Origin of the sequence: Shewanella profunda (assembly GCF_023283765.1) — a bacterium.
In the GTDB taxonomy this organism is placed as follows: domain Bacteria; phylum Pseudomonadota; class Gammaproteobacteria; order Enterobacterales; family Shewanellaceae; genus Shewanella; species Shewanella profunda.
In genome coordinates this window covers 57672-103070 of the sequence record NZ_JAKILG010000012.1, presented here as the reverse complement: position 1 = coordinate 103070, position 45399 = coordinate 57672, and the positions used below count along the sequence as shown (strand labels likewise).

The 45399-nt window shown below is 45.0% G+C and carries 46 protein-coding genes and 2 tRNA genes (1 of these 48 cut by a window edge); 31 read left to right on the top strand and 17 right to left on the bottom strand.

What is annotated here, in order from left to right; translation table 11 throughout:
* Window positions 1-33: 33 nt before the first annotated feature.
* Together L2744_RS08570 and L2744_RS08565 are read left to right on the top strand one after the other, a co-directional pair.
* Window positions 34-120 (top strand) — tRNA-Leu (locus L2744_RS08570).
* 44 nt (window positions 121-164) lie between these two features.
* Window positions 165-251: transfer RNA gene (locus tag L2744_RS08565), tRNA-Leu, on the top strand.
* A 159-nt stretch (window positions 252-410) separates the two neighbouring features.
* Here L2744_RS08565 and L2744_RS08560 read toward each other — a convergent pair.
* Both L2744_RS08560 and L2744_RS08555 read right to left on the bottom strand, forming a co-directional pair.
* Window positions 411-1121 carry a pseudouridine synthase gene (locus tag L2744_RS08560; RefSeq protein ID WP_248991511.1) on the bottom strand — a complete coding sequence of 237 codons (711 nt, stop codon included), beginning with the start codon at window positions 1119-1121 and terminating at the stop codon, window positions 411-413.
* A gap of 63 nt (window positions 1122-1184) precedes the next feature.
* The gene (locus L2744_RS08555) at window positions 1185-1817 is read right to left on the bottom strand and encodes a helix-turn-helix transcriptional regulator (RefSeq protein WP_248991510.1); all 633 of its coding nucleotides are present in this window, start codon (window positions 1815-1817) and stop codon (window positions 1185-1187) included.
* A 148-nt stretch (window positions 1818-1965) separates the two neighbouring features.
* On the opposite strand from L2744_RS08555, the gene L2744_RS08550 reads away from it, so the two are divergent.
* The 3 genes from L2744_RS08550 (at window position 1966) to L2744_RS08540 (ending at window position 3754) form a co-directional block, all read left to right on the top strand.
* Window positions 1966-2580 carry an NADPH-dependent FMN reductase gene (locus L2744_RS08550; RefSeq protein ID WP_248991509.1) on the top strand — a complete coding sequence of 205 codons (615 nt, stop codon included), beginning with the start codon at window positions 1966-1968 and terminating at the stop codon, window positions 2578-2580.
* Between the two features lie 56 nt (window positions 2581-2636).
* Window positions 2637-3053 (top strand): VOC family protein, encoded by a 417-nt coding sequence (locus L2744_RS08545; RefSeq protein ID WP_248991508.1) that lies wholly within the window; start codon window positions 2637-2639, stop codon window positions 3051-3053.
* A gap of 230 nt (window positions 3054-3283) precedes the next feature.
* Window positions 3284-3754: a YcxB family protein gene (locus L2744_RS08540; RefSeq protein ID WP_248991507.1), complete on the top strand. Its 471-nt coding sequence runs from the start codon at window positions 3284-3286 to the stop codon at window positions 3752-3754.
* A 55-nt stretch (window positions 3755-3809) separates the two neighbouring features.
* Here L2744_RS08540 and L2744_RS08535 read toward each other — a convergent pair whose 3' ends face one another.
* Window positions 3810-4373, bottom strand: a complete 564-nt coding sequence (locus tag L2744_RS08535; protein WP_248991506.1) for an acetate uptake transporter — start codon at window positions 4371-4373, stop codon at window positions 3810-3812.
* 794 nt (window positions 4374-5167) lie between these two features.
* Here L2744_RS08535 and L2744_RS08530 point away from each other — a divergent pair.
* The 5 genes from L2744_RS08530 (at window position 5168) to L2744_RS08510 (ending at window position 9038) form a co-directional block, all read left to right on the top strand.
* The gene (locus L2744_RS08530) at window positions 5168-5404 is read left to right on the top strand and encodes a hypothetical protein (protein WP_248991505.1); all 237 of its coding nucleotides are present in this window, start codon (window positions 5168-5170) and stop codon (window positions 5402-5404) included.
* 364 nt (window positions 5405-5768) lie between these two features.
* On the top strand, window positions 5769-6629 hold the full coding sequence (locus tag L2744_RS08525; RefSeq protein ID WP_248991515.1) for a MipA/OmpV family protein: 861 nt from the start codon (window positions 5769-5771) through the stop codon (window positions 6627-6629).
* Between the two features lie 59 nt (window positions 6630-6688).
* Window positions 6689-7048 carry a DUF3019 domain-containing protein gene (locus L2744_RS08520; protein ID WP_283103929.1) on the top strand — a complete coding sequence of 120 codons (360 nt, stop codon included), beginning with the start codon at window positions 6689-6691 and terminating at the stop codon, window positions 7046-7048.
* On the top strand, window positions 7048-7761 hold the full coding sequence (locus L2744_RS08515) for a response regulator (protein WP_248991503.1): 714 nt from the start codon (window positions 7048-7050) through the stop codon (window positions 7759-7761). Before L2744_RS08520 ends, L2744_RS08515 begins: the two co-directional genes overlap by 1 nt.
* An 8-nt stretch (window positions 7762-7769) precedes the next feature.
* Window positions 7770-9038 carry an ATP-binding protein gene (locus L2744_RS08510; RefSeq protein ID WP_248991502.1) on the top strand — a complete coding sequence of 423 codons (1269 nt, stop codon included), beginning with the start codon at window positions 7770-7772 and terminating at the stop codon, window positions 9036-9038.
* A gap of 66 nt (window positions 9039-9104) precedes the next feature.
* Here L2744_RS08510 and L2744_RS08505 read toward each other — a convergent pair whose 3' ends face one another.
* Entirely contained in the window at window positions 9105-9410 is a 306-nt protein-coding gene (locus L2744_RS08505) for a DUF1289 domain-containing protein (RefSeq protein ID WP_248991501.1), read from the bottom strand.
* A 155-nt stretch (window positions 9411-9565) separates the two neighbouring features.
* Here L2744_RS08505 and L2744_RS08500 point away from each other — a divergent pair, with 155 nt between their 5' ends.
* Window positions 9566-10102, top strand: coding sequence for a DUF4136 domain-containing protein (locus tag L2744_RS08500; RefSeq protein ID WP_248991500.1), 537 nt, complete (start codon window positions 9566-9568; stop codon window positions 10100-10102).
* 109 nt (window positions 10103-10211) lie between these two features.
* On the opposite strand, the gene cysM is transcribed toward L2744_RS08500, so the two are convergent.
* Window positions 10212-11090 (bottom strand): cysteine synthase CysM, encoded by an 879-nt coding sequence (cysM, locus tag L2744_RS08495; protein WP_248991499.1) that lies wholly within the window; start codon window positions 11088-11090, stop codon window positions 10212-10214.
* A gap of 212 nt (window positions 11091-11302) precedes the next feature.
* On the opposite strand from cysM, the gene cysP reads away from it, so the two are divergent.
* From cysP to L2744_RS08475, 4 genes are all read left to right on the top strand, one after another.
* Complete coding sequence (cysP, locus tag L2744_RS08490) at window positions 11303-12310, top strand: thiosulfate ABC transporter substrate-binding protein CysP (RefSeq protein WP_248991498.1); 1008 nt, start codon at window positions 11303-11305, stop codon at window positions 12308-12310.
* A 183-nt stretch (window positions 12311-12493) separates the two neighbouring features.
* Complete coding sequence (gene cysT, locus L2744_RS08485) at window positions 12494-13339, top strand: sulfate/thiosulfate ABC transporter permease CysT (protein ID WP_248991497.1); 846 nt, start codon at window positions 12494-12496, stop codon at window positions 13337-13339.
* Window positions 13340-13348: 9 nt separating this feature from the next.
* Window positions 13349-14215, top strand: coding sequence for a sulfate ABC transporter permease subunit CysW (gene cysW / locus L2744_RS08480; protein WP_248991496.1), 867 nt, complete (start codon window positions 13349-13351; stop codon window positions 14213-14215).
* Window positions 14212-15342 carry a sulfate/molybdate ABC transporter ATP-binding protein gene (locus tag L2744_RS08475; protein WP_248991495.1) on the top strand — a complete coding sequence of 377 codons (1131 nt, stop codon included), beginning with the start codon at window positions 14212-14214 and terminating at the stop codon, window positions 15340-15342. Before cysW ends, L2744_RS08475 begins: the two co-directional genes overlap by 4 nt.
* Before the next feature lie 424 nt (window positions 15343-15766).
* Here L2744_RS08475 and L2744_RS08470 read toward each other — a convergent pair whose 3' ends face one another.
* Together L2744_RS08470 and L2744_RS08465 are read right to left on the bottom strand one after the other, a co-directional pair.
* Window positions 15767-16912 (bottom strand): HlyD family secretion protein, encoded by a 1146-nt coding sequence (locus L2744_RS08470; protein ID WP_248991494.1) that lies wholly within the window; start codon window positions 16910-16912, stop codon window positions 15767-15769.
* A gap of 1 nt (window position 16913) precedes the next feature.
* On the bottom strand, window positions 16914-17303 hold the full coding sequence (locus L2744_RS08465) for a DUF3302 domain-containing protein (RefSeq protein ID WP_248991493.1): 390 nt from the start codon (window positions 17301-17303) through the stop codon (window positions 16914-16916).
* Between the two features lie 275 nt (window positions 17304-17578).
* Between L2744_RS08465 and purT the strand changes: the two genes are divergently transcribed.
* From purT to L2744_RS08420, 9 genes are all read left to right on the top strand, one after another.
* The gene (gene purT / locus L2744_RS08460) at window positions 17579-18754 is read left to right on the top strand and encodes a formate-dependent phosphoribosylglycinamide formyltransferase (protein ID WP_248991492.1); all 1176 of its coding nucleotides are present in this window, start codon (window positions 17579-17581) and stop codon (window positions 18752-18754) included.
* A 228-nt stretch (window positions 18755-18982) separates the two neighbouring features.
* The gene (locus L2744_RS08455; RefSeq protein ID WP_248991491.1) at window positions 18983-20707 is read left to right on the top strand and encodes an RluA family pseudouridine synthase; all 1725 of its coding nucleotides are present in this window, start codon (window positions 18983-18985) and stop codon (window positions 20705-20707) included.
* Window positions 20708-20870: 163 nt separating this feature from the next.
* Window positions 20871-22385 (top strand): DUF3142 domain-containing protein, encoded by a 1515-nt coding sequence (locus tag L2744_RS08450; protein ID WP_248991490.1) that lies wholly within the window; start codon window positions 20871-20873, stop codon window positions 22383-22385.
* Window positions 22375-24654, top strand: coding sequence for a hypothetical protein (locus L2744_RS08445; protein WP_248991514.1), 2280 nt, complete (start codon window positions 22375-22377; stop codon window positions 24652-24654). Before L2744_RS08450 ends, L2744_RS08445 begins: the two co-directional genes overlap by 11 nt.
* Window positions 24655-25184: 530 nt before the next feature.
* Window positions 25185-25835, top strand: a complete 651-nt coding sequence (locus L2744_RS08440; protein WP_248991489.1) for a DUF4145 domain-containing protein — start codon at window positions 25185-25187, stop codon at window positions 25833-25835.
* A gap of 90 nt (window positions 25836-25925) precedes the next feature.
* Window positions 25926-26720: a hypothetical protein gene (locus L2744_RS08435; protein ID WP_248991488.1), complete on the top strand. Its 795-nt coding sequence runs from the start codon at window positions 25926-25928 to the stop codon at window positions 26718-26720.
* A gap of 81 nt (window positions 26721-26801) precedes the next feature.
* Window positions 26802-27116 carry a carboxymuconolactone decarboxylase family protein gene (locus L2744_RS08430; protein ID WP_248991487.1) on the top strand — a complete coding sequence of 105 codons (315 nt, stop codon included), beginning with the start codon at window positions 26802-26804 and terminating at the stop codon, window positions 27114-27116.
* A 233-nt stretch (window positions 27117-27349) separates the two neighbouring features.
* A complete protein-coding gene (locus L2744_RS08425) occupies window positions 27350-27742 on the top strand; it encodes a hypothetical protein (RefSeq protein WP_248991486.1) in 393 nt (130 codons plus the stop codon).
* Window positions 27743-27856: 114 nt separating this feature from the next.
* Window positions 27857-28069: a hypothetical protein gene (locus tag L2744_RS08420; protein WP_248991485.1), complete on the top strand. Its 213-nt coding sequence runs from the start codon at window positions 27857-27859 to the stop codon at window positions 28067-28069.
* 551 nt (window positions 28070-28620) lie between these two features.
* On the opposite strand, the gene L2744_RS08415 is transcribed toward L2744_RS08420, so the two are convergent.
* The 5 genes from L2744_RS08415 to L2744_RS08395 all read right to left on the bottom strand — a co-directional run bounded on the left by L2744_RS08415 (window position 28621) and on the right by L2744_RS08395 (window position 32899).
* A complete protein-coding gene (locus tag L2744_RS08415; protein ID WP_248991484.1) occupies window positions 28621-29574 on the bottom strand; it encodes a D-2-hydroxyacid dehydrogenase in 954 nt (317 codons plus the stop codon).
* Window positions 29575-29601: 27 nt separating this feature from the next.
* Window positions 29602-30240: an outer membrane beta-barrel protein gene (locus L2744_RS08410; RefSeq protein ID WP_248991483.1), complete on the bottom strand. Its 639-nt coding sequence runs from the start codon at window positions 30238-30240 to the stop codon at window positions 29602-29604.
* Window positions 30241-30281: 41 nt separating this feature from the next.
* The gene (gene djlA, locus L2744_RS08405) at window positions 30282-31070 is read right to left on the bottom strand and encodes a co-chaperone DjlA (RefSeq protein WP_248991482.1); all 789 of its coding nucleotides are present in this window, start codon (window positions 31068-31070) and stop codon (window positions 30282-30284) included.
* A gap of 69 nt (window positions 31071-31139) precedes the next feature.
* Window positions 31140-31817: an N-acetylmuramate alpha-1-phosphate uridylyltransferase MurU gene (gene murU, locus L2744_RS08400; RefSeq protein WP_248991481.1), complete on the bottom strand. Its 678-nt coding sequence runs from the start codon at window positions 31815-31817 to the stop codon at window positions 31140-31142.
* The gene (locus L2744_RS08395) at window positions 31814-32899 is read right to left on the bottom strand and encodes an aminoglycoside phosphotransferase family protein (protein ID WP_248991480.1); all 1086 of its coding nucleotides are present in this window, start codon (window positions 32897-32899) and stop codon (window positions 31814-31816) included. The genes murU and L2744_RS08395 overlap by 4 nt, the downstream gene beginning before the upstream one ends.
* Window positions 32900-33015: 116 nt before the next feature.
* Here L2744_RS08395 and lptD point away from each other — a divergent pair, with 116 nt between their 5' ends.
* The 7 genes from lptD (at window position 33016) to L2744_RS08360 (ending at window position 42070) form a co-directional block, all read left to right on the top strand.
* Window positions 33016-35313 (top strand): LPS assembly protein LptD, encoded by a 2298-nt coding sequence (gene lptD / locus L2744_RS08390; RefSeq protein WP_248991479.1) that lies wholly within the window; start codon window positions 33016-33018, stop codon window positions 35311-35313.
* Between the two features lie 242 nt (window positions 35314-35555).
* Window positions 35556-36860 (top strand): peptidylprolyl isomerase SurA, encoded by a 1305-nt coding sequence (gene surA / locus L2744_RS08385; protein ID WP_248991478.1) that lies wholly within the window; start codon window positions 35556-35558, stop codon window positions 36858-36860.
* 6 nt (window positions 36861-36866) lie between these two features.
* Window positions 36867-37853: a 4-hydroxythreonine-4-phosphate dehydrogenase PdxA gene (gene pdxA, locus L2744_RS08380; protein WP_248991477.1), complete on the top strand. Its 987-nt coding sequence runs from the start codon at window positions 36867-36869 to the stop codon at window positions 37851-37853.
* A 15-nt stretch (window positions 37854-37868) separates the two neighbouring features.
* Window positions 37869-38675 (top strand): 16S rRNA (adenine(1518)-N(6)/adenine(1519)-N(6))-dimethyltransferase RsmA, encoded by an 807-nt coding sequence (gene rsmA, locus L2744_RS08375; RefSeq protein WP_248991476.1) that lies wholly within the window; start codon window positions 37869-37871, stop codon window positions 38673-38675.
* A gap of 52 nt (window positions 38676-38727) precedes the next feature.
* Window positions 38728-39108, top strand: a complete 381-nt coding sequence (gene apaG, locus L2744_RS08370; RefSeq protein WP_248991475.1) for a Co2+/Mg2+ efflux facilitator ApaG/CorD — start codon at window positions 38728-38730, stop codon at window positions 39106-39108.
* A 21-nt stretch (window positions 39109-39129) separates the two neighbouring features.
* On the top strand, window positions 39130-39954 hold the full coding sequence (locus L2744_RS08365; RefSeq protein ID WP_248991474.1) for a symmetrical bis(5'-nucleosyl)-tetraphosphatase: 825 nt from the start codon (window positions 39130-39132) through the stop codon (window positions 39952-39954).
* Between the two features lie 94 nt (window positions 39955-40048).
* Window positions 40049-42070 (top strand): methyl-accepting chemotaxis protein, encoded by a 2022-nt coding sequence (locus L2744_RS08360; protein WP_248991473.1) that lies wholly within the window; start codon window positions 40049-40051, stop codon window positions 42068-42070.
* A gap of 237 nt (window positions 42071-42307) precedes the next feature.
* On the opposite strand, the gene L2744_RS08355 is transcribed toward L2744_RS08360, so the two are convergent.
* The 5 genes from L2744_RS08355 to cgtA all read right to left on the bottom strand — a co-directional run.
* Window positions 42308-42724 carry a DUF3718 domain-containing protein gene (locus tag L2744_RS08355; protein WP_014610033.1) on the bottom strand — a complete coding sequence of 139 codons (417 nt, stop codon included), beginning with the start codon at window positions 42722-42724 and terminating at the stop codon, window positions 42308-42310.
* A 216-nt stretch (window positions 42725-42940) separates the two neighbouring features.
* Window positions 42941-43423 (bottom strand): type 3 dihydrofolate reductase, encoded by a 483-nt coding sequence (folA, locus tag L2744_RS08350; RefSeq protein ID WP_014610032.1) that lies wholly within the window; start codon window positions 43421-43423, stop codon window positions 42941-42943.
* A gap of 29 nt (window positions 43424-43452) precedes the next feature.
* Window positions 43453-43926 carry a threonine/serine exporter family protein gene (locus L2744_RS08345; RefSeq protein WP_248991472.1) on the bottom strand — a complete coding sequence of 158 codons (474 nt, stop codon included), beginning with the start codon at window positions 43924-43926 and terminating at the stop codon, window positions 43453-43455.
* Window positions 43923-44684, bottom strand: a complete 762-nt coding sequence (locus L2744_RS08340; RefSeq protein ID WP_248991471.1) for a threonine/serine exporter family protein — start codon at window positions 44682-44684, stop codon at window positions 43923-43925. The genes L2744_RS08345 and L2744_RS08340 overlap by 4 nt, the downstream gene beginning before the upstream one ends.
* 27 nt (window positions 44685-44711) lie before the next feature.
* Window positions 44712-45399 carry the 3' portion of an Obg family GTPase CgtA gene (cgtA, locus tag L2744_RS08335; RefSeq protein WP_248991470.1) on the bottom strand. The gene runs 482 nt beyond the window's last position, so 688 of the gene's 1170 nt are visible here — the last part of the coding sequence; its start codon lies beyond the right edge, outside the window — the gene reads right to left on this strand; the stop codon is at window positions 44712-44714.

The following is a 45399-nucleotide window of genomic DNA, read 5'->3' as shown; positions in this document are numbered from 1 at the left end:
AAGTTTTAATTCGGTTAACTCCCGAATACCAATGCAGATGTGGTGGAATTGGTAGACACGCCAGCTTCAGGTGCTGGTGCTCGCAAGGGCGTGGAGGTTCAAGTCCTCTCACCTGTACCAAATTGCAATTCAAGTTTTAATTCGGTTAACTCCCGAATACCAATGCAGATGTGGTGGAATTGGTAGACACGCCAGCTTCAGGTGCTGGTGCTCGCAAGGGCGTGGAGGTTCAAGTCCTCTCATCTGTACCAACATTTAAACCTCGCTTAGCGAGGTTTTTTTGTATCTAGGGTAAAATTTTCTTCAGCTTCGGAGTTAAGTGAGTCAGTCATCAATCTGACAAATCTTGCCAGCAGTATGCAGCAGTCAAGTCTGCGCCGTTAAACTTTAATATGAAATCGGCGCTAAGCTTAAATTTTTATAGAAGCAATTTCTGCTGCGGTGAGAGTTCGGCTCTCACCGGGTTGAAGCTGTTCATCCAACACTATATCGCCAATCGATAACCGATGAAGACCCATCACAGGATTACGAAATCGACCAAACATGCGCTTGATTTGATGGTATTTCCCTTCTTTTAACGTGACTTCAGCCACATGGGGATCGAGGATAACCAACTTTGCGGGTTGCGTCGTAATCTCTTCAAAACCAAAATACATACCATCGGCAAATGCAGTTATGTATTCGTGCGTTAGGGGATTGGTAAGGGTAACACGATACACTTTATCTACTTTTTGTGTTGGTGACATAAGCGCCTCGGACCATCGACTATCGTTAGTCAGCAGTAATAATCCAGAAGAATTTAAATCCAGTCGACCCGCGATATGCAACCCATGGCGATGTTCGCAGGCGAGTAGTTCAATTACGGTTTTATGTTGATTATCCTTAGTGGCACTCACCACACCAACAGGCTTGTGCAACATGACATAAACGGGGGTATTGGCCTGTAAAATTTGATCATCAAGCTGAATATGGGAGAACTCATCTACTTGTCTGTCCATATCTTTAACAATCTCACCATCCACTCGTACACGCCCTGATAGCAGTAAATCGCGCACCGATTTGCGGGGAATATTCGCCTTCACACTCACATATCTATCGAGTCGACCACGTTTAGATTGCATATCGCCTCAAAATCATAAAAAAGAACTAACTATCACAGAAATATACATCCTTAAAAATGGCCTTTAAGGTACTTGGGGACTGAGTGGAACCATTCGATAAGCACAACGGCGTGCACCTTCGATAATATGTTCTTCTCGATTCACTGTGGCGATATCCGCAAATAGTTGCTGGAATAATTGCAGTTCTGAGCGGCAAAAATTCAAGCAGCGAGTTGCCGCCGCACATATAGGACAATGGTTTTCCAGCAACCAATAGGCACCATCAGCTTCATCTTGGGTTGCCATATAACCTTCACGCGATCTCAGTTCAACTAACACAGCAAGACGGCTAGGTACATCAGTTGTTCCGGCCATTGCAGCGCGATACTCCACAAAGGCACTGTGCTCTCTATGGCTGATAAGTTGATCCAATCCGTTATCTCCAAAGATCATTTTTACGGAATCAATAAGTTGTACCGTTAACTCCCCATGGCGATCCACAAAATGATGTTGGCTCTGCGCCGTTAATCCCCAGTAACGAGTTGGGCGACCACGCCCCTCAATTCGGTCTTCAATATTTACATCTCCAGTGTCCTCTAGGGCTTGAAGATGCTGACGTACCCCCATAGTCGTTAGTGCTAATTCCCCTGCTAGGGTTTTAGCCGTTAATGGGCCACGTAATTTAAGTAATTGAAGGATTTTATCAGTGGTTTTCATCCAACCTCCGCACTTTTGACTCTGGCATTATCCCTTAATCTGCTTATTTTCCACAATAATAAATAAACTTTTTTATTTACTTTAGTATTTACAAAATTAAATAAAGTAATTACCTTATAAATAATTTATAAACAAATAGGTTTACTTAATGAAATTACTCATCATCAGCACCAGCCAAAGGCCCGATTCTCAGAGTGCAAAAGTCGCCCGTTATATCGCCGAAAGTAGTTTTTCGTCGCCGCATGCAATGGGTTACGACACGATACATCACTTAGAGTTATGCCAGTTTAATCTACCCTTCTGGGATGGCGAGGAGGACAACAAGGGTGAGCACTGGCCAGAAATAGAACAAAGAGTCGATGAAGCCGATGCGTTAGTGCTGATCACGCCTGAGTGGGGTGGCATGGCTTCCCCGCTACTGAAAAACTTTTTGTTGATGTGTACTCGCGAAGAAACCGCCCATAAACCCACCCTGCTGATTTCAGTATCGAGTGGCATTGGCGGTACTTATCCGATCGTTGAAGTGAAGATGAATGCACTCAAAAACAATAAATTAGTGCCCATTCCCGATCACTTAATCATTCGCAATGTCAGCAACGTGCTCAATGCCATTCCCGAGGGCGTCCGTGATATCGCACTCAGGGAAAGAGTGCAATACAGCCTACATATGCTGCATCAATATGCCCAAGCACTTGCCCCCATTCGTGAGCGACATGCCAATCAGCCGTACCCAAAGCAGCAGGAATACTGTTACGGTATGTGAGCGGCTTGAGATTTTAACCACAATCAACCGACTAAAATCATTACAAGGAACGCATTATGATGCAATTAGAACATATCAACTTAGTGGTAGACGACATCCCCGCAGCACTGCGCTTTTATCAAGCGGCTTTTCCCCACTGGCGTGTTCGCGGGGGTGATAAGGGCACTTGGTACGGCAAACCCCGTAATTGGATTCATTTTGGCGATGATTATCAATACATTGCTTTTAGTGACAATGGTGAAGGTGAAAACCGCGATTTGGCTGGTCATCAAATAGGCCTCGCACATTTTGCCTTTGTGACTGACAACTTGGATGCCGTGATAGCAAGATTAACCCAAGCTGGATTCCCCATTGCCAAAGATGGCATGGAAGACCCCTATCGGCGCAATATTTACTTCTTCGACGCCCATGGGTTTGAAGTGGAGTTTGTGGAGTATTTAAGTGATATTCCCGCAGAGCGAAACCGTTATTAATCTGAATGCTACGACGAACAACTGTATTGCTATCAAACCATCGATATCAATAAAAATAGACCGCAACCGCGTACGCAATGGTTGAGTTTTTCAGGCTCAGTGGGCTTAAATTAGCTAATTTCCAGCCCACCGAGCCTGAAAACAAAAGACGACAAAACGGTAATAGTTACTTTAAGATCACGAATCGTTACACTAGCTGCCACAAAGCGAGATCTTAATTTGATGAAACTATGACTACACCCTATTCCTATTCCACGACTTATATTTTGGATAAAGCACATTTTGATGAATGTTATACCCAATCTGTCGTCCCCGATCCCACACTCAAACCCTACTACAAAGGGATTGGACTGGTATTTATCGGCATTGCGCTGATATTTACTGATATCAACTTATATCTTGCATACTTTTTTGTCGGACTAGGTGTTATCGAAGCGCTGAATGTGAAATACCATAAAGCTTGGTGGCTTATGCGTCAGATGATAAGTAAAGCGGCTAGTAATGACGTTACTCTCACGATTGATGAACAGGGCATTCGCACTCAATCACAGTATGTGAATAGCCAAATACTATGGACGGATATATATCGCATTAACGAAACTGAAAAAGGTTTTTTGATCACCCATAAAGCAGGAACCAGTTATATCTCTTCAAGCAGTCTAGATAACTCAGCTATCGCTTACATAAAAGCCAAAAACTGAACAGAAAAAAGGCTGATTTTCATCAGCCTGTTGTCGATAGCCCCGTCCCTGATCGTTATTTTTTCAACTCACCAATCGGTAGAATAGTACGACCATATTCATTGTTTATCACCAGCGCCATCGCAAAGTAAATCGCACTGGCACCACAAATAATGCCCTCAAAGCCTGCAATCGTGCCAATTAAAGCATTACCCGTAAAATCTCGAGCGGCGAGTAGGAAGAACAACACGGTAAGTGAACCAAAAACAAATTGCTTAGCCCTTGGATATCGCAGTGAACCCACAAACATAAACGCCGTAAATACCCCCCAAAGCGTCAGATACCATCCCATAAAATACGTTGGACTCGCCGCAACGCCAGCATTGGGCATAAGAATTAATCCAACAAGGGTTAACCAAAACAATCCATAGGATGTAAAAGCCGTGGTTCCAAAGGTATCCCCGCGCATAAAACACATAATGCCAACAATGACTTGACCAATGCCACCATAAAATATCCCCATGGCTAAGATCATTGAATCAATAGGGAAATATCCCGCATTATGGATGTTTAACAGAATCGTCGTCATACCAAAGCCCATTAAACCTAATGGTGCTGGATTAGCCAGTTTTGTCGACACTACCGATCTCCTAGAGAATTTATTAATTTGATTTAAATCAATATATTAAAAACATGCGCTAAGCTTATCTATTTTAGCAAGCGGCGCATTCTAGTAGACATAAACAATACTCGCAATGTAAAGATTTAAATATCAACAAAACATAAAATAACCACTAAATATCAAATGCTTATAATTAAAAAAATTTATACATTAGTATTTTTAAATTTTAAGTGATAAATATTCTTTTTAGATTCAATTAACTACCATAATTTTCTGCAAAAACATGCGTCATATCGCGATTTATTCTTGATATTTGCAGCAGCTCATAATTTGCTTTTTAAGCCTTACAAAATATAAGGCCGAGCTTAAGCTTAAAGAGGTAAATTTATTAACTTCATCCCAATAAAGAAAGAAGAGTGACATAAACTGCACTTTTGACAAAATAGTAACGACTACGCAACGGTAGCAGGTGGAACTTTCCGCGCAACACCGACTCAATAAAACAAACACGAGTATGAACGGCATATCCAAGAAGATTTGTTAAGGCATGACGATGAATGCTCACCGTTGTCAGTGGACTGATTTTGGTTTGACAGTTCGATGACAAATATCTGTGTAGTGACGGAGAATAAATCCCCTTAACATTGGGGGATATTTACAAGCCACGCGCGGAAAAATGGATTCAGCAAAATTAGCTAAAAATTATTTATATCTAAAAAATAATAGCAGTGATAAATTGCTGCTGTTGACGCATAAAATTAAGAGGACAAATCTTAGTCTGTTGTTAACAATCAATAACTAAAGGAAATAAAATGAAGAAGTTATCAGCTGTTATCACTCTGTCGGCATTAGTCAGTTTCGCCCCCTTTGCCGATGAATCAACCCTACCACCGGCATCGGCATCCGACGTAGCTCAGCTGACTGAAGTATGCCAACAGATGGCATCAGAGGATCAGATCGAAAACGCCGAATTACCACAATACGTACTCGATTGTGTGAACGATCAATTGACTGAATTGGGCTATCAAACCATTAAAGAACTCAACTAAGATTGACTCACAGCTTCCTTTCGCGTGATCTTGCTTTCACTGCTTTCTGCCGTGCCATTCACCCCATTGAATGGCACTCTATCCTTGCTAAACTGGTTCAAATACACCACTTGTCGCATCCATATAGTCACTATTTTACCCACAAACAGTCATAACGCTTAACATATTGTATTACCGCATAACCACCCGCAAACTAAGCGCTTAGTACTTTGACCATGTATTTCAATAAATTGCGGGTTCCACACTTCAGTTATTATTTGATATCTGTATCATTTTGCATCTCAGCAGCTGAAACCTCTGTCGAATTAAGCATAAAATGCTAATCTCTTTCCAAATTATCACTACTTCGACCCGTAACGTTCAAATGTATCGTATTTTACTGATCTTGCTAACTACCCTCGGCATCCCTTTTATAGGAATGGCGAAAGAGTCATGCTCGACGAAACATGAATGTATTGAAATGCGAAATTGGGATTTAGGTGTAGCAATTGGATGGGGGCAAAAAACCAATCCATTAAAAGATTTTGACGATATTCCTGTATTCTTTATCCCAACGGTCGCTTACTACGGCGAGCGTTGGTTTTTCGATAACGGTAATATCGGCTACAGTTTGACTGAGCAGGAGCATTTTAGTGTTAATTTAGTGACAAGCTATAGCTTGGACAGAGCCTATTTCTATCGCTGGGACCCCTCTAATATATTTCTTGATCGCAGCTCGCAAACCGCAACCAGTTTTACAGAGCGCCCCGCACTTAGCAGTGAACCTGAACCCGTCTTTAATTCATTAGAATCACGTCACTTTGCAGTACTGGGTGGTGTTGAAGCCTTTATTTATAGTCAATTAGGTACAATCAGGTTGGCATATTCCCATGATATGTTCAGTGTGCACTCTGGCTCAGAGGCACAAATAAAGTGGACGTATGGTTGGAATGTAAATCGATGGATTCTCGATTTATCGCTAGTTTTGGATTGGAAGAGTCAAAATGTAGTGGACTATTACTATGGCATTCGCCCCAGTGAAAATGCCTATTGGAGCCAAAAGTATCAAGCTAGCTCAGGTTGGAATAAAGGTGCAGAAGTAACGGCACGCTATATATTAACAGACAATTGGGATCTGCTATTGGCAGTTCGTTACACTCAAATTGCCAATGAAATTGCCGCCAGTCCCTTGCTTGATGAAGACTACAGCAGCACGTATTTTGTTGGCGCAGCCTATAGGTTTTAGCATTAGTGACTCCCTGTCGAATTAGGTTGCTTTGTGTGTTAGCTCTAAGCCTCGGTTTAATGGGTAACAATGGCGCACAGGCAAAATCTAATAAGATCACCAGTCTTAGGGTAACACCGGAAATTTGCATCACCAGTAATGATGACCAAGCCTGTGAAATCAAGGTGGAATTGCGCTGGGAGCTTTCTCACAATGAGCTAATTTGTATTTTATCCGACAATCCAGCCTATCCAAAATGGTGTAATGATTCGCTCAATCAACACACTATAAGCATAAAGGTAAGCACCTTGACTGATATTCAATTTGTCATGGTGAGTAAAGAGAGCAACCAAACCTTGGCAGGTGCCAAACTTAAAATCACGTCAGCTTCGCAGCCTCAGGTGCGCAGACGTTACCGTAACCCTTGGAGTTTATTTTAATGACTAGCCCACAAGCATCCCATAGAGTGTTATTGGTTGAAGACGATGTCCGTCTGGCAAATTTAATTGTCGACTACTTAAAATCCCATGGCATGCATGTCGAAGTGGAACGCCGCGGCGACACGGTATTAACTCGGTTAATCAACTATAAGCCCGATATTATACTGTTAGATATTATGTTGCCCGGTATGGATGGCCTTAGCCTATGTGAAAGATTACCCGACTATTTTGCAGGTCCAATACTGCTGATGAGTGCTCTTGGTTCGACGGAAGATCAAATAAAAGGTCTAGAGCTCGGGGCCGATGACTATGTGGTAAAACCCGTCGATCCCGCGCTATTAGTTGCACGAATTAACAACTTACTACGCCGCCAAAACCAACCGCCGCAAGCCGAATCCCACTGTTTAACCTTTGGCAAACTGAGTATAGATCCCCATACGCACGCCATTCGACTTGACGATAAAGAAGTCGATTTAACAAGCCATGAATTTGAGTTGTTATGGTTGCTGGCCTCACAGGCTGGACAAGTGCTCAGTCGCCAGTACATTTACCAGTTACTACTCAATATTGACTTTGACGGCAAAGACCGAAAAATTGATGTGCGGATCTCAAGACTTCGTAAAAAACTTAACGATAATATTGAGACCCCTTTTAGAATAAAAACCGTTTGGGGACAAGGTTACCTCTTCGCCCCAGAAGCTTGGAATAGCTAAGTCGCTACGTGAAACGTCTCTTTATCAGCTTATATTTGTTATTGAGCCTGGGCATTCTTGGCATAGGCTGGACACTCGACAGCCTATGGCAAAAAAATGTGGACGATAACAACGCATTAGATGCGCCACTTGTTGCGCTAGCCCAGTTACTCAGCCAGCTTCCTCAAGATACGCGTAATCTGTACCTTGAGGCGCTGCCGAGCAATCCGGTTATGCCACTACACTTACTCGATATAGACCAAATAGCCCTCGCGAAGGATCAACTACTCAGCCCAAATCAAGTGGTCACCACCACAACCAGTGATGGTGAGCAATTTCAATTTATTATGGTGGGTGAGCAAGTATTAATGGCTGGGCCTTTAGATATTGACCCTAGATCTAATTTACGTAACTTGTTCACTTTATTCTTTTATTTATCCCTCGCCTTTGTTGCACTTATTTGGGTTGGGCCACTTTCACGGGATTTAAGCACACTGCGTATGGCCACAAAGGAGTTTGGTGAAGCAAAATGGGATACTCGCATTAGCCTATCTAATCGCTCACAGGTAAAGCCCTTAGCCGATACTTTTAATGAAATGGCGCGTCATATCAGCGCCTTGATAGAGAACCAGAAACACCTATCTAATGCGGTATCCCATGAGATCCGCACACCACTAGCAAGGCTCAAATTCGCTCTAGCCTTGATGCCTATGTATTGCCAACCCGATTCTGATGAGCAAAAGCGCCAAGACTTTCTTAATGAAATGCAGCTTGATATCAAAGAGATGGAAAATCTGCTGCAGGAGCTATTGACCTATGCCAGTTTAGAATCCCAACGAGAAGGGATCCAACTGGATGAATACGATTTAATTCAGTTAGTAAATCAAAGTATTAAACGTCTAGAAGCCTTAACTCCAACACCTATTACCTTAAAAACGACTATTGATTCCTTGTCCCTTATTGGTGAACCTGCATTAATAGAGCGTGCGCTACAAAATTTGCTGACCAATGCCCAACGTTTTGCTTACACCGAAATTTATGTCGACATTAATCAAACGCAACAACAGGTCAGCCTAAGTGTGAGTAACGATGGAGAGCCGATACCCGAGGTAGATTTACCTAAAGTATTTGAGCCATTTTACCGCAGTCAATCGGTACAAAATGGCAATAAGGGACATGGTTTAGGACTCGCGATAGTAAAGCGTATTATGCAGCGCCATCAAGGGGATGTGAGTGTCACGAGCGATCCGCAACATACCCGATTTAGTTTAATCTGGCCGAAAAAGCGTAAGCTGTAATAGGGATTTGAAAACCGCACAGTAGTCATTAATGCAACATGCTAATTCAAAAGCGAGTTCAATAGATCAATCTAGCTCGAAGCCACCAAAATCCAGATCGGCTTCGGGCTCAGGCTCAAAATTCAACTGCGGGTTCAACGCCGCTCTTTCCCGCTCAATTTGCGCTTGCCTTGCTTTCATTATCGCCAACTGACGACGGCGTTTACGTTGAGTGCACAGACGAATGACATCGTATTTTTGCGCATCTGAAAACGTTAACCAATTGAATCTTTCATCACGACTACGCAGGCAACCATTACAGTAACCGCGCGCATCGGTTTCACACACACCGATACAGGGACTGGGGATCTCAAAAAAGGCTAACTGTTCCATGATAATAGGTTTCTCTGCGGTAATACTCGCAAGTTAATTGTGATGAGCACGCGGTGAAGTTAGGATAAAAATACAACACACTTATCTAAAGTACTTGCAGGAACGACCTTAATCAAGGCACATTGAACAGAGTTTGTACAACATGGAGTACTATTATGGGATACCGTTACCTTGTCATGCTACTGAGCGCTTTAGTGTTATTAAGCGCTTGCAGCAGTAAACCGAAAAACGATTACGATCTCAATTACGACTTCGCCGCCCTTAGCAGTTTCTCGCAATTGGCACCACAACCGACGGACGATCCGCTAAGTGCACAAAGGATCCAAACAGAAATTAATAAACAATTGGCTCAAAAGGGTTTTGTAGAAAATACAGCGTCACCCGATTTTAATGTCACCTACGCCTTACTGACCCAAGATAAACCCAAGGATTCAGGACTATCAATTGGATTAGGTACTGGCACATTCGGAAGTTCGGGTGGTATTGGAATAGGCACCAGTGTAGGCGTACCACTGGGGAGTGATACAGCCAAAACTCAAACTATTCAGATAGATATTGTCGACCCTAAGACCAACAAACTGATTTGGCGAGGTACCGACAACTTTGATTTCGATGCTGGCGGCGATGAAAAAGCCCAAGATACCAGCAAAGCCGTAAGCCGGATTTTGGCGCAATTTCCACCGAAAAAGTGATCACGACTGAATGGATAAAAATGGGCGTATCTCGCCCATTTTTATTGATAAACAGTTCGCACCGTCCAATACGCTAGAAGCAAAAGTCTAGGGCGAAAAAATCTAGGACTCAGGAAAAAAGCCCTGACGAAAGATAACGATCGCCCCTATCACAGACAATCGCCACGACCACAGAACCCGGATATTGTTTAGCAATCTCCAGCGCAGCAAATACGGCGCCGCCAGAGCTGACTCCCGCACAAATCCCTTCTTCTCGCGCTAAGGTTCTCGCCATGGCTTTTGCATCTTGCTCTTCAATATCCATCACTAAATCAACGCGGGATGCGTCGAAAATTCCAGGCAAATACGCCTGTGGCCAGCGCCGGATCCCAGGAATAGCACTGCCATCGGCGGGCTGAAGACCGACAATAGTAATTTCAGGATTACAGCTTTTAAGGTATTTGGACACACCCATGATAGTGCCTGTCGTCCCCATACTGGACACAAAGTGGGTGATTTTGCCTTGGCTCTGTTGCCAGATCTCAGGACCTGTCGTGAGGAAATGCGCATTAGCGTTATCTTGGTTATTAAATTGATCCAGCACCTTACCTTTGCCTTCGGTTTGTAACTCCAGCGCCAAATCCCGCGCGGTCTCCATATTATCCACCAGCATGAGTTCTGCGCCATAGGCTTGCATCGCATCCTTACGCTCCTGAGTCGAATTATTCGGCATAATCAGGATCATCTTGTATCCTTTGATTGCCGCCGCCATCGCCAGTGCAATCCCAGTATTGCCACTCGTTGCCTCAATAAGCGTATCACCCGGGCTTATTTCTTGGCGAAGTTCGGCCTGAATAATCATATTGAGTGCAGGACGATCTTTCACAGAACCAGCGGGGTTATTACCTTCCAATTTTAACAGTACAGTGGAAGTACCACAGTTAAGCCGCTGCAAGCGAACCAGCGGAGTTTGCCCGATGCAGGCTTCAATTGTCGGAAAGTCAGACACTAGGGTTATCCTTTACTTGATAAAAACAGCTAAGCGATAGCCTATTCTAAGAGGGTTACCACTAACAAACACGGTGAATGTTGCTTATAGCATAAAATAATTCGCTCATAGTTATTCGAATAAGTTCTATTCAACTGGCTTTTTATAAACAATTACTTCTATTACTCTAGGTGCCATAAGGCTGACAAAGTTGCCAGATTAAGGAGTTTAAAATGCCCGTAAAATTGATAAAGGCCCTGCTTGGGACCCTCTTTCTGGGAACGTCACTCAATGTGGCTGCCGCAGATCAAACCCTACTTAATTCCTCTTATGATATCGCACGGGAATTATTCAATGCCTACAACCCGGTTTTTGCCAAACATTGGGAAGAGAAAACAGGTAAAACCGTCGAGATTAAACAATCCCATGCGGGATCATCGGCACAGGCGCGCTCGATTCTGCAGGGATTACCCGCAGATGTAGTGACGTTTAACCAAGTGACGGACGTGCAGGTTCTCCATGATCGCGGTAAATTGATCCCAGAAAATTGGCAACAATTACTCCCTAACGCCAGCTCACCTTACTATTCCACCATTGCATTTTTGGTGCGTAAGGGTAACCCAAAGCAAATCAGCGACTGGGGCGATTTAGCTAAAGATGACGTTAAGCTGGTATTTCCTAACCCAAAAACCTCTGGTAATGCCCGCTACACTTATTTAGCCGCATTAGGTTATGCTCAGAAAAACTTTGGTAAGGATAATCAGGCTGAACTGGATCAATTCCTGAAAAAGTTCCTCGGCAATGTGGCAGTATTTGATACTGGCGGCCGTGGCGCGACCACCTCCTTTGTTGAACGTGGGATCGGTGATGTATTAATTACCTTTGAATCGGAAGTGAACAATATCCGCCAGCAGTATGGTACGGACGATTACCAAGTGGTTGTACCAAAAACCTCGATTCTGGCAGAGTTTCCCGTTGCTGTGGTTGAAAAAAATGCTAAGCGTAACGGTACACAGGAACTGGCGACTGAGTATTTGAATTATCTCTACAGCGAAGAAGCACAACGATTATTGGCAGGATTCAGCTATCGTGTACACAACGAAAAGGTTCAGGCAGAGTTCGCTAAGCAGTTCCCTACGGTTGACCTGCTAACCGTTGAGCAAATCATCGGTGGTTGGGACAATGCCATGAAAACTCAGTTTACTAACGGTGCAAAACTCGATCAGTTACTCAAGCGCTAATCTCAGCTTGATATTGTAAAAGGTTAAAGTTGCAACCCGGGCTAAGTCCCGGGTTAAGCAACTTTATGGTATTTAGTGGTAATGGTTTTCAAGCAGCAAAACGACTTCGATAGGCTTTAAGATCGCTGACGGCAAATGAATCGTATTGGTTTAACTCAATTAACCTGATCGGGTGATTATTCTGTGATTTTTAATAACGGGCGTGTACGCCATAAGCGGGTTCTCCCCGGTTTTAGCATCAGCTTAGGTGTGTCCCTACTGTTTGTCAGCCTGATCCTATTGTTGCCGACCACGGGGCTTATTATGCAGACCAGCTCAATGAGCTGGTCCGAATACTGGGGCGTGATTGCCGATCCCCGGGTGGTTGCCAGTTACCGAGTCACTATACTATCGGCACTCGCGGCATCATTATTTAACTGCCTTTTCGGATTATTACTCGCATGGGTACTAGTGCGTTATGAATTCCCTGGCAAACGCATATTAGATGCCTTGGTAGATTTGCCCTTTGCCTTGCCGACCGCCGTTGCCGGTATCACCTTAGCGACCCTTTATGCGGAAAACGGCCAAATAGGTAGTCTATTAGCTGAATGGGGCATAAAAGTCGCCTACACCCCGCTAGGCATAGTGGTCGCGATGATCTTCACCAGTATTCCCTTTGTGGTTCGTACTGTACAACCCGTTCTCGAAGAGTTATCCCACGAGGAAGAAGAAGCGGGAATGACCCTTGGCGCCTCGGATCGTTCGGTATTCTGGCGGGTTATTTTGCCCTCCCTTTGGCCAGCATTAATGATTGGAACGGCACTGTCTTTTACCCGCAGTCTAGGTGAGTTTGGTGCAGTGATCTTTATCGCTGGCAATATGCCCTATATCAGTGAAATCACTTCATTAATGATCTTTGTCCGCCTACAAGAGTTTGATTTTGCAGGTGCCAGCGCCATTGCCTCAGTGGTTCTGATGACCTCTCTACTGCTATTACTGCTGATAAACCTGTGGCAAGCGCGTTATCTGCGCCGCATTCATGGCCGATAAGGAGCGAATATGAACTCATTTAAACCCTTAAGAGTCGGTGAAGCGCCCCTGATCAAATGGAGCCTTATTACCCTTGCCGTGCTCTTAGGCTTGCTATTGTTGCTATTGCCGTTGGTAAGTATTTTTCAGCAGGCGTTTGCCGGAGGTTGGGAGCGTTATATTGGGCACTTAACTCAGCCGGATTCGCTGCATGCGATTGGTTTAACACTGATGGTGGCGGCACTTACTGTCCCCATCAATTTAGTGTTCGGAATCATGCTGGCGTGGAGCGTGACTCGCTTTGAATTCCCCGGTCGCAAGTTACTGATCACGCTAATTGATATTCCATTTGCGGTCTCCCCTGTCGTCGCAGGTTTGCTCTATTTACTGCTCTATGGCAACAGTGGCTGGCTGGGCGAATGGCTATATGAGCACGATCTGCAGATCATGTTTGCTTGGCCGGGAATACTATTAGTGACCATTTTTGTCACTTGCCCCTTTGTGGCCAGAGAGCTGATCCCATTGATGCAACAACAGGGAGCATCGGAAGAAGAAGCCGCTGTGATCCTCGGCGCGTCATGGTGGCAACTCTTTCGCCGCGTGACCCTGCCCAACATCAAATGGGCACTCATTTACGGTGTGATCCTCACCAATGCCAGAGCCGTAGGAGAATTTGGTGCCGTTGCTGTCGTGTCTGGCAACATTCGCGGCGAAACCAATACCTTACCTTTACATGTGCAATTATTGTATGAAGATTATCAGGCCGAAGCCGCCTTCGCGAGCGCGTCATTACTGGCCCTGATCGCCCTATTTACCCTAATGCTAAAAGCCGTAGTGGAATGGCGACAACAACGCAGTTTAACCGCCAATGACAATAAAGAGCAGAGCCAACTATGAGTATTCGTCTTACTAATATTTCCAAGAAATTTGGCCAATTTCAGGCGCTTTCCCCACTTAATCTCGATATTCAAGAAGGGGAAATGATTGGTCTGCTGGGACCATCAGGTTCAGGAAAAACCACACTGCTGCGGATTATTGCTGGTCTTGAAGGAGCCGATAGCGGCCAAATTCAATTTGGCAACCGAGATGTCACCCAAGTGCATGTGCGTGAAAGACGCGTGGGTTTTGTGTTTCAAAACTATGCGCTGTTTCGCCATATGACGGTCGCCGATAACGTCGCTTTTGGACTCGAAGTCATGCCGAAAAAACAAAGGCCTTCGGCGGCAGAAATTCATAAGCGAGTGACACAACTGCTAGAAACAGTACAACTAGGCCATCTCGCACAGCGCTATCCTGAACAACTCTCGGGAGGACAAAAACAGCGCATTGCATTGGCCCGCGCACTGGCGACCCAGCCAGAAGTCTTGCTACTGGATGAACCCTTTGGCGCCTTGGATGCTAAAGTGCGTAAAGAACTACGCCGCTGGCTACGCAGCCTGCATGATGAATTGAAATTCACCAGCGTGTTTGTCACCCACGATCAAGATGAGGCGCTTGAGCTTTCAGATAGAGTGGTAGTGATGAGCAATGGTCATATAGAACAGATTAATACACCTGCTGAGCTATACTCGCACCCCAATAGTCGCTTTGTGTTTGATTTTCTTGGTAACGTCAATGTCTTTGAAGCCAGTTGGCAACAAAAACGCTGGGAAAATGGTCAAGCATTTTTAACACCTCCAGAACAGCAAACATTGCAGCAAGAGGGTGTTCTCTATGTACGCAGTCACGAATTAGCGCTGTCAAATAAGCCTAATAGTCAGGCCAATTTGCCGTTCAATATTGTCGCCATAACACCCATTGGCGCCGAAGTGAGACTGGAATTAGCTCCATACGGCTGGCATAGCGAAGAGCTGTGGGAAGCCAAATTCACCCACCATAATCTGCAGGAACTCGGGTTGCAAAAAGGCAGTGTGGTTTACGCCACCCCAAGAACAGCTTACTTCTTTGGGGCGCAGGGTGAGAGTTCACCGACGCGTCTAAGTTGGCCATTCCTGACTCCGGGCAGCCTCGCCTTCGATATCTAAAGCTTCATTATGATAGCAATAGGCATCAGCGTTAGCTGTGCCACTGGATAGTCATATCGCCAAAGCCGTTAACCGGATTTTGGCGCCGTTCCCACCGAAAAAGTAAGCAGCTAATCATGGGTGGGCGCACTCGCTTATCCAGTTTTCGGAAATAGAGCGAGTCACTCAGAATGGGACAGGAAGGTATAGGTAAATTGTGCTGAGCGAGTACAGCTGAGTAGCCTGTAATTTCCGCTATTGGGATCTTAGCGTTTGCTGCTATTTAAACCCAAGGTGACCATATATGTCCCAGCTATTGTTATTCTGGAAGTAAATAAAAAGTCCAGCGAACTGGACCTTTGTATCTCACGTCTGCGAACACGAGTTGCCGCATTTTAAGATAGCCGCCGCGCATTCACCCACTTCCAATACAGTGACAAGTGAACTAATGCCCATCGAAGAACAAATAGTTCAGCCAGCCTTGCATCCTGAGTAGTACTTTACGCATCACAGCCACATGGTGGAAATGTTCAGTATAAATTGCAACCTGTCCTGAAACACCGGCGGGAAAATGCTTACGAATAGCATCATCTTCAATATCAATCAGCACAATAACGCGACCATTTTGAAATAAACGAGCCGATGACTGCAACACACCACCCATTTGAATTTCGCCTTCGGCCATAGCGGGTAATATTTTAGCCACTTTACCCTTAAAAATTTGCCCTGGTGCGGCATCCAATATCACTTCTGCTTCATCACCTTCCTGCAAACGCATTAACGAGTTTTGCCAGAATGCACCCGCAAAGTAGCGCTGCTCATCGGGAATAAAAGTCATAACCGGCCGCAGCGGTAGCGGCACTGCCATAGCACCAGGACGTAACGCCATTTGGGTCACGACACCATCGGCAGGTGCTCGCACCACAGTTTGCGCCAAGTCATAGAGTGCACTGTCTAAATCCCCCTGCAAACCCGCCACTTTAGTATTAACGCCATCTATGTTGGATTCGTAGGCGAGCCTCACCCGTAATTCTTCAGCTTGTGCAGCCGTGAGTTGCGCTTCGGCGGCTAAATACAATTGACGCTTGTTGTCCAGTTCCAACTCAGTAAAAGGCGAATTCGCGCCCCCTTTCTTACGGCCTTGCTCGTATCGTTCGAAGGCAGATTTATTACGATCTTTATCGGCCCTAACGCGTTCCACATTGGCTTTAGCCGACTCCCACGCCGCGGCGAGTTGTGGCACTTGGAGTTCAGCTTCCATCAAAGCGGCGCGTTTACGTTTAACAACGGCCTCGAAGGGAATAGGATCGAGACGAAATAACACATCACCTTGTTTAACTGGCATATTGGGCTGCACTTCCACCGAAGTCACTAAGCCTTTTACCGCGGGTGTGATAGGGATAGTGACAAAATATTCGCGGGCAAAACGAGAGTAAGGATGGTTGTAATTCATCACGAGCAGTAAGGTACCAATAATGAACACCCCACCTAGCACTGCGGTGGGAACCGTCCATTTGTTCATCGGAATTTTAAAGACTTTAAAGATAACAATACACATGGCCGCATAGGTGAGTATGAGTAATAAATCCATGTTATACCTCAACTTTGTCTGTTTTTATCGAATCCACAGTAGGCGCTATGTTCATGGGCATTTGCTCTAACTGTTCAAGCCGAGCCTGAAGCCCTCCGACCGTCTCGCGCAATGAATTCACATCCTCCTCCAACACTAATTCTCGCTTCATTACAGTATTGAACCCCCAACCGCGATCTTCACGGTATAAAGTGGCCCAGATCCATAAAAATGGCCAAATAGCGTGTAAGGTAAATAAACTCACCCATCCCGCGATATGCAATGCATCTTGCTGGGGATGATTACGCTTTTTGGCTATTTCATAGGGGATATCATGAATGGCAATGACACCGTAAAACATGATAACGATGACAAAAAACAAAATACCTAACGCAAAGTAATCTAAGAACATCTGCATATCCTTGTATTAATAATGTGTATTCCATCCCAAAGATTAGTGGATGGTCATAAAACATGCCAATAACAGATAGTTAACATTTTAGTTTAATCTCAACGTCATCCATAGCCCCTACATTAGCTAAAGATATGCTGCCCCAGTGATCCGAGACACACTTGCCGATTTACTCCATGATCCTAAAGCCTGTTCAGGTTAAACTAGCCACATCATTGCGGCATAGAACGCAAGCATAAAACTCATCATCCCTACAATCTCAAAGGTACCCACACATGATAGGCACTCCCTACACTGAGGGCGCACGACGCGCCATGTTGCTTGGCTGCGGTGAACTTGGCAAAGAAGTCGCCATTGAACTGCAACGCTTAGGCGTTGAAGTGATTGGCGTTGACCGTTACGCCAACGCCCCCGCCATGCAAGTCGCGCATCGCTCCCATGTGATCAATATGCTCGATGCAAACGCATTGCGTGCTGTTATCGAATTAGAAAAACCGCACTTAGTCATCCCAGAGATTGAAGCCATCGCCACCCAAACCTTAGTGGAAATGGAAGCCGAAGGGGTGAACATTATCCCGACAGCCCGTGCGACTAAACTCACTATGGACAGAGAAGGTATTCGCCGCCTCGCCGCCGAAACCTTAGGTTTACCCACCTCGCCATACTTTTTTTGTGATACCGAAACCGAATTTAATCAAGCCATTCGCGAAATCGGCGTGCCCTGTGTCGTTAAGCCAGTCATGAGCTCCTCGGGCAAAGGCCAGAGCGTTATTCGCGATATCGCCCTAAGCAACAAAGCATGGCAATATGCCCAAGAAGGCGGCCGCGCTGGCGGTGGTCGTGTGATAGTCGAAGGCTTTGTTCCCTTCGATTATGAAATCACCCTGTTAACGGTCAGCGCTGTGAACGGCATTCACTTTTGTGCCCCCATTGGTCACAGACAGGAAGATGGCGATTACCGTGAGTCATGGCAGCCACAAGCTATGTCCGATGAAGTGTTAGCAAAATCCCAAGCGATTGCGAGCAAAGTGGTCGAAGCCCTTGGCGGTTATGGATTATTTGGCGTAGAGCTGTTTGTTAAGGGCAATGAAGTGTATTTTTCTGAGGTCTCACCAAGACCACACGACACTGGACTTGTTACGCTTATCAGCCAAGATTTATCGGAATTCGCCCTGCATGTTAGAGCTATTCTGGGTCTACCAATTCCCAATATCCATCAGCATGGTCCAAGTGCCTCGGCAGTGATTTTGGCCGAAGGCACCTCAAGCAATATCCGCTACCAAGGGATTGGTGCGGCATTAGAAGCGGTCAACACTCAGCTTAGATTATTCGCCAAACCCGATATCGATGGTCGCCGCCGTTTAGGTGTTGCACTCGCCCGTGATATCGATATCGACAGCGCAGTGAATAAAGCACTCGAGAGCGCCAGCAAGGTGAAAGTCATTTTTTAAGCGGGTTTAGCCGCTTTCAATTGGCTTCAAACACAAGCTAAAAATCAACGGGAAATGCGCTTTAATGCCATTTCCCGTTTTTCAAAACCGATCAACCCCAATAAAAAGTGACCACCAAAGTTCGACAGAGTAAACTACGCCCTTTCTTCAGCCCTCACTTCGTATCCATAGCAAACTGTGTAAGTCGTGGCTTAACTCTGATAAGTAAAACCAACAGTAGAACCCAATATGCATCTTCAGCCTTCTTGTTTTACCTCTTTTACTCAAGCCATTGATGCCTATGCCCTACCGCAGCGTTTTACCTTCCCCTTCTATTACGAACCGCATCCATTGTGCGTTATCGCCGCCGAAGAATTGCAACATCACCTTGAGACGCAAAACGACTGGCAACATAACTTTGGCCTAACGGGTGAGTTAACGGGCGCGATTGGCAAGATGTTTGGTGTACTTTTAGTGCAAAACCCACAGGGTGAAGTGGGCTATTTGTCGGCCTTTTCAGGCAAGTTAGCCGAGCAAAACCATTGGCCGCGCTTTGTTCCACCTGTGTTTGATATGCTGTCGAAGGACAACTTTTTCCACGCCGAAAATCTGCAAATCAACCAAATTAACGAGCAGCTACTTGCACTAGAAAATCATCCCGACATTCCTCGGCTATCGAGCGAACTCAACGCTGAGCAAGCTCAAGCCGAAACTAACCTTGCCGCCCACAGACAATTGATGATCGACGGCCGTCAATCCCGCAAGGCACAGCGCCATCAACTTGCAGTGCAATGGGCTGCCAATCCGACTGATGAGATTTTATGTGAAAACGCGGTAACAGAAGCTAAGCTTAGCCAAGAAAGTATCAATGAAAAGAATCAGTTAAGAGACATTAAACGCTATTGGGATGAACGTATTCATGCCGTTAGCCAAGCGTTAACTCAACTGACAGATAAACGCGACGCGTTAAGACAACAGCGCAAGCGGCTCTCGGCGGCGCTGCAGCAAAAGCTGTTTGAGCAGTATCGTTTTTTGAATATTCGCGGCGCAGAAAAGAGCCTTAACGGCATATTTAACGGGACGGTTGAGTTAACACCGCCCGCAGGCTCGGGTGAATGTGCCGCGCCAAAATTATTACATTACGCCTTTAAACATGGTCTTAAACCATTGGCGATTGCCGAGTTTTGGTGGGGGGCGCCGCCAAAATCGGAAATTCGCCAACACAAACAGTTCTATCCCGCCTGTCTGCGCAAATGCCAGCCTATCTTGGGGCATATGCTCGAAGGGCTTGTTGTCGATGATAATCCGCTGCTGACGAATCCTGCCGAAGGCAAAACCTTAACCCTCCTCTACCAAGACGAGACTATGGCGATTGTAAATAAACCCGGCGAGTTTTTATCCGTGCCCGGCAAAGAGATTGAAGACTCAGTATATTCGCGCATGCAACAAACCTTTCCCAATGCCACAGGGCCACTTATCGTCCATAGGCTCGATATGTCGACCTCGGGATTAATGGTGATCGCATTGACAAAAGACGCCCATAAACAGCTGCAAAAACAGTTTATCCAGCGCACAGTAACTAAACGTTATGTGGCACTTTTAGCGGGTATTCCTACCGTCATGACAGATAAGCAGGCGACGGGCCACATATCTTTACCGCTGCGTGGCGATTTAGACGATAGGCCAAGACAACTGGTTTGCCATGAGTTTGGCAAAGCCGCAGAAACCCATTGGGAATTGAACCAAATCGATGACACCGCGCATCAAACCCGCGTGTATCTATCCCCTAAAACGGGCCGAACCCATCAGCTCAGAGTTCACTGCGCCCATTCCGAGGGGCTAAATACGCCCATTGTGGGTGATGATCTGTATGGCACTCGCGCCAATCGCCTGCATCTGCATGCGGATTTATTGATGCTTCAACATCCCGTCACCCGTGAAAAGATGCGCTTTCAAGTCGATCCCGAGTTCTGATTTTTACCTTACGAGAAAACCAAACTTTAAGGTGTGATATCAGATGGTTGAAGTTTAAGACTTGATGCTTCATGTTGGATGTTTGATATGTGAGCCGCGATGCATAAGCGGCATTTTTCAGGCATAGTAATGCCTCATTCAAAAGGGAATTCATAGCAGCAACATGGGCAATCTGGTTAAAAAAATTAAGCAAAATCAGTGGTTATTATTCACTTTGTTGTGCGCGTCAGTATGTGTGAGCGCCTGCCAGCCAGCATCAAACCCCAATGAAATCACGGCTAGCCCAAATGCCAGCGTCACAGTAAAAGCCGCTGCAGAAGCAACAACGCTTCGAGCGCCACTTTCGCAGCAAGTCTATATCTGGCAGCGCCAATGGCGCCCCGCCAACCAAACAGCCTTAGTGCAAAGCCAAGGCGCATTCCAAGGATTACGCATTTTAGCCCTGCAGGCACACCCCAAACCCAATGGTGCAGATATTTGGTTTGAAGTCGCGGTTAACCATGCTTGGCTGCAAGCAGATCCTAGGCCCAAAACCGCTGTGGTGCGCTTAGATGGCCAATTCACACATTTAAATGATAAAGAAGTTATTAATAAAATCAACAAAGTACTAGCAAATTGGCAGGCAAAAGGTACGCACATCGTAGGCATTGAAATCGATCACGACAGCGCCAGCAGTAAACTACCCGCTTATCACAAATTTCTTAAAAAGCTGAAAGCGCAGTTACCAGCAGAGCTCAAACTCAGCATTACCGCACTACCTGCTTGGCTTAGTAGCGCCGACTTTCCAGCACTACTCACATCAATTGATGAACTCGTGCTGCAAATTCACAGCGTAAGCGATCCACGCCGCGGACTATTCGATGCAGCGCAAGGTTGGCAATGGGTGCAACAGCTCTCAAACATGAGCACAGTGCCCTATCTTATTGCGCTGCCCGCCTATGGCTCTGCGGTCATCAGTACAGCTTCAGGTTATAAAGTTGAAAGTGAAACGCCACTGCGCGATCAGCTAAGATCCACCCATGCCGTACAGGAACTGATGGCCGATCCGCAAGTGTTACAGGCTTTTGTGCAAAAACTGCAAAACCAAACAGATGAAAAGCTCAAAGGCATTATCTGGTTCAGGCTACCTCTGGAAGGCGATAAACGAGTCTGGCCGCTCAATACCTTAATCGCCGTTGCGCAGCAGGGAGTACTCGCTGCCCAGATTGAGCTTGAGATCAACACGCAAACCGCGATACCCAAAGCCGTTGAGCATATCCATGGCGATGGGAACACACCCAGCACCATCCCACATAACTTGGATCATGCTGTCGATAAAGGTGAAGCTCAGCTATATCAACTTATGCTGATTAACAAGGGGAATATTGCGGGCAAGATCCCCCGTATTTTGTCTCTAGCGGCGCAAGCTTGCAGCGGGTATGATGCGCAAAATGGTTACAGCGTCAGCCCAAAGCAAGGACAACTCGCATGGCAGTTAACAACTGAACTAGCAGAAACGCCTAAGAATAAAAGTTCGCCAATCGAGAGTGCTGCGCCTTCAATATCAACACAAGCTCACTCACTCTCTAAAATACCTAATACAGAAATTCAACAGTACATGCTCAATCCCGGTGGCCAAAGGGTTATAGGATGGGCACGTTGTGAGTCATTACATTTACAGGGAATTTATGCGCCATAAGCCAAATACATCGTCTAAAGTGGCAATACAAAATCGCGCTTTTATGCTAAAAAAAACCACTCTCCTGTGCTTGAGCCTATTTTCTCCTATGCTCTTGGCCTGTGGTCCCGATTTTCCTTTGCAATTAACGCAGGACAGACAGGGTAATTTAAGTTACCTACCGCAAACGTCTTTTAGTCAACAACTGACATCACTTGCGAAACCTTTACCTTGGCAATATCAAGATACGGCTGCGGCTCAAGAATATCTCTGGGATGAAGTTAATCATCGCTACCTATCCCAAACTCGCGCCTTTGAGCATGCGGAGTTAAGCGAATCTCACTTGGCCCAAGTAAATACTCTACGTGATGCCCAAGGCCCTGTAGAAGCAGAACAAATGGCAACTGAGCTAGATGAAGTGCTGCCTCAAGCACTCATTTGGTACACCTTAGGCGCAGTGGCATTTGATGCAAAAGATTACGACAGAGCGAGTCGTTATTTTACTAAAGTTATCGAATTACCAGAGCAACAACGTGCATCACGAAGCCTGTGGGCACTCTATTCGCTGTCACGTATCGAGCTTACCTTAAGTAAAACCTCGTCCGACCCTGAGCATTTTAATCGTGCTAACGTTTACCTGAACCAACTACAAAGCGAGGTTGCCCAAGGCGCCGCCGATCCCCTTCGCTTGAGCTTAGCGAGCTTAGGTGAGCAGGCCTATATTTTGCTACATCAAGGCCTGCCCTTAACCCAAGCCGCAGAGCAAAATGAGGAAGAAATCCACTCTAACCTGCAAATCACCCTCAACCCTGAGGCACTAAATAAAGCCATTGAGCTCTATGCGACTCAATCAGCACAGGGTGATAGCGGTGGTTATGATTCGTTATTGATGTTAAGCCGCACCTTAATGGGCAAGGACATTGCTGAACTTAAGCCGCTGTTGCAACAAACTAGCGTGCAACAATTATTGATTGCCTATTGGCAAAGCAGTACCAATGAATTTGCCTACGATGGGCAATTGTCTGATATGGGATTAAAGGTAGCGAATATCCTTAAAGTCTTTCCAACGGATGGTTTACAGCTCACCCATGGTGACAAGTTGGCGGCAATTTATTATCAGCTAGGTGATTATGCCAGCGCCGAGCGCTTATTGGCGCTGGCTAATCCAAGCGGCCTCACTTGGTGGCTCACCGCAAAATTAACGCTACAAAAGGGTGACCAAGCCGAAGCAGCTAAAGCCTACGCCCAAGCCGTGCGCCATTTTCCCGAGCAAGGTGCATCAGTATCGGTTGATGCCAAAGAGACTCAACAGCAGGCCATCAATGCCGATGAAGACCAAGCCACTTATTGCCGAATTCGTGCAGAACAAGGGGTATTATCCCTAGAGCGCGGTGAATATATTGATGCCTTACAACAATTGCTCACCAGTGGTGACGAATACTGGCAAGACATTGCCTATGTCGCCGAACGAGTGCTCACCACGGCTGAACTAAAACTATTTGTCGATAAACAGGTACCGCTTATCGCATTCGAGTACCCTAAAGATAGCGATTGGTACGACAATATAGAGCCTATTAATAACCGCTTACGTTATTTACTCGGTCGCCGATTATTACGCGAAGGCGCGCTAAAAGAAGCACCTGTTTACTTCCCTAATCCTAGCCTTAATGCCAACGCCCTCGCCTACGCCACAGAGCTGAATGCAGCGAAAAAAACGAAAGGTATTGATAGCGCCAAGGCCTATTGGGCTGCGGCCGAACTTGCACGCCACCAAGGCATGGAAATATTAGGATTTGAATTAGCACCCGACTACGCTATTTACCAAGGTGTATTTGATTTAAGTGGTTGGAGTGAAGCCGATAAATTGACCGAGAAAGAACAACAGCGCATCAACGCCAGCCAAGCCATTCCCGATAAGCGTTTCCATTACCGCTACACAGCAGCGGAACTCGCTAACAAAGCGGCCGACTTTGTACCCCATAATAGCCAAGCCTATGCTGCGCTCCTATGCCAAGCCACGGGTTGGATATTGTATCGGGATAATGAACTGGCACTACGGTACTATCAAAAGTACGTCGCCAATGGCCCCTTTGTACCTTGGGCTGAGAACTTTGGTTTACAGTGCCAAGCGCCCGATTTTGAAAGTGCAGTAAAACGAGAGCAAGCTAATAAAGTTGCCAAGTGGAATGCGCTGTACCACAAGCTGAAAAAGCCCGCGGCCTTTAGTTTTGCCATTATCATCGCCCTGCTCGGCACTTACGCTTGGCGCAGAAGAAAGCGTCAACAGTAAATACACAAAGCGCCTTTCTTATATCCCTAAAGAAAGGCGCTAATGCTAAGCGAATACTCCTGCAAGTACACTTATGCTGCTTTGGAGAGAGGAATAAAGCATCATTCTGATTATTAAAGACGCATGGATTAGTGATGTTTAACAACCAAAGTCAGCCAGTACGTCTGTCAGGATAACCACTCCCTCAAGACGTAGCGTAATGACCGACAGCGAAAAGCAGCCAGCCTTATGGGATTAAGCCGATGAGGGGATAGGGTGTGAGTGTCAGCCTGAATGCGGGGCCCAAATGCTGTCAACCAAGGTCAATAATCAGTCGAAAGTGAGCGTAAAAGAATGAGAAAGCTAAAACGATATCAAGTGATTACCCATCAAACTGTATAAAAAACCGCTACCGCAAAAAAGCAAATTCCTATAGCATCATTTATACCAATTGACATGGATGTGGCAGCGGCCAAGTCCAACAAGCGATTTATGCCCTGCAAACAGCGCAGCGCATAAATACTAAGACGTTAGGGCTTAAGGAGAAATAATTGTCAGATACCAAATTTTCATCTGCTTTGACATGTAATCATTGCGGCAACAAAGCACCAATGGCAATAGTTTCAAAATATAGCCGCATTCGCACACATGAACATGAAGGCTCTCCCATGGTTTGGGATGAAGGCCCTTTCTGGGAAATGCTCGAGTGCCCCGCGTGCAAAGGCATTTCATTTATATCTGGTTACTGGCATGAGTATATCCATGATGAAACAGGTCCTGATTATGAGCTGCTGTACCCAGCAAAAGCCAAACTAATACGAGGCCTTCCGCCTGGTATCGCTAAATCTTTTGAGGCTGCACAAAAAGTGAAGCCAATAGATACAAATGCATTTGCGGTGCTTCTAGGCCGTGTCCTTGATATGGTGTGTATAGATAAAAAAGCAAACGGCGATAGCTTATTCAACAGATTAAAGGATATTGCAGACAAGGGAATCATGCCGCAACAATTGGCTGATATGGCACATCAACTTAGGCAATTACGAAACATTGGCGCACACGCGGACCTGGGTGAATTGACTGATGCGGAGATACCAATTCTTGAGTCACTTAGCAATGCAATACTTGAATATGTATATTCAGCACCAGCACTCGTTCAATTAGTACAAAGTAAAATTGATGCACTTAAAGAGAAAAAGCCCTAACAAGGCGCTCGTTCGGACGCAAATTACGCTGCGCTTCGTTTGCGCCGCACAGCTTCAACGTTAGGCATCAGGTCATAGTAAGGAGTATATGTGTCAAAAGGTGAATTAATAAAGAAGGAAATAATTGGGCATCCCGATCATTATTTCGGTGCACAAGGAAAATCGCTTGATGCAAGATTGGATAATGTAAAATTAAGCGCGGAAGAAGAAAGTGAGATTCAATCTCAACATGCCAAAAAGTTCATCCGAGACAAGGCGCTAGGGCTATTCAAGATAGGTGAAATCGTTTCAGAAATTATAAACTGGAATGAGTCTGTGGATGAAGATTTAAAAGAAGCAAAAAAAGAGTACTTGCTTGCGCAATATTTTGAAAAAAATGATCAAAATGAAAAAGCCCTTTTACAATTAAAGGAATTTTTATCAAGTCCTCAAGGTAATACGCTATTCAATAAAATATTACGTATATTGGACGATTCGCCTCCTGATATGGAACTGGCAAATCACCTTTCCTCTGCTTTGCAGCATGTGGTTTCAAACAGCTTCTATCAATTGTTTGAGCAGCATAAATATGCTTTATCTCAAATTGAAAAGCTTACACCTCAAGCTCTTACCATCCTTTCAGACCATAGTGGCTGGCCTCTCATCCAGTTGGGGAGCTATAGTGCCAATGGCACAAAGGTAAGTTCGGATTGGCTTATGGAATTTACGGATGCGTATTGTCGGTCAAAAGGTATAAGGGACTCGGGTATGACAACAAGGGTACGGCATTCTATTAACGAGCTTATTAGTACTAGGTTAATTGAGGCTCACTTAACAGGGCAAAAAGGAGCAAGGTGTGTGGTTACGGCAGTTGGTGAATCCATACTGCCTTATATTAATGCCTAACAAGGCGCTGCTACGGAAAATTTACTCGCTGACGCGCCTAAATTTCCGCAGAGCGAGGCGTTAGGCCCAAAGGAAGTATCTATGAGCGTTTCAAAAGCTTTTGCCTTATTCATACAAGAAGCTCCGGCTCATGCGGAGGCGTGGATGCAAGTCGCTAAATCACTTGATGCCGCCAGCGCACTAGACAAAAAGACCGAAGAGTTAGCATACATTGCTGTTCTCGCAGCTACAGGCAATAACTCAGGCATTCCATTTCATGTGCTTTCAGCAAAGTCACATGGTGCAACGAGACAGGAAGTATTGAGTGCTGTTCTTGTTGGCTTGCCTGCAGTTGGTGCAGTTGTCATTGGTGCAATCCCTGCTGCGGTGGAGGCTTATGATGGGCAAAACGAATAAGTCCTGGCACGAGCAAAATCGTATGCCGAAGAATGCAACGCTTCAGCAGCGTATTGCATGGCACTTGGCTCATGCCAAGGCTTGTGGGTGCCGTCCAGTTCCACCATCTATACTCCAACTTCTTCCTAAGGAGGATGAGCAGAGTATTGGAACCTAACAAATCGCTCAAGCAACGCGCCTTCGGCGCTGCACAGTTTAAGTTACGGGATATATCAACTAATAAGGAAGTTAAAATGAAAAATGTTATCAAAATCAGTTTATTTGCAATGAGTATGATGGTTTCCAGTATATCTGTCGCCAACCAAATTTCTCCTGACTTTCTCAGGGAAGAAATTGAATTTGCTCATTCTCAATACTTAACAGGCACACCTGAAAGCGGACTCTATGCGCTACAAGCTTTAGCAAGAGTCCTTGAGTCAGACCAATCGAGTTCTCTACAATCTGAAGTGGGACCCAATAATTTGTCATTTACATATCTGAGAATTGGGTTGATGTACGAAAAGTTAGGAAGCGGATCTGAAGCAAGTGAATATTTCAATAAGGCTAGAATTGCCTATAAAGGTGAGAAAGTAGAAATAGCTCAATTGAGAGAGATGGTCGCCTACATCGATGAAAAGCGCCGCTAACAAGTTGCCAAAGTTCGCCGCAAAAAGCTCGGCTGGCCAAACACTTGCAGGGCTTCGCCCAACAACGCTCGCATTTGCCCCTTGGCAAAGCGTTAAATTAAAAGAGATTCGTGCGTGAAAATAAAAATACTTTGGGGCTATATTTACACTGGGCTGCTACTTTTTATAGTTTTAGGTTCAGCAACGGACGCATTAGAAGCATATACATACAGTGGCTCTTGGGAAGCAGCGCCTATGCACATAAAGGTAGGTCTTCCTACTATTATGTTCACCATGTTTGGTTTCTTTGCATTAATGCTTGCTGATTTTTTTCCTACAGAGACGTGAAGCGCCCAATTCTGGTCGGGTTTAGTCTGCTATTTTTCAACTGGCTAGCCATACTTTTATACTTTTGGCTTGTCGTGAAGCCAAGAAAAATTTAACAAGGTGTTCCAACACCGTTACGGCCCTTCGCGCCTCCACTCGACAGTTTGTAAGTAGCGCATTTAGCGAATTGCTACGCAAAGTTTATCGCAATGCGCTACTTACAAACTGCGGTTGAACACAACGTTATAGCGCAATTGAAATACAGCAAGATTCGGGTCGGCAGTAGTCGTTCATCCTCCTAATCCGTCAAGGTGGTCTGCGGGTACTGGATTTGCGGCATTTGTGAATCCTTTCACATCAGACGGAGCGGCTCTGCATCCTCTAATGGACTTGAACAACATCCGTGTTTAACTGCCAGTTCGCCATCCATAGCTCGCGATAAGCTGGCATCTAAAGCTAAGAGCCTAAGTCACAACTCTTTCGGGATGCTATGCCGTTAATTTTCCAACTAAATAATTTACTTTGGGTGTAAAGTATTATTCCTTTCTACAGAAAAACCTAATCCACAAACCTTAGGAATTTACCCAATTAACCCGCTCGCCAGCCAAATAAGCGGTGAGATTCGCTATTGCGATATTCAATAGGTTCTGCCGCGCTTCTTTTGTCGCCCACGCATTATGGGGACTGATGCTGATATTCGGCACATGCAATAAAGGATTATCCGCGCTGGGTGGCTCGGTCGATAACACATCTACACCAGCAAATAACTTGCCTTGAGTCAGTGCCGCAGCAAGTGCGGCCTCATCGATTAATCCTCCCCTCGCCGTATTAATCAAAAGCGCTTTGGGCTTGATCAAAGCAAGGGTTTGCTGATTAATAAATTGTGCAGTTTCAGGGCTAAGCGGGCAATGGAGCGAGATAATATCAGACTCTTTAAGCACAGTATCGCGCTCTGCCCACATGACTCCTTGAGGTAAATCAAGCCGCACTGTTCGCGTATGCACGAGCACTTTCATACCAAACGCAAGGGCAATTTCCCCAACCTGCTGGCCTATATCACCGTAACCAATCAAGCCTAAAGTCTTGCCCTTTAAGGATTGCAGCGGCATTAAGGTAAAACAAAAATCCTTGCAATTCACCCACTGACCATCGACCACGGCCTGATGATGGGCAGCAACAGCTTGAGTGTGATGCAGAATATGGGCAAATACCATTTGTGCTACTGCATCAGGTCCATAGGCTGGCACGTTAGTCACCACTATGCCCTGCGCCTTTGCTGCGGCTAAATCCACCACATTAGTGCCCGTTGCCAATACGCCGATGTATTTAAGCGCAGGAAGCTGAGCAAGGGTATCGGCATTTAGCGGGGTTTTATTGGTCAAAACCACCTCGGCATCCTTAGCCCTTGCGACTATATCTTCGCTTGCGGTGCGGGGAAAACACGCAAACTCACCTAATTCACTTAAGGCATGCCAACTTAAGTCACCAGGATTAAGGGTATCACCATCAAGTACGACTATCTTCATAGCGCTTATTCTCCTATCGACAAGTATCTAAAAACTCACTTTTACACCCAAATTAGCCTGTACTTGCCACATCACATCCGAGGTTATGTGCCATAGGCATTCATCTTCATTACAAAAGAGTGACGAATCACTGTCGATAAAAGTGGCGTAACCACGCATATCGGCAAACAAACCAAAATGTGGCGTGACCTTATATTCGACTCCGCCACCAATTCCCATAGAAAAACGCGTCTCAGTCGACCAGCCATCGGGCATCATGCGGGTGATACCGGCACTCGCGGTTATATAGGGTTGAATATCACCACTGGGGAAATATAAAGTCCCCCCTAAATGGATGTAGTCTAAATCGAGTGAGGTCAGATAATCAGGGCTAAATAGGCCGCCACTTTTCAGTTCAGAGGCTTGGTGGCTGTATAAGAGATAAATATTACCGGGATCCTTGGTGCCAATCCCCAGCATTAAGCCGTAATGGCTAGACTCTTCAACACTGATATTCTTCTTATCACCCGTTTGCTCTTTATTAACGTCAATTTGATTAACATCGAATTGACCACCACCCAAGCTATAACCACCATAGGGTGTAATAAACATGTCAGTATCGGCCTGCACGGACACAGCCACAGGTAACAAACTCGCCAACAGCAACAGGCTGTGAGTGTTTTTCATAATGAATTCCTTATCTCTTACAAAATCCAATGCTATCAAGGCTAACGCATACCACGCTCAGTCTTGACTCTGTCATACGCCGCCTGAATATCCTGTGCCTTACGGTTTGCCAATTCCATCATCTCAGGTGGTAACCCTTTAGCAATCAACTTATCGGGATGATGTTCATTCATCAATTTACGATAAGCCCGTTTCACCTCTTGATCACTTGCCTCTTGGGTAATGCCAAGCAAATGATAGGCATCGGTAATGGAAGTTTTATTACCGTTTGAGGTTTGATGGAAACGATATTCCGCCTGCCAACGTTTCAATAATTCATCCAATTGTCCACGACCATAACCCAATTCTTGGGCAACCGTCATCAAAATCCCATGCTCCGCGGGGTCCAGTTCACCATCCGCTAATGCGGTTTGGATCTGGATCTCAATAAACATCTGGACCAACTCTTTACGTCCCATGGTCACTGCACGGAAGGCTTGTAAACTGCTACGCAGATCAAAATCGGCGGACTTACCTTCACGAAACGATTGCTGAGCCTCTTTACGTGCTTCTCCCGTAAGACGTAATTGATCCATCAATAGCGTCGCAATACGAATATCGGTTTCGGTCACATGCCCAGAAGCCTTAGCCACATGTCCCATCACCGCAAAGGTGGTATTAAAGAAAATAGCTTGCCGATTTTTTGCTTGCCCAAGGATCTGGCTAAAACCGCCGCCTGAACTGGCGCGTTTATCATAAAGATGGCCAAGCCATAGGCCGAGTACAGCACCGAAGAACCGGCCAAACATAAACCCAATCACAAACCCAAAAAACTTACCCCAAAGACGCATCTTATGTCCTGATCTCAATAATGTACTTGTTATGCCTGCTAAGCCCAAAGTGATACCGAGCACTTAGATTTACTTGCTATTTTGTAAAGTTAACTCAAGGGCTTGTAAACGTGGAAGAGTGCCAACATCGCACCAAAGTCCTTCAAATATAGCGCCACTAATTTGGCCTTGGGCCATATGTGAGCGCAGTAGAGGCCCTAGGGCAAAGGCACCATCTGGTGTCCCCTTAAATAAGCTAGGACGATAAATACCTATGCCCGAAAAAGTGCACTTTGCATCCCCCTGTTCACTGATTCGATTACCATTTAAGGCAAAATCGCCTTGGGGATGCTGCTCAGGATTCGGTACTAACCATAGGTGGGCAAGAGTGTCATTTTCAAGCACGGTTAAGGGCGGTAACGCATCGATAAACACATCACCATTGATAACTAAAAAAGGATCATCGTTTTTACCATCACACAATAATGGTAAAGCACGTTTAATACCCCCTCCAGTTTCAAGTGCATGCTCTTCTGCGCTATAACGAAGATCCGCGCCAAGGGCACTCCCATCCCCCAGTGCTTCAACTAATTTATGCCCGAGCCAAGCATGATTAATCACTATATCGGTAATACCCAAAGCTACAAGCTTTTCAATGTGATAAACAATGAGAGGCTTACCTAATACTGGCACTAATGGTTTGGGTACAGTATCAGTTAATGGTCTTAAGCGCTCGCCCCTTCCTGCCGCTAGGATCATCGCTTTCATTGATCTGTCTCTACCTTACTGTGAACCACATCGAATGCGGGTAAAACTCGTGCCTGCAGCCATTGTGCAAGGGGGGCCAACTCGGGATAAGCCATGGCGGTATCAACGATATAGGTCAATGTCAGCGGGATATCCGCCATATAGGCAGGTTTATTATCACGGTAATGTAAACGAGCAAATATTCCCACAGCCTTGATATGGCGCTGCAGCCCCATCAAATCAAACCAGCGTTGGTACTGACTAAAAGGTGTGTCCACTGGTATAAACCCTTGCGCTAAGGTTTGCTGATAGTGCTGCGCCATTAAATCTGCCACGAGTGTCTGCGGCCAGCTAATATAACAATCCCGCAGGAGTGAAACAGCATCGTAGGTCACTGGGCCAATAACCGCATCTTGAAAATCGATAACAGATAATGTTTTGCCTTGTAGCATTAAATTGCGGCTATGGAAATCGCGGTGCATACCTACTTTAGGTTGAGATAAGGCATTATCCACCAAAATATCAAAGCTCTGATTGAGTAACTGAACCTCAACCTCATTGAGGGAAAGCTGCAAATGAGTCCCCAATAACCACTCAGTGAAAATATGTAATTCACGCCGTACAAGGACCTCATCGTACAAAGGCAAGGATTGAATTAACCCCGTCTCAGGACATGTACTCTCAACCACAGCAGCAATTTGTGGTAATAAAGCCAGTGCACTGCGGTAATAATCACTGACATTTTCCGGCGTTAATACGGATAACAGTTGGATATCCCCAAGATCGCTCAATAACATAAAGCCTTGCTTTTCATCGGCGGCAATCACTTTTGGAACGGTCAATCCCACTGCGCTGTAAGCCTTGGATAACGCAATAAAAGGGGCAATAGGCACAAGTGCAGGGGGAGAATCGGCAGCGATAAAGCTCGCATCTGCGGTTGTTATCCGAAAGTAACGCCGAAAACTCGCATCACCAGAAATTAACACCGGAGTGACATCATAGGAAAAATAATGGTTCAGCCACTGATTAAGGGAAATAAATCTCGGATCGGATAAAGTCATTTCATGGCTCTTAAAGAAAAATTGCTTTATTATAGCTGGCATATAATTTGGAAACAGCTAAGAAATTGAGAGATTTATTTAGCAGTGTTGCACTTGTACTTTGCAACTTTCCCCATCGATACTTGTCCAGACTAAGAAATCATTATTATTGACCTAAGATGCAGATCCGTTACTTTCTGGCCCTGAGCCTGTTACCCCAATTAGTCCTGGCAGACGAATCTCCGACCACTACCGCATCCCAATGCGTAATAGAACCGCCAGTACCCCGAATAGAATCCCACACGGAAGGAATGAGCGCGGCTGAACTCAATAAAATTCGCATTGTGTCCGATAGTTCCAATGCCGAAATGGGCAAACTGGCTATTTTTCGTGGCGATGTAGTATTTAGCCAAGGCGACAGACATATCGCCGCCGATGAAGCCATTCTCGACCAAGAAACTCAACAGTTTGATGCTAATGGTAATTTAGTCTTTCAGGATAGTAACTTCACTGTGACAGCTGAGTCCCTACAAGCTCAAATGCGAACAAATCGCGCTACGTTAGAGGGTGCTCAATACTGGTTACATGGACAACAAGTACATGGTGATGCAGAAAAACTGCAAATCACCATCAACAATAATCTTATTTTAACCAATACTAACTTCACCACTTGCCCACCTGACAACGTATCTTGGCTGCTTGAGGCCGAGAAAATCAAAATTAACAGTGAAGAAGAGTGGGGGGAGATTTGGAATGCCAAGCTAAGAATTGGTGGTGTACCCGTATTCTATATTCCCTATATGACGGTGCCTGTTTCTGATAAACGTAAATCGGGTTTTCTCTACCCCAGTTTTAGTAGTAGTACAACCGACGGTTTTGAACTTACAACACCCTATTACTGGAACATAGCGCCAGAATACGATCTCACCTTCACACCTAGTTATATGTCGAACAGAGGGGTATTCACTAAAACAGAGTTCCGCTATCTGACCGGAGAAGCCCAGAATGGCCGCTTAAACTTAGAATATTTAGGCGATGATCAATTGCTCAGTAGCAGACCCAATCGTTACCTGTACAACTGGCAACACCAAGGCGCTATTGATAAGCATTGGCGTGTAATGAGTAACTTTACCGAAGTGTCAGATAACAACTATTTTAATGATTTAAAATCAGATGTTAACCGTGCTACCGATAATCAACTATCCCGTATTGGAGAAGTGAGTTACTTTGAAAATAATTGGGATTTAAGTACCCGAGTCCAAGATATTAAAGTCCTTGGCGAAGAAGAAAAACCCTATCAAGTCATGCCACAAGTTAACTTTAACTACCGAGCGGCAGACTTTTGGAACAACCTAGATTTTGGTTTTAACTCAGAGTTAACTAACTTTACCCATCAGGATAATGAGGTCTACACCGCAACCCGTTTGCATATGTCACCCAGCGTAACACTGCCTATCCATGGCCCTTCAGGTTCACTAACCAGCCAACTTAAGCTAATGCAAACCAGTTATTGGCAAACGAATCTAGACTCTAATACCGTTCTTGATGACACGGTTAGTCGAACGATCCCACAGGTACGCATTAACGGTCAGATCAATTTTGAGCGTTTTACTGAGCTATTTGACAAAAACTACCGACAAACACTTGAACCGCAATTTCAATATCTGTATGTCGGATACGAAGATCAAAGAAACATAGGTATTTACGATACGGCCCAATTGCAGGACGACTACTATGGTTTGTTCCGTGATCGCCGCTTTTCAGGTCTTGACCGCATCGCAGATGCGAATCAAGTGACGCTCGGTGTTACCACTCGTCTCTTTGATGATCACAATCAAGAATTGACTAAATTCAGTCTTGGACAAATTGTTTATCTAGAAGACAGTAAACTGGGTTATGAAGATAGTATTCTCGAACAAAATCAACAGACATCCGTACTTGCTGCAGAATTAGATACTCGCCTTACCCAAGATTGGTACTTAGGTGCGGCGATTCAGTACGATACCAATACCAGTGACAATAAAAAAACAGAGGCCACATTAGACTTTAGGCCTGGAGCCAATAAACTAGTACAACTTAGCTACCGCTACGTACCGGATTTGTTGAACTCAAGTACTAATGATCTTGCCAATATTTCCCAAGCAGGTGTGCGCGCAGCTTGGCCCATTAATGACAGTCTCTATTTTGTGGGTAATTGGTACTATGATCTCAACGAAAGCCGCAGCGTCGAAAGCTACACTGGTTTTCAATATGAATCTTGTTGCTATGCCGTACGACTCAGCTACCACTATCGAATAAAAACCAATTACGACGATGATATAAGCTCATCTGCTATCGACAGTCGCGAGCAATTTGAAAGTGGTGTGTATCTAAATGTAATCATTAAAGGACTCGGAGGCTCTGGCCCACTAGGCGTCACCGACATGCTTGATGATGGCCTGTTTAACTACAGAAAACCGCTTTATCTGAGGAATTAGCAAAGAATTGTGATAGATTGCTGAACCTCAACAAGGACTGAGAGTCCAAACAGGTTAATAAGAGACAGTGACAACCTAGTCAAACTTGGCCTAGTGCCAATTTCAGTGGACAATGTCGCACTCTTTATAGAGTTGTCAGCAGATAAACATTTAGGCGACTCACTGTAATCTCGATATAAAATGGTAAATTAACTCAAATAAGCCGTCGAACCTGACTTTAGAATGTGCCAAGGATTTTGTGGATGAAACCCAGTAAACATCTGATTTTTGCTTTATTTGCACTCGCTATCAGCCAACCTACATTGGCCGCACCTCAGCCACTTGATCGTGTTGCTGTCCAAATTAACGATGGAATTGTGCTCGAAAGTGAAATCACTAACATGATTGGCACAGTAAAAGCCAATGCCAAAGCAGCTAACCAATCGCTGCCCTCGGACAGTGCCTTGCGCACTCAAGTTATCGAGCGCCTGATCCTCACCCATTTACAACTGCAAATGGCCAGTCGTATTGGTCTACATATTGGTGACTTACAATTAGACCAAGCAATTGAAAACATCGCTCGTGAACAGAAAATGTCTATCGCGCAGATGCAGCAAAAAATTGAACACGAAGGCTTAAACTTTAGCCAGTACCGTGAACAACTGCGTGAAGAAATCACCCTAGGTGAAATTCAACGTATTCAAGTACAACGCCGTATTCAAGTGTCACCGCAGGAAATATCCAGTCTAGTGAAGCTGATCCAAGAGCAAGGTATGAAAGATGTGGAATACCAAATTGGCCATATCCTAATTGACGTACCCAACAACCCGACCAGTGAACAACTAGAATCATCAAGCAAGCGAGCCAATATCGTACTTGAGCGTTTAAAAAATGGTGAAGATTTCCGCCGCACCGCTATCGCCTCATCATCAGGTCCCAAAGCCCTTGAAGGCGGTATCTGGGATTATATGAACATCAACGAAATGCCAACACTTTTTGCCGAAGTACTTAACGGGGCAAAAACCGGTGACATTATTGGCCCAATCAAGAGTGGCGCAGGTTTTCATATTATTAAGATCATGGATTCCCGTGGATTACAAACGAAAGAAGTTGAAGAAGTAAGAGCACGTCACATTCTGCTCAAACCATCGCCAATTTTATCCGATGATCGTGCAAAGGCTATGCTTGAGCAATTCCTAAAACAAATTCGTGCTGGAGAAGCTAAATTTGAGGACCTCGCCCGTCAGTATTCAGAAGATCCTGGCTCTGCTGCTAAAGGTGGAGAATTAGGTTGGGCGGATCCAAATATCTATGTGCCAGAATTTGCTCAAACTCTTAGCAATTTGAATCTAGATCAAATTAGTGAACCTTTCCGTACAACCCACGGCTGGCATATCACTCAGTTAGAAGAGCGTAGAAAAACCGACGCCACGGATCAGTTCAACAGTAACCGTGCGCACCAGTTGATCTTCCGTCGCAAATTTAATGAAGAACTGCAAAACTGGCTAGACGAAATGCGTTCAGACGCATACATTGAAGTCTTTCAGCCTGAGACCAACCGAGGTTAAGTAAAATTGACCACTAAACGCATTGCCGTTACCCCAGGAGAACCCGCAGGTATCGGCCCCGATTTAGTCGTGCAACTCGCTCAACAGGCTTGGCCTGTTGAGTTAGTCGTTTGTGCCGATCCTGATTTACTCGCGAGCCGTGCAAAACGACTCGGTCTAACCGTTTCTTTTCGGCCCTATCTCCCGGATCAAGCGCCCAAACCCCAAGAAGCTGGCACCCTAACGATAGCGCCCTTTAAGTTAGTGAGCGCTGCAGTATGTGGCCAGCTTGATGAACAAAATAGCCCCTATGTAATTGAAACCTTACGTTTTGCTGGCGAAAGAAACATGAGCGGCGAGTTTGATGCCGTCGTCACAGGCCCGGTGCACAAAGGCATTATCAATCAAGCGGGAATTTCCTTTAGCGGACATACTGAGTTTTTTGCCCATCAAGCAAACTGCCCCGATGTAGTGATGATGCTGGCGACACCCGGGTTACAAGTGGCGCTGGTAACCACCCATATCCCGCTTGCGTATGTGGCAAAAGCGATTACCCGCCAACGGTTGCAGCATATTATCAAAATATTACATGCCGACCTTATGAGTAAATTTGGTATCGTTTCGCCTAAAATTTATGTCTGTGGTTTAAATCCGCATGCAGGTGAAGATGGACATTTAGGGCGGGAAGAAATTGATATCATCATTCCTGCGCTCAACGAGTTACGCGAAGAATATCAAATGAACATTGTCGGCCCATTACCGGCGGACACACTGTTCCAACCCAAATATTTACAGGACGCAGATGTCGTCTTGGCCATGTACCATGACCAAGGGCTTCCCGTTCTCAAGTCACAGGGATTTGGCAAATCGGTAAACATTACTTTAGGTTTACCCTATATCCGTACCTCGGTTGACCATGGTACAGCGCTCGATCTCGCGGGCACAGGCAAGGCCGATATCGGCAGTTTTGTCTGCGCTCTGAATAAAGCCATTGAGTTATCCTCAAAAAACTAAACGATTACATTATTAATGAGCAACAAAGTACATTTAGGCCACACGGCCAGAAAGCGTTTTGGACAAAACTTTTTAACCGACGGCAATGTGATTAACCGCATTGTTGGCGCCATTGCACCTGATAATGACCATGTCATGGTGGAAATCGGTCCCGGCCTAGGAGCATTAACTGAGCCCGTTGCGATGGGGATAGATAATCTCACCGTGGTAGAACTGGATCGAGATCTTGTTGAACGCTTGCATAAACACCCAGTACTCAAAGATAAGCTGACCATTCACCAAGGTGATGCCCTGCAATTTGATTTTAGTCAGCTCGTTGTTCCGGGTAAAAAGCTCAAAGTGTTTGGTAATTTACCCTATAACATTTCGACACCCTTAATGTTCCATCTGTTCGAATTTGCCGAGCAGATTGAAACCATGCATTTTATGTTGCAAAAAGAAGTCGTACTGCGTTTATCGGCAAGTCCAGGTTGCAAAGCCTATGGCCGTTTAACTGTTATGGCGCAGTATTTTTGCCAAGTTGTGCCCGTACTAGAAGTACCACCCCATAGCTTTACTCCTGCCCCTAAAGTTGACTCTGCCGTTGTGCGTCTTTTACCTTATGCGGAAAAACCCTTCCCCTGTAAAGATGTCAATGTGCTACGCCAACTGTGTACCACCGCCTTTAACATGCGCCGTAAAACCCTACGTAACAACCTCAAGCATATGCTGAGCGATGCCGAGTTTGAACAGTTAGGGATTGATCAAAGCCAACGTCCTGAACAAATCAGCGTCGAGCAGTATGTGGCAATGGCAAATATGGTATGCGATAGAAAAGCTTAATAGCGTTATATATGGGCACAACCCTGTGCCCAATATCATTGTAGGAATAAGAATGAGCGCATTGGACACCTCAATTCGGGTTGAAGTTAAAACTGAATATATTGAGCAGCAATCCTCCCCTGAGGATGAAAAATACTTATTTAGCTACACGATCACTATTATCAATTTGGGTGAGCAGGCGGCAAAACTCGAGACTCGTCACTGGATAATTACAGATGCTAACGGTAAAACCAGTGAAGTCCAAGGTGCAGGTGTCGTTGGTGAAACGCCCACTATTCCTCCAAATACTGCTTATCAATATACCAGTGGCACCGTACTTGATACTCCACTTGGCATCATGCATGGTACTTATGGTATGGTCAGCGAATCAGGGGAACACTTCCAAGCGATAATTAAACCCTTCCGCTTAGCAACTCCAGGCTTATTACATTGATTTGACTTTAGAAAGGATACTGTGGCGCATTATTTTGTTGGTGATATCCAAGGCTGTTTTGCCGAATTACAAAAATTACTTGAAAAAGTCGATTTTAATCCATCCCGAGATGAACTCTGGGCTGTGGGAGATCTTGTTGCCCGAGGACCCGACTCTTTAGCCACCCTGAGATTCTTTCAATCCCTTGGTGATTCAGCTAAAACCGTATTGGGTAATCATGATCTGCATTTGATGGCAATTCACGGCAAGCTTAAACGTGATAAACCAAGTGACAACCTGAAAACACTTCTAAACGCTGATGATATTACTGGATTAATTGACTGGCTTAGACAACAGCCACTCATGCGTGAACTGCCCGAGCATCAACTGATTATGACCCATGCAGGCGTACCTCCACAGTGGTCATTAGAAACCCTTAGACAAGAATCGGCACTCGTTAGCCATGCGCTCAAACAAGATGACTACCTTGAAGCATTAATCAGCCAAATGTATACGGATACCGCAGAACGCTGGGAACCAACCGCATCAGGCATCACTCGATTACGCTTTTGTATTAATGCCCTTACTCGGATGCGTTATCTTTATGTCGATGGTCACCTTGATTTTGATTGTAAACAACCACCTCAGAATTGTACTGATCCCCAGTTACGTCCATGGTATGAATATACTTCGCCATTACGTCAAAGCCACACTTTAGTCTTCGGGCATTGGGCTGCACTGATGGGAAATGTTAGTGATAGCAAATTAAAGGCTTTAGATACAGGATGTTGCTGGGGTGAACACTTAACCTTATGGCATCTTGAAAAAGACCAAAAAATTACCCAAAAAAGGTTAAAAAAGAGTTAAACTAAAGCGGCTTATGGTCGATAAACGACTGCGCGCAGCCCTGTATTTAATCCCCCTTTGATTTGGAAAAATATAATAATAATTGGAGTATCCTATGAAAGTTAATGTAGCCACCAGAGTTATTGGCGGATTTAGCATTGTTACACTTTTACTTTTATTGCTAGGATTTACCTCCTACTTAACTAACATTAGCCTTAAAGATAGTTCGGCAATGATGCAAGAGTTAAGCTTACCGGCACTAAAAGCAACCAACCGTTTAACAGGAAGTTTAAGCGAGCAGCAACGCCAAGTTTTAATCGCCTTTCATACTTCCAAATCAACGAACATTCCAAATATCCATAAAATATTTGATGGTCATAGTACCCAATTTAAAAATGAAATCACAAATCTCACCCAATTAGTAAAAGGACAAACTAATCTATCATCACTGATATCCCAGCTGAGTAGTAGTTTTTCAACCTTTGAACATGACAGTCTAGCCATGTTTTCTGAACGGGAATCGGCTCTGAGTAAACAAGAGTTACTTATAGGCTTAAAGAAAAAACTCGAAAATGCTGCGGATGACGCTTCATCGACTTTACTCGATGTTATTGATCTCGAAAGTAGCCCGAATCCAGATATTCAAAGTATTGCTGCCTCGGCCAGCGCCATAGAGACTAGCCTCGGCAATATTATTACCACCATCGCAGATTTAGTAACGAATGAAGAAACAAGTAAGCACGAGCTTATTTCTAAAGAACTCGATTACATTATCAGTGAAACAAAAAATAAGCTTGAATATGTTAATCGCCATGCCCAAGGCATAGTCGAAGCGGATACATTACAATCCATAAATAATGATATTGGCAAAGTCTTGGCGTTAGTCGAAGGCAAAGAGTCAATGGTAGAACTCAAATCTAGCCAGTTAATTCATACTCAAGAGTCAATCAATAAGCTCGCGATTATTGAAAAAGATGGAAAAATCATTGATGCCAATATGCAAGATGTTAGCAATAACATCGAACTCGTTGCGACCAATATGAGTCAAGCAACCATGGCTGAAATTGATGCTGCCAGCCTACGTATTATTATCGTTGTTTTAATCGCTATCGTTGCCGCCATTATTATTAGCTTTGCTGTAGTGAATCCCTTAAAGCGCTCACTCCACCAAGTCAATAACGCGCTTAATGTGCTAGCTTCTGGCAATTTAACCCATAAATTAGATGACTCAGGCCATGATGAATTTGCCGAGCTCGCCAAAAACTGTAACAGACTTGTCGATAGCCTGCGTAGTTTGATTATTGGCATTTTAGACCGCTCAAACCAACTTGCTGCGGCAGCGGAGCAAACATCAGCGATCACTGCACAAACAACCTCTGGCATTCAAGAGCAGAAGAGTCAAGTTGACCAAGTTGCTACAGCAACGACAGAACTCAGCTCTAGCGCCCAACAAGTATCACTGAGTGCCGATCAAGCCCTTGAGCAAATCAAGCAGGCAGATCAAGAAACTCAACATATGCGTGCCATTGCCGAGGAGAACAAACTGACTATCTTAGCCTTAGCCGATGAAGTTTCTAAAGCGGGCTTAGTGATCAATAAAGTGCAGTCAGATAGTGCCTCTATTGGCTCCATTCTTGATGTGATCCGTGGTATTGCTGAACAAACCAACCTATTAGCATTAAACGCCGCTATTGAAGCAGCAAGGGCCGGCGAGCAAGGGCGGGGTTTTGCGGTTGTTGCAGACGAAGTGCGCAACCTAGCCTCCCGAACTCAGGTATCCACCCGTGAAATTCAGCAAATGATCGAAGTACTGCAACTGGGAGCGGAACAGGCCGTAGCGGCCATGGATATGGGCCGCGCCCAAGCTAATGCCTGTGTTGAAAAAACCGAACAAGCTAACTTAGCATTAGAAACGATCAGTCAGTCAGTTCATAAAGCCTATGATGCTGGCACACACATCGCTCATGCCGCACAGGAACAAAATCTGGTAAGCCAGCAAGTATCTGAAAAACTGGAACATATTGCTGCAATATCTGAAGAAACCGCGATAGGGGCAGATCAAACGGCTCAATCTAGCCACCAAGTAGCGAAATTAGCCGAAGAGCTTCAAGCTTCGGTGGGTGAGTTTAGAGTTTAAAATGTAGCCAAATTTAATCTAAAGGGTCGCATTAAGCGACCTTTTCTTTAGGTACACTTTTGTTTTAAAACATTAGGCTTTAAGCAAAATACAGACTCTACTCAATCAGTTAATTTGATATACGGATAACCCACCACGAATTTGAACTACAAAAATGCCGAACTCAAGTTCGGCATTTTTGATTTAACCCACGTAAACAAACGAGTTGTAAAATTAAGGTATTCATCAATAAGAGGGTTAATCCTCTTCGCCACCCGCTGAACCACCAAGACGCTCTTTTACTGCGGCTGTGATTGGACTCGCACCGTGACCATTAGCCTCTGCCCAAGCCTGAATTGTCATACCGTCAGATTCTGGCACATTAAGTTCTGTCACGGACAAACGCTTAGCGACAAACTCTCCGGCGTCGTTTGCACTGGCGCCGTAGGCAGTTCGCAACAGACTTTGACCATCGCAGCTAATACCGCTGTAGATCTGACGTAACTTAACCCGGCTCTCTTTTAACTTTTTACGTAAGCGGTTTTTATCATTCGCTTTCACGTAATCGCAAATACTTGCTACGAGTGGATCAGCACCAGCCGCAGCCGCTTGTGTTGGAACAGAAATATAACTAAAACCGATTAACGCAGCCAAGGCTACAGGCATAAGACGCATCCGATACTCCTTAATACTTTCTTATAGTTTTATTATCAATTTTGTATGGGCTACACCTATCTCTAAATGATATTAGCCACAATGGTCTTAGTTTTCGGCTAGATATTGCGTCTCCCTCAGGATTAGCTCACATCACCACTAAATGCCCAATATGATCCAATACTTTAGACATATTGACAATCCATACGCACAGGGTACACAACAGAACAACTTAATTTAACATTTTTTTGTCAAATTGATAAAGCGATATTCCAACCCATCAGCATTTATACAGGATAAGGATTCAGTTTCTTGCCAATCGCAGGCATCCCACTCAGGGAAATAGGTATCACCTTCAACATCAAGGTTAATTTGGGTTAAATAGAGGATATCGGCCTGAGGTAACAGCTCCGTATAGAGTTGACCACCACCAACCACAACCAACTCTTCACAGTCGCCTGCGGCTTGTTTTGCAGCATCAAAGGAAGTCACACATGTCACCCCATCAATAACAAGGTTTGCTTGACGTGATATGACGATGTTGTGGCGACCAGGAAGGGGTCGGCCTATTGATTCATAGGTTTTGCGTCCCATCACTACGGGCTTACCTAAGGTCATCGCCTTAAAGTGTCTTAGGTCCTCTGGGAGATGCCATGGCATTTTATTATCTTTTCCGATGACTCGATTGTTTGCCATCGCGGCTATCATAGCAATGCGCATGCTCACTCCTGTGTTGTAGGTATAAAGAATTATCGAATAACGGGGCGGGTTCTAAAATACAGTAAACTCGGCAATGCGAGCCCAACTGCTAATGCTCCAAGAATAAAGACTGTTTTTAAGCCATTACTGATCACTTGCCCTGTTAACTCTTGGCTAACCTGTGACTGAGCAGTCAACTGCACTAGGGCGATAACAGTATTAAATGCGTAAGTGCCGGGGATCATCGGAATAATAGCCGCCACCGCATACATTGAAGGAGGCGCTAAATGACGCCTAGCAAAGCCAATGGTAATCATCCCCACTAAAGCAGCGGCGACAAATGTCGCCCACTCGATAGGAAGACCAAACTCTAACATCAAGGTACGCGAGCTATGACCTATCGCTCCGGCTAAAGCACAGTAAGGCAGAAAGCGCTTAGGAACATTAAACACCATGGCAAAACCCACGGCAGGAATAGCCGAAAAAAATGCGTCATGTAAAAGCATATTCAGCAGTTCCATCATAGGAAAATACCACCAAGCTGCATAGCAATGGTAATCCCGATCACAGATGACACTGTCAATAGGGTTGCATGTCCCCAGCGAGAAATTCCCACATTCATATGTCCCTTCACCATGTCGGAAATGGCATTAATCATAGGAAAACCTGGCACCAGCATTAACACACTCGCCGCCATCGCCGATTGGGGTGTTTCACTTAATGAAAACACATAACCTGTTTGCGCAATCATGCTAATAACAAATGCGGTGGTAGCAAAATTAACCAGTAAATTAAAATGGTGCTTGGTAATGGTTAAACGAACTAACATTCCTACTGCAGAAGCAAAAAAAGTAATCACACACGCGGACAAATCACCATTAAAAAGGTGGCAAAAACTGGCACAGGACAAACCTATCATCAACACCACTAATACGGGTGGATAGGTTTTAGGCTCAATACGGGCGAGACGTTTACGTACTTCATTAGGCCCATAAAGACCTTTTTCAGCTAATAAGCAGATCCGCTGTAATTCACACACTATGGTCATATTGATACCATGTTCACGAATTCGACGGGTGGTGGTAATGCAGCGACCATGAACCAAACTGGTCAATACAAGGGAATTTGAGGAAATAGAAAGTTCTACGCTGGCAAGGCCTAAAGCCTGACCTAGACGCTGGCTGATTTCTTCAACTAAATCAGATTCTGCGCCGTAGGCCAGTAAAAGTTGTGCAGCACGCACAACTTGCCGAGTAATATCATTTTGAGTATCTGCGTACACGGGACTCTCAAAACTGAGACATTAATATTATCTTTGGTAAATGACTTCTACGTCGTAGTCATCATCATCAAAGTCGTCGTCATCATCTTCATCAACATAGTCTTCATTTAATGAATCTAGGTTTGCTTGATGATAATTATCCCACTTGAACTCGACTTCATCATCTGGATCGACTTCATTGTCTTCAGGTGGAAGACTCGCAATATAATCGAGGAGTTTTAATGCCAACTCACTGGTACCGTCGCGGTTATAGGCAGAAATAGTATAAACATCGCCTTCCCATTCTAGCTCTTTAACTATGCGCTCAACCTTCTCTTGCAGCTCTTCTTCAAGCAGCAGATCGGTTTTGTTAAAGACTAACCAACGTGGCTTACCCGCCAATTTAGGCGAATACTTTTCAAGCTCACCGACAATAGCGCGCGCAGATTCAACCGGATCGGTACCATCAATAGGTTCGATATCGATGATATGCAATAAAATGCGGCAACGTTCAAGATGCTTTAAGAAGCGAATACCTAAACCCGCACCATCGGCAGCGCCTTCGATAAGACCAGGAATGTCCGCAATCACAAAGCTTTGACCAGGACGTGGATTCACCACACCTAAGTTAGGCACAAGTGTTGTAAACGGATAATCCGCCACTTTAGGCGTTGCACGGGAAACCGCACGAATGAATGTCGACTTACCCGCGTTAGGCATGCCAAGCAAACCAACG

Excerpts from the sequence above, each read along its gene's own strand:
- L2744_RS08560 (WP_248991511.1), bottom strand. The coding sequence starts at position 1,121 with ATGCAATCTAAACGTGGTCGACTCGATAGATATGTGAGTGTGAAGGCG.
- L2744_RS08555 (WP_248991510.1), bottom strand. The coding sequence starts at position 1,817 with ATGAAAACCACTGATAAAATCCTTCAATTACTTAAATTACGTGGCCCA.
- L2744_RS08550 (WP_248991509.1), top strand. The coding sequence starts at position 1,966 with ATGAAATTACTCATCATCAGCACCAGCCAAAGGCCCGATTCTCAGAGT.
- L2744_RS08545 (WP_248991508.1), top strand. The coding sequence starts at position 2,637 with ATGATGCAATTAGAACATATCAACTTAGTGGTAGACGACATCCCCGCA.
- L2744_RS08540 (WP_248991507.1), top strand. The coding sequence starts at position 3,284 with ATGACTACACCCTATTCCTATTCCACGACTTATATTTTGGATAAAGCA.
- L2744_RS08530 (WP_248991505.1), top strand. The coding sequence starts at position 5,168 with ATGAAGAAGTTATCAGCTGTTATCACTCTGTCGGCATTAGTCAGTTTC.
- L2744_RS08525 (WP_248991515.1), top strand. The coding sequence starts at position 5,769 with ATGTATCGTATTTTACTGATCTTGCTAACTACCCTCGGCATCCCTTTT.
- L2744_RS08520 (WP_283103929.1), top strand. The coding sequence starts at position 6,689 with ATGGGTAACAATGGCGCACAGGCAAAATCTAATAAGATCACCAGTCTT.
- L2744_RS08515 (WP_248991503.1), top strand. The coding sequence starts at position 7,048 with ATGACTAGCCCACAAGCATCCCATAGAGTGTTATTGGTTGAAGACGAT.
- L2744_RS08505 (WP_248991501.1), bottom strand. The coding sequence starts at position 9,410 with ATGGAACAGTTAGCCTTTTTTGAGATCCCCAGTCCCTGTATCGGTGTG.
- L2744_RS08500 (WP_248991500.1), top strand. The coding sequence starts at position 9,566 with ATGGGATACCGTTACCTTGTCATGCTACTGAGCGCTTTAGTGTTATTA.
- cysP (WP_248991498.1), top strand. The coding sequence starts at position 11,303 with ATGCCCGTAAAATTGATAAAGGCCCTGCTTGGGACCCTCTTTCTGGGA.
- cysW (WP_248991496.1), top strand. The coding sequence starts at position 13,349 with ATGAACTCATTTAAACCCTTAAGAGTCGGTGAAGCGCCCCTGATCAAA.
- L2744_RS08475 (WP_248991495.1), top strand. The coding sequence starts at position 14,212 with ATGAGTATTCGTCTTACTAATATTTCCAAGAAATTTGGCCAATTTCAG.
- L2744_RS08470 (WP_248991494.1), bottom strand. The coding sequence starts at position 16,912 with ATGGATTTATTACTCATACTCACCTATGCGGCCATGTGTATTGTTATC.
- L2744_RS08465 (WP_248991493.1), bottom strand. The coding sequence starts at position 17,303 with ATGTTCTTAGATTACTTTGCGTTAGGTATTTTGTTTTTTGTCATCGTT.
- purT (WP_248991492.1), top strand. The coding sequence starts at position 17,579 with ATGATAGGCACTCCCTACACTGAGGGCGCACGACGCGCCATGTTGCTT.
- L2744_RS08455 (WP_248991491.1), top strand. The coding sequence starts at position 18,983 with ATGCATCTTCAGCCTTCTTGTTTTACCTCTTTTACTCAAGCCATTGAT.
- L2744_RS08450 (WP_248991490.1), top strand. The coding sequence starts at position 20,871 with ATGGGCAATCTGGTTAAAAAAATTAAGCAAAATCAGTGGTTATTATTC.
- L2744_RS08445 (WP_248991514.1), top strand. The coding sequence starts at position 22,375 with ATGCGCCATAAGCCAAATACATCGTCTAAAGTGGCAATACAAAATCGC.
- L2744_RS08430 (WP_248991487.1), top strand. The coding sequence starts at position 26,802 with ATGAGCGTTTCAAAAGCTTTTGCCTTATTCATACAAGAAGCTCCGGCT.
- L2744_RS08425 (WP_248991486.1), top strand. The coding sequence starts at position 27,350 with ATGAAAAATGTTATCAAAATCAGTTTATTTGCAATGAGTATGATGGTT.
- L2744_RS08415 (WP_248991484.1), bottom strand. The coding sequence starts at position 29,574 with ATGAAGATAGTCGTACTTGATGGTGATACCCTTAATCCTGGTGACTTA.
- L2744_RS08410 (WP_248991483.1), bottom strand. The coding sequence starts at position 30,240 with ATGAAAAACACTCACAGCCTGTTGCTGTTGGCGAGTTTGTTACCTGTG.
- djlA (WP_248991482.1), bottom strand. The coding sequence starts at position 31,070 with ATGCGTCTTTGGGGTAAGTTTTTTGGGTTTGTGATTGGGTTTATGTTT.
- murU (WP_248991481.1), bottom strand. The coding sequence starts at position 31,817 with ATGAAAGCGATGATCCTAGCGGCAGGAAGGGGCGAGCGCTTAAGACCA.
- L2744_RS08395 (WP_248991480.1), bottom strand. The coding sequence starts at position 32,899 with ATGCCAGCTATAATAAAGCAATTTTTCTTTAAGAGCCATGAAATGACT.
- lptD (WP_248991479.1), top strand. The coding sequence starts at position 33,016 with ATGCAGATCCGTTACTTTCTGGCCCTGAGCCTGTTACCCCAATTAGTC.
- surA (WP_248991478.1), top strand. The coding sequence starts at position 35,556 with ATGAAACCCAGTAAACATCTGATTTTTGCTTTATTTGCACTCGCTATC.
- rsmA (WP_248991476.1), top strand. The coding sequence starts at position 37,869 with ATGAGCAACAAAGTACATTTAGGCCACACGGCCAGAAAGCGTTTTGGA.
- apaG (WP_248991475.1), top strand. The coding sequence starts at position 38,728 with ATGAGCGCATTGGACACCTCAATTCGGGTTGAAGTTAAAACTGAATAT.
- L2744_RS08360 (WP_248991473.1), top strand. The coding sequence starts at position 40,049 with ATGAAAGTTAATGTAGCCACCAGAGTTATTGGCGGATTTAGCATTGTT.
- L2744_RS08355 (WP_014610033.1), bottom strand. The coding sequence starts at position 42,724 with ATGCGTCTTATGCCTGTAGCCTTGGCTGCGTTAATCGGTTTTAGTTAT.
- folA (WP_014610032.1), bottom strand. The coding sequence starts at position 43,423 with ATGCGCATTGCTATGATAGCCGCGATGGCAAACAATCGAGTCATCGGA.
- L2744_RS08345 (WP_248991472.1), bottom strand. The coding sequence starts at position 43,926 with ATGATGGAACTGCTGAATATGCTTTTACATGACGCATTTTTTTCGGCT.